Source organism: Silanimonas sp., assembly GCF_027531545.1.
In the GTDB taxonomy this organism is placed as follows: Bacteria; Pseudomonadota; Gammaproteobacteria; order Xanthomonadales; family Xanthomonadaceae; genus Silanimonas.
This window is the reverse complement of record NZ_JAPZSC010000010.1, coordinates 55,017-112,687: the sequence shown is the minus strand read 5'-3', so window position 1 is coordinate 112,687 and position 57,671 is coordinate 55,017. Positions and strand designations below refer to the sequence as shown.

Genomic DNA, 57,671 nt, shown 5'->3' with positions numbered 1-57,671 from the left:
CAAACGTTCAGAGGGTGAAGCGCGCTTCCGGGGCGAAGCCGCGCAGATAGGGGATATCGGTTTCGAACAGGCTTTCGATGCGCGGGCCGGCGGCGTCGTTGCGGAGGCAGATCGCCTCCTGCACCGGCGAGGCGCCGCGCACGAGGACGAGGCGGCCACCCGGCTTCAGCCAGCGCACGAAACGCTCGGGCACCTCGGCGACGGCGCCGCCCACGAGGATCGCGTCGAAGCGCAGCGTGGTGTCCCAGGTGCTGGCGTCGCCCTGCTCGAGGCGCACGTTGGCCGCCTCGAGGGCCTGCAGGCGACGCTGCGCCTCGGCGACGAAATCGGCGTGTTGTTCGATGGCCTGCACCGAGCGCGCGAGGCGGGCGAGGCAGGCGGTGAGGAAGCCGCTGCCGGCACCGATCTCCAGAACTTCGTCGGTGGGCGCGACGTCCAGCGCCTGCAGCAGGCGGCCTTCAATCACCGGCTTGAGCATGAACTCGTCGTGGCCGAGCGGCAGGGCGAGGTCGGCGAAGGCCAGCTTGCGATGCGTGGCCGGCACGAAGTCCTCGCGCTTCACGTCGCCGAGCACGTCGAGCACGCGCCGATCCAGCACCTCCCAGGGGCGGACCTGCTGCTCGACCATCGCGTGGCGGGCCTGATTGAAGTCGATGGGCATGGTGGGACGTCCTTGGGAGCAGGGCCGCATAGTGTAAGGGTGTGGCCCCGCTGACGACGGCTACAGTGCCGGAGCGGGGCGTGCCAGGGCAGTGACGAAGGTCACCGCGACGGAGGTCATGGTCGGTCCGCTCCGACGGGGGCATGGGCGCGCAGGAACAGCGCGACGCACTGGTCGACGTGGGCGGTCCGGGCCGCGGCCTCCGGCGGCGGCTCGATGCCGAGCAGGCAGCGGAAGTGGTGGATGCCCTTCAGGAGCACGAAGAACTGGCTGGCGGCGACCTTCGGGTCGTCGAGCCGCAGCTGGCCGCGCTGCTTGGCCAGCGCGAGGAAACCCTCCATCTCCTCCAGCGCGCGCTTCGGGCCGGCCTTGAAGTAGAGCTGGGCGAGGGTCGTCGACTGGCTGGCCTGGGCCGCCATCATCCGCATCAGTTGCACCGCGTCCTCGGCGAAGACGAGGTCGACGAAGCCGGTTCCGATCTGCCGCAGGGCCTCGCCCACGGGCAGGTCTTCGGGCCATTCGAACAGGCCATGGGGCAGCTGGTCGGCGCAGCGGGCTTCGACGGCGGCCGTGAACAGGCCTTCCTTGTCGCCGAAGTGGCTGTAGATCGTCAGCTTGGACACGCCCGCGGCCTGGGCGATGGCTTCGAGGCTCACCGCTTCGAAGCCGTGCTGGCAGAACAGCTGGCCGGCGGCCTCCACCAGGGCGGCGCGCTTCTCGGGATCTTTGGGGCGTCCGGGGTTGCCGGGGTTGCCGGGGTTGCCGGGGCGGGCCTTCGTCGTCACAAGAAATTTATTGAACTCGGGAGTATGCGAAATATACCATACCGGCGAGTTCATGAATCGTGGTCGCCCCGATGCCCGCCCTTCGCCGCTTCCCCCTGTCGTCCCGCGCCGCCTTTCGGATCGCGCCCCTGCTGCTGGCTGCCGGCCTGCTCAGTGCCTGCGGTAACGGCGATACCGCCGAGCCCCCAGCGCGCCCCGTGCTGGTGCAGCAGCCCACCCCGGCTGCCGGCGCCGTGCAGGCCTTCGCCGGCGAGATCCGCGCCCGCCACGAGACGCCCCTGGCCTTCCGGGTTGGCGGCAAGGTCGCGAAGCGGCTGGTCGACGTCGGGGATCGCGTGGTGGCCGGCCAGGCCCTCGCTGAACTGGACGCGCAGGACCTCCGCCTCAGCCGCGATGCGGCGCAGGCCCAGCTCACCGCCGCCGAGGCCGACGCGCGGCTCGCGGCCGCCGAATTCGAGCGGATCGAAGTGATGTTCCAGCGCCAGCTGGTGAGCCGCTCCCTGTTCGACGCCCGCAAGAACGGGCTCGACGCCGCCAATTCGCGCGTCGCCCAGGCGCGGGCGCAGCTGGATGTCGCCGGCAACCAGGCGGCCTACGGTGTCCTCCGCGCCAACGCGTCGGGTGTCGTCGCGGTTCGCAACATCGAGGCCGGGCAGGTGGTTTCGGCCGGACAGACGGCCTTCGGCCTTGCCGAGGACGGCGAGCGCGAAGTCGCCATCGCCCTGCCGGAAGCGGATGTCGCGCGCTTCAAGGACGGGCAGGACGTGCTGGTCGAGCTGTGGGCGGCGCCAGGGCAGCGCGTGCCGGGCACCATTCGCGAGATCGCCCCCGCCGCCGATCCGCAGGCCCGCACCTACGCCACCCGCGTTGCACTCGCCTTGCCCGAGGGCGTGCGCGTCGAACTCGGCCAGAGTGCCCGCGTCTATGCGGCCAATGCCGCGGCGCCGTCGCTGAGCGTGCCGCTCTCGGCCCTGGTGCAGGCCGACGGGCAGGCGGCGGTGTGGGTGCTCGACGCCGACGGCCAGCGCGTGAAGCGCGTGCCGGTCGACGCGGGCGCCTACAGCGAGACCGACGTGCCCGTCTCCAGCGGCCTGCAGCCTGACGACTGGGTGGTGATCAGCGGCGTGCACCTGCTGCGCGAAAACGATGCCGTGAAGCCGGTGGATCGCGAGAACCGCCCGGTGCGCGTCGAAGCGCAGGAGACGCCCGCCGTCGCCGAGGACGCCAGCGCCGCGCTCGAAGCCGGTGCCGATCGCCTCAACGCCGAAATCGCCGGATAAGCCGCGATGTCGTCGTCCTTCAACCTCTCCGCTTGGGCGCTGAAGAACCGCGTCCTCGTGCTCTACGCGATGATCGTGCTCGCGATCGTCGGCGTCTTCAGCTACCAGCGTCTCGGCCAATCGGAAGACCCGCCGTTCACCTTCAAGGTGATGGTGGTCCGCACGATGTGGCCGGGCGCCACGGCGGAGGAGGTGGCCGCACAGGTCACCGACCGCATCGAGAAGAAGCTGATGGAGACCGGGCAGTACGAGCGCATCACCTCGTACTCGCGCGCCGGCGAATCGCTCGTGCTGTTCATGGCCAAGGACTCGATGCTCTCGGCCGAGCTGCCGCAGCTCTGGTACACGGCGCGCAAGAAGATCGGCGACATCCGCCACACGCTGCCGGCCGGCGTTGTCGGCCCCTTCTTCAACGATGAGTTCGGCGACACTTTCGGAAACCTCTACGCCCTTCAGGCCGACGGCCTCGACTACGCGACGCTGAAGGACTACGCGGAACGCATCGAGCTGGAACTGCATCGCGTGCCCGACGTCGCCAAGGTCGAACTGATCGGCCTGCAGGACGAGCGCATCTGGATCGAACTCTCGAACACCAAGCTCGCCACGCTCGGCGTGCCGCTCGATGCCGTGCAGCGTGCGATCGACGAGCAGAACGCCATGGTCGGCGCCAGCTTCTTCGAGACCCCGAGCGACCGCGTGAAGCTGCGCGTGTCCGGCGCTTTCGATTCCGTCGAGGCGATCCGCCAGTTCCCGATCCGCGTGGGCGACCGCACTTTCCGCCTGCAGGACGTGGCCGACGTGAAGCGCGGATTCGTCGATCCGGCCGCGCCGCGCGTGCGCTTCATGGGCCAGGACGCCATCGGCATCGGCGTGTCGATGCGCAAGGGCGGCGACATCATCCAGCTCGGTGAACAGCTCGAAGCCGAGTTCGCGCGCATCCAGCAGACCCTGCCCGCCGGCATGACGCTCTCGAAGGTGAGCGACCAGCCCGCCGCGGTGCGCGATTCGGTCGGCGAGTTCGTGCGCGTGCTCGCCGAGGCCGTGCTGATCGTGCTGCTCGTCAGCTTCCTCAGCCTCGGCTGGCGCTCCGGCCTGGTCGTGGCGCTGTCGATCCCGCTGGTGCTGGCGATGACCTTCGCCGCGATGTACTTCCTCGGCATCGGCCTGCACAAGATCTCGCTGGGCGCGCTGATCCTCGCCCTCGGCCTGCTGGTCGACGACGCGATCATCGCCATCGAGATGATGCAGGTGAAGATGGAGCAGGGCTTCGGGCGCCTCGAGGCCGCGGCCTACGCGTGGCAGAGCACGGCCTTCCCGATGCTCACCGGCACGCTGATCACGGCCGCCGGCTTCCTGCCGATCGCTACCGCTGCCTCGAGCACCGGCGAGTACACCCGTTCGATCTTCCAGGTGGTCGTGCTGGCCCTGATCCTGAGCTGGATCGTCGCCGTGGTCTTCATCCCCTACCTCGGCGACAAGCTGCTGCCGGATCGCGAACAGATGCTCGCCAGCCACGGCGGCGGCTTCATCGGCGCCGTGCGCAAGTCGCTGGCGTCGCGCCTGCCGCCCGGGCTCGCGACCTGGGTCGCGCCGGACGTGACGCACCACGACAACCCCTACGACACGCCGTTCTACTCGCGATTCCGCGCGCTGGTGGCGTGGTGCGTCCGCTATCGCAAGACGGTGATCCTGGTGACCGTGCTGGCCTTCGTCGGCTCGCTGGCGATGTTCCGCTTCATCCCGCAGCAGTTCTTCCCGTCGTCGACGCGGTTGGAGCTGATGGTCGACCTCGAGCTCGCCGAGGGCAGCTCGCTGGCCGCCACCGAGGCCGCCGCGAAGCGCCTCGAGGCGAAGCTCGACGGCCACCCCGACATCGTCAACTACGTGGCCTACGTCGGCACCGGCTCGCCGCGCTTCTACCTGCCGCTCGACCAGAAGCTGCCGCAGGCCAACTTCGCGCAGTTCGTGCTGATCACCCCGGACATCGAGAAGCGCGAGACGGTGAAGGCCTGGTTGCAGGGCGTGCTCGACGCCGAGTTCGCCGACCTGCAGGGCCGCGTGACCCGCCTCGAGAACGGGCCGCCGGTCGGCTTCCCGGTGCAGTTCCGTGTGTCGGGCGAACACCCCGACGAAGTGCTGCGCATCGCCAATGCGGTGAAGGCACAGGTGTTGGCGAACCCGCACGCCCGCAACGTCAACCTCGACTGGGACGAGCTCAGCAAGGTGGTGCGGCTCGAGATCGACCAGGACCGTGCGCGCGCCCTCGGCGTCAGTTCCGCGCAGGTCGCTTCCTTCCTGCAGGGCTCGCTCTCGGGCACGCCGGTGAGCACGTACCGTGAAGGCAACGAGCTGATCGAGATCCTGCTGCGCGGCCCGGAGGAGGAGCGCACGCGCCTCTCGCTGCTCGGTTCGCTCGCGGTGCCAACCGCCAGTGGCAAGTCCGTGCCGCTCTCGCAGATCGCGCGCATCGAGTACGGCTTCGAGCCCGGCATCGTCTGGCGTCGCAACCGCCTGCCGACCGTCACGATCCGCGCGGACGTCGAAGGCGGTGTTACACCGCCGACGGTGACGAACCAGATCCTCCCGGCGCTCGAGCCGATCCGTGCCGAACTGCCGCCCGGCTATCGCCTGGAGACCGGCGGCGCCGTCGAGGAGTCGGCGCGCGGTGGCAAGTCGGTGGCCGCGGGCATGCCGCTGTTCCTGTTCGCCGTCGTGACCTTGCTGATGCTGCAGCTGCGCAGCTTCTCCCGTGCGGCGATGGTGCTGATGACCGCGCCGCTGGGGTTGATCGGCGTGGTCTGGTTCCTGTTGATCCCGCAGGTGCCGTTCGGCTTCGTGGCGATGCTCGGCACGATCGCGCTCTCCGGAATGATCATGCGCAACTCGGTCATCCTCGTGGACCAGATCGAGCACGACATCGCCGAAGGCCTCGCGCCCTTCCAGGCGGTGGTCGATGCGACGGTGCGGCGCTTCCGACCCATCGTGCTGACGGCGCTGGCCGCCGTGCTGGCGATGATCCCGCTGTCGCGCAGCGTGTTCTTCGGGCCCATGGCCGTCGCGATCATGGGCGGCCTGATCGTCGCCACGGCGCTCACGCTGCTGTTCCTGCCGGCCCTCTACGCCGCGTGGTTCCGCATCAAGGCCCCGGAGACGGCGCCGCGCTACTGAGCATTCCCGGGGCCTGCGCCCCGGCCAGAGATTCGCCGCCGGGTCGTCCGCGAACCGGCTCCCTCCCCCGCCTCTCCGGCGGCCCGGCGGCGATCTTCCTGCACGGGCTTTACCTCGTGTCGCGACGGCCTACCATGGGGCCATCTTGGGTTCCCCCGACCATCATGCGCGCCTTTGTCGTCCTCGCCGGCCTGCTGGCCATCGCTCCGCCCGCTTTCGCCAACACCATTCCGGAGGGCCGGCCGGATCGTTATGTGCTCCGCCAAGGCGAATCCATCGACGTTCGTTCGCCCGGCGTTCTTGGCAACGACACCGATGCCGATGGTGATTCGCTGTTCCTCGAGCCCGCGGAGGCTGCGGCGTCGGGGCAATTGATCCTCTTCCCGGATGGCAGCTTCAGTTACACGCCGGATGCGCGCTTCTCGGGTACCGACCGGTTCACGTATCGGGCGTGCGACGCCCTGGTGTGCAGTGCGCCCGTTGAAGTGCGCATCGACTCCGACGGTATCTCGGCGCCCCTGGCTGCGCGGGCGGATCGATTCGAGATCGTGGCCGGGAGTGCGCCGGTCGAGCTTGACGTCCTCGTCAACGACGCATTCGCGGTCGAGCGGCTGTCGGGAGGTCGCTTGGAGGTTCGGACAGCGGCCTCGCTCGGCAACCTCGAGGTGCTGGCAGACGGCGCCGTGCCGACGGGCTTCCGGTACCGTCCGAGGCCCGAAGCGGTGGGGACGGACCGTTTCCGTTACCGGCTGTGCGAGCTCGCGGGTCGCTGCGTCGAGTCCGAGGTCGAGGTGGTGATCCTGCCGGTCGCGCCGGTCAGGCTGGACGTCTCCGGAGGGGCGGGTTTCGCCGATGTGGCACTGCGGGGCCTTCCGGAACTTCCGGCGCCCAACCTCGTCATCACCGGCACCGGGAACGTTTCGCACTACGCGTTCCCCATCTCGATCGATGCCACGCCTCTCGATCCCTGGGCTGGAGGTGGGGCCGCGCAGACGCTGTTCACGGCGGACGGCGGCGAGTCAGGGCGCCAGTTGCGGCTCCGCGTCACGCTTGAATCGACGGATGCCGATGTCGATCTCTATGTGGGGACGGACGACGACACCAACCGTCGTGCGTCATCCGATGAGCTCACCTGCACCGCCGCGAGCGTGGCGGGCGTCGAGAGCTGCGTTCTCGAGCTGGTCATTCCCGCGGACGAGCGGCGCAGCTGGTGGGCGTACGCGCACAACCGCGAAGGACGGCGGGTCGAGGCGCGCCTGCGCGTCCTCGAGGTCGATCTGGCTGACAGCTCGTCGCTCGCGTGGTCGGCCCCGGGCCGCCTCGAGGCGGCTGCGCCGTCGGCGCTGCGCTTCTCGTGGGCCGACCAGACCCTGCTCCCAGGCGAGACCGCGGAGGGCTGGCTGCAGGTCGAGAGCGAGTCCGGCACGTCCTTGGGTTGGGTGCCGTACACCCTTGTGGCCGAGGGGCGCGACGTGGCCCCGCGCCTGCTTCGCGACGGGGACACCGTGCGATTCGACCTGCCCGCCGGCAGCGCGGCGACCGCTCTCGTGCTGGACGTCCCGGATGGCACTGCTTCCTTCACGGTATCGGCAGTGGCCGACGGTGATTTCAGCCTCGCGCTCTTCCGGGCACCGATCCCCGACGACCAGCGGTCCGACGTCAGCGTCGAGGGCATCGTCGATGGGCAGTTGCCCGAGGCAAGCCAGTTCAGCGAAGACGGCGTGGCCAGCATCGACATCGATGTCCCGGCAGGCCGCTGGCTGGTCCGCGTTGGCGACGCGACGGACGATCTCGCGGATGTGGCCGTGGACGTGGTGATCGACACCGCGGACGCTCCCGCATCGCCGTTGGGTCCGGGGCTTTACGCCCCCGGGCGTCGCCCGGGCGAGGGTTTGATCGTGGATCGCACCGGTGGGGACTGGTCTGCGGTCTGGTACGCGTTCGACGACCAGGGTCTCAGCACCTGGCTCTATCTCCAGGGAGCGGCGCCCGCGGGTGGCGAGGCATGGACGCCCACCGTCTATCGCAGCGGGGTGGGTTCGGGCGGCCAGCGCCTCGCCGCCATCGGCCGCGCCAGCCTTTCGAGGATGGATGATGGCGGGCCGATCCTCTCGTTCGAAATCGATGGCCGCGTTGGTTCGCAGCGACTGGCTGACTTCGGTCGCAACTGTCCGGTGGATCGGGGCACGCCGCGTGATCTTTCTGGCCTGTGGTACGACCCAGCGCGCGCTGGCGAGGGCTATGGGGTCTGGATCACCCTCGCGTACGAGTTCTATGGCTTCTTCGGCCATGACGCGCGCGGTCAGCCGCGCTATTTGGCAGCGGAAGGCCGAGGATTCGCGTTCCTCGGTGATCGTACTCTGGCGCTCACGGCTTACCGTGGCAGCTGCCTTTTCTGCCGCGATAGCCCGCGTGTGGGTGAAGCGGTTGGCGAGTTGCGCCGTAGCTTCGCACCTTCACTCAGCCCGATCCTGATGAATGTGGAGGCGATTTTTGGCGCGGGTGTGATTGGCGGCATCTCAAGGCGCGAGACATTGGAGCGGCTGGGCGGTGAGGCCGCGGGCTTCGGTTGCGAGAAGCCGTGATGGCGTGACGCGCCGGCGCTGCCATGCTTCAATGCGCGCCGGAAGCAGGGGTGCCCGTCGTCGGGCTGAGAAAGACCCTTCGAACCTGATGCGGGTGACGCCGCCGTAGGGAGACTTCGACGCGCCAAAGTGCGCCCCTGCCTGCATTCTGCCCGCGCGTCCCGCGCGGGCCCCGGACACGCACGCAGGACAACGCCATGAACGCCGTCGCCAAGGACCTGCTGGACAAGACCCGCCAGCTCTCCGAAGAAGTCACCCGCCCCATCCCCGGCTCCGTGAAGATCCACGTCGAGGGCTCGCGCCCCGACCTGCGCGTGCCGATGCGCGAGATCGCGCTGAGCCCCACGCCGCGCACGGTGGGTGTCGAGAAGAACGCCCCACTGGCGGTCTACGACACCTCGGGCCCCTATACCGACCCGAATGCGAACATCGACCTCGCCCGCGGCCTCGCGGCCTTGCGCGCTCGCTGGATCGAAGAGCGCGGCGATACGGAAGTGCAGGGTGGCTTGACCTCCGCCTTCGGCCGCGCCCGCGAGCACGATGGCAAGCTGGATTCGCTGCGCTTTCCGAACCGCGCGCTGCCGCGCCGTGCGAAGAGCGGCGCCAACGTCACGCAGATGCACTACGCGCGCCGCGGCATCATCACGCCGGAGATGGAATACATCGCCATCCGCGAGAACCAGCGCCTCGAAGCGATCCGCGAAGCGCACCTGCTGAAGCAGCACCCGGGCGAGAGCTTCGGCGCCGTGCTGCCGGCGCGCATCACGCCGGAGTTCGTGCGCGACGAAGTAGCGCGCGGCCGCGCCATCATCCCCGCGAATATCAACCACCCGGAACTCGAGCCGATGATCATCGGCCGCAACTTCCTGGTGAAGATCAACGCCAACATTGGCAACTCGGCGGTGAGCTCCGGTATTGCCGAGGAAGTGGAGAAGCTGGTGTGGTCGATCCGCTGGGGCGGCGACACGGTGATGGACTTGAGCACCGGCAAACACATCCACGAGACCCGCGAGTGGATCCTGCGCAACAGCCCGGTGCCGATCGGCACGGTGCCGATCTACCAGGCGCTGGAGAAGGTCGACGGCAAGGCCGAAGAACTGACGTGGGAGTTGTTCCGCGACACGCTGATTGAGCAGGCCGAACAGGGCGTGGACTACTTCACCATCCACGCCGGCGTGCGCCTGCGCTACGTGCCGCTGACCGCCAAGCGCGTCACTGGCATCGTCTCGCGCGGCGGTTCGATCATGGCGAAGTGGTGCCTAGCGCACCACAAGGAGAATTTCCTCTACACGCACTTCGAGGAAATCTGCGAAATCATGAAGGCCTACGACGTGAGCTTCTCGCTCGGCGACGGCCTGCGCCCCGGCTCTATCGCGGATGCCAACGACGCCGCCCAATTCGGCGAGCTGGAGACGTTGGGTGAGCTGACGAAGATCGCGTGGAAGCACGACGTCCAGACCATGATCGAAGGGCCCGGCCACGTGCCGATGCAGCTGATCAAGGAGAACATGGACAAGCAGCTCCGCGAGTGCGGCGAAGCGCCGTTCTACACGCTGGGCCCGCTGACAACCGACATCGCGCCGGGCTACGACCACATCACCAGCGCGATCGGCGCGGCGATGATCGGCTGGTACGGCACGGCGATGCTCTGCTACGTCACGCCGAAGGAGCACCTTGGCCTGCCGAATCGCGAGGACGTGCGCGAAGGCATCATGGCCTACAAGATCGCCGCGCATGCGGCGGACTTGGCGAAGGGCCATCCGGGCGCGCAGGCCCGCGACAACGCGCTGTCGAAGGCGCGCTTCGAGTTCCGCTGGGAGGACCAGTTCAACCTCGGCCTCGATCCGGAGAAGGCGCGCTCGTACCACGACGAGACCCTGCCGAAGGATGCGCACAAGGTCGCGCACTTCTGCTCGATGTGCGGCCCGCATTTCTGCTCGATGAAGATCACCCAGGACGTGCGCGACTACGCCGCGGAGCAGGGCGTGGCCGAGGAGGCGGAGGCGTTGGAGAAGGGCATGGCCGAGAAGTCGGCCGAGTTCCGGGCGCAGGGTGCGCAGGTGTATCGAAAGGACTGACGCGGCACGGCGCGTTCAGCTTCGACAAGGCTGAACGTTTGCCCACGGCGTGACGCGAGTGGGCCGAAACCAGCCCTCTCCGCGCGCCGTCGAGGCGGTGGCGTCGTAGCATCGGGCCATCGCGTCCCGCTCCGAGGCCTGTCATGTCCCGCTTCCGCACGCTGTTCCGCTCCGCCACGCTGGCACTCGCTGCGCTCTGGCTAGCCGCCTGTGCCACTGGTCCCCGCGTGACCACCGAGGCCGATCCCGAAGCCGACTTCTCGCGCTACCGCAGCTTCGCCTTCTACGAACCCCTGGCGATCGAAACCCGTGGCTACACGACGCTGCTGAGCGCGCGCCTGAAGGACGAGGCGCGTCGGCAGATGGAGTCGCGCGGCTACGTCTACGACGAGGCCGCGCCCGACCTGCGCGTGAACATCAACGCCTTCGTCGAGGAGAAGACCGACGTCGTGTCGGTGCCGACGACGGGCTATGCCACCTACTACAGCTATCGCGCCCGCGCCTTCGTCACGGTGCCGGTATGGCACGAGCGCGCGCAGGTGATGCAGTACACCGAGGGCACCGTCAACGTCGATCTCGTCGACGCGCGGGCGAAGCAGCTGGTGTGGGAGGGCGTGGCCGTGGGCAGCGCCGCGGGGCGCACTCCCGCCGAGCGCCGCGAGCGTGCGGTGCTGTCGATCGCGAAGATCTTCGAAGCCTTTCCGCATCGCGCGGGCGGCGCGCCCGCCACGCCGGCGCCCGCGACGGCCCCCTGAGCACGCCTTCCACTGGAGCCCCCCATGCGCCTGCGCCCTTCGATCTTCGCTTCGACCCTGCTCGCCGCCATCGTCGCCGTGGCGCTGCCCGGCTGTGCGTCGACCTCCATCGCCACCGCCGAGCAGGCGCCGGGCGCCGACGTGCGCACCTATGCGACGTTCGCGTTCTTCGAACCCTTGGCCATGGAGCGCGACGGCTACGGCACGATGGCCGGCGAGCGCGCCCGTGCGGTGCTGCGCCGGGAAATGGAGTCGCGGGGCTATCGCCTCGACCCCGAGAATCCCGCGCTGCGCATCAACGTGATCGCCGCGGCGCGTGACAGCGAGGGTGGCCCGACGTTCAGCCTTGGGCTCGGTGTCGGTGTCGGCGTGGGCGGTGGCCTTGGCGTGGGCATTCCGCTCGGCGGCAGTGGGTCGCGCGAACGCTCGCGCCTTCCCGGCGCGATCGCGATCGACGTGGTCGACACGGGAGCGAAGCGCGTGGTGTGGACCGGCGGCGTGGCCGTGCCTCGGGTCGGCCGGGACGGCGAGGCCGAAGCGTTCGAGGTGGCCCTGCGCCGCGTGATGGCGGCGCTGCCGTCGCGATCGTCGACGCCCTGAGCCTCAGCGTCCCTCGGCCGGCGCGAAGGTGAGGCCGGCGCGCTGGCGCAGGCGTTCGACGAGGCGCATCCCCATCGCGGCGGCCGGTGTCCATACGCCGCCCGGCGTCGTCTCGCGATCGACGTCCTGCACGAGGCACAACGCGGCTTCGCTGATCATCTTGCAAGTCGAGCCGTAACCCGGGTCGCGGTCGCCGGTGACCTTCGTGGTGAGCTTGCGGCCATCGGCGGTTTCGCCGAAGAACAAGGCTTCGTAGCGGCCTTTCTCGCGCTGCTGCTTGTTCGGGCCCTCGCCGGGCTTGGGCAGTGCGAAGCGCCGCAGCAGGGCGCGCGTGGGCGCAAAGGCCAGCAGCATGGTTTGCAGCTTGGAGTTACGCGCCATTGATTTGGCGCGTTTCTCGCCCGCCTTGCCTTCGCCAGTGAGCATGCGCTCGCTGTACACGAACGCCTCGCCCCAGGGATGGCCCAGCAAAGCGTGGCTGCGATGCACGTTCTTGGTGTTGATCGGCGCCATTACAAACGGTGCCGTCCATGCATTGGCCAGATCGTCGAAGGCCGCGGTGTTGTCGTTCGGTTGGCGCGGGCCCTTGAAGCCGGGCACCAGCGCGAACGGATCGCCCAAGGTGCGGATCAGGCTGCGGTCGCGGCCGATGGCTTCCATCGTGGCCAACATGCTGGCCACGGTGCCGCCCGAGAACGTGCCCTTCATGACGCTCACGCGGCCATGAACGCGGGCCAGCGGCGCGCCGAAGCGCTCTTTCGCCTCCTGCTGGGCGTGCAGGACGCCGAGGTCGAAGGGGATGGAATCGAAGCCACACGAGAACACGATGCGCGCTCCGCTGGCTTTTGCGGGTGCCTGCAGCTCGGGGATCATCTTGGCCATCCAGCCAGGCTCACCGCACAGATCGACGTAATCGGTGCCGGCATGGGCGCAGGCGCGGATCAGCGGCTCGCCGTACTGCTGGTAAGGCCCGACGGTGGTGATGACGACCTTCGTGCGTTTGACGAGCGCCGCAAGCGCGGCTTCGTCGCTGGCGTCGGCGACCAGCAAGGGCAGGTCTGCCGGCAAGCCAAGCTCATCGCGAATCTGCGCGAGCTTGGCGGCACTTCGGCCGGCCATGGCCCAGCGCACCGTCCCTGCGGCGCCATAGGTTGCGTGGAGATACTCCGCCACCAAGCGGCCGGTAAAGCCGGTGGCACCAAACACGATGAGGTCGAATTCTTTGTTCATGGGCCGGATGGTCGCACGTTGATGGCGGTCAACGTGAGGTCGATCGCGCTGAGGTTGGAAGGCGGCATGCCGAACATCGCCTTGAAGGTATCGCTGAAATGCGCGCCGCTGGAAAAGCCCGCGGCGTGGGCGGCCTCGGTGAGTGAGGCGCCTGCAATGATGTCGCGCACCGCCGAAGACGTGCGTTGCCACAGGCGCCAGCGACGCCAAGGCAGGCCGGTACTCTGGGTGAAGAGGCGTTGGAATTGCGAGGCCGACAGTCCGGCTTGCGCCGCGTGATCGCTGACGCGATGAGCGAGGCTGGGGTCTGAACGCAGACGGGCCAGCGAGGCTTCGATCCTTCGATCCATGCGGGGCGCTTCGATTCCCAAGCACGACGTTAGTGCGATGAAGTCGGCGCGTTGCACATGGGGCTGTGCACGCAGGTGTCGAAGCAGCTGCAGCGCCATGTCTTCAGCCGCAATGCCGATGGCACACCCTCTCGGCCCCGGCGTGGCCGAGGTGGCAAGCCTTTGCCACGACTGATCGCCGGCATCGAGGTAAAAAAAGGCCATGGTCGAGGCCGGCGAGTGCAGGCGATGCCACTGGCCGGCCGGAATCACCGCACTGCGCGCAAGCCGGCCGGTGCCTGGCGGCTCGTCCAGATGCTCGGCCACTTCGAAGGCATCGTCGAGCCCGAAGGCCAGGACCGTCACACTGTTGCGATGCGCGGCAATCGGAAATGCCGGACCGATATAGAGGATGGCGTGCCCCCCGTCCACCAACTGGCCTCGCGGTGAAGCGCACGTTTCTGGAAGCGCCGGTGTTCTCTGCGGCCTAGGATTCGCCATCGTCGATCCCTCAGGAGCTCTTCACCATGAAAGCATTCTCCGCGGCCTTATGGCTGCTCGTTGGGCTGGTGCACCTCTTGCCGGTGACCGGCGTCCTCGGCGCCGCCTCGCTGCAGCGCCTGTACGGCCTGCCCATCACCGACCCGAACCTGCTCATCCTGATGCAACACCGCGCCGTGCTGTTTGGTCTGGTGGGAGGGGTGCTGGTGGCGGCGGCCTTCGTGCCGGCGTGGCGATCGGTCGCGGCCGTCGTCGGCTTCATCAGCATCAGCAGCTTTCTGCTGATTGCGTGGAGCGTGGGTGGCTACAACGCATTGATCGCGCGGGTGGTGTGGATTGATGTGGGAGCTTTGGTGGCACTTGCGTTGGCAACCGCGCTTCATTGGCGCGCGACGAGGCCTTGAGAGCGACCCGCGTCTTGTCGAAGAGTCGCACTCGGGTCGTTCAACCCACCCCGCTCAATCCCCACGGTCCGCGCCCGCTGGTGGCGGTAATCAGGCCGAGCACGCGCTTCGCCTCCTCGTCGACCATCGGCCAGGTGAAGCGCCAGCTCCAGTTGTGGTCGCCCATCGTGCCGGGGATGTTCATGCGGTGCGCGGCATCGAGGCCAAGCACGTCCTGCAGCGGGAACACCGCGAAACTCGCCACCGAGTTCGCGCAGGCGCGGACCATTGCCCAGTGGATGTCGTGCTCGGAGGCCGGCAGGTAGCTGCCCGCGAACTGGCGCTCGCGCGGCGTCGCGCTGTTCCACCAGCCGCGCACCGTGTCGTTGTCGTGCGTGCCGGTGTAGGCCACGCGCGCCCGCTCGCTGTTGTGCGGCAGGAACGGGTCGGTGGCGTCGCCGCCGAAGGCGAATTGCAGGATGGTCATGCCGGGGAAGCCGCAGCCGTCGCGAAGCTCGATGACGTCGGGCGTGATCAGGCCGAGGTCTTCAGCAACGATGGGCAGCGGACCGAGCGCTTTCTCGATGGCATCGAACAGCGCCTTGCCGGGGCCGGGCACCCACTCGCCTTCCTCGGCCGTCGGGCAGCTCGCGGGGATCTCGTAGTAGCCGGCGAAACCGCGGAAGTGGTCGATGCGGAACACGTCGGCGAGGCCGAGTGCGCGGCGAACGCGATCACTCCACCATGCGAAGTCTTCCTTCGCCATCCGGTCCCAGCGGTACAACGGGTTGCCCCAACGCTGGCCGGTCGGTGCCATCGCGTCGGGCGGGCAGCCGGCCACGGCCGTGGGCTGGCCCTGCGCGTCGAGCTGGTAGAGATCGGGGCGCGCCCAGCAATCGGCACTGTGGTGCGCGATGTAGATGGGGAGATCACCCATCACCGCGATGCCTTGCGCGTTGGCGTAACCCTTCAGCGCCGCAGCCTGCGTGTCGAAGCACCACTGCACCCACGTCCAGTAGCCGATCTCGGCGGCGTGCTCAATGCGCGCGGCGGCCAGTGCCTTCGGGTCGCGGTCGCGCAACGCCGGTGCCCAGGTCCACCACGGCATGCCGCCGTGCGCGGTTTCCAGCGCCATGAACAACACGTAGTCGTCGAGCCAGTAGGCTTCCTGCTTCGCCCACGCCGCTTTCGCTGCGCGCTCGGCGGGCGCGTTCTTCGCAACATAGCCGGCATAGGCCTGGCGCAGCTGCGCGTTGCGCCATTCGACGACCTTGCCGAAGTCGACCTTGTGCGCCTCGAAGCCGCCTTCCGGCAGCGTCGGCGCCTTGAGCCAGCCGTTCGCCACGAGGCCTTCGAGCGCGATCATCAGCGGGCTGCCAGCAAACGCGGAGACGCTCTGGTACGGCGAGTTGCCCGGGCCGATGGGGTTCACCGGCAGCCACTGCCAGATCGTCTGGCCGGCGTCTTTCAGCCAATCGACGAACCGGAACGCGTCCGGACCGAAGTCGCCGATGCCGTGCGGGCCGGGCAGGGAAGTGACATGCAGGAGCACGCCGGCGGCGCGCTGGTCGAGGTTGAACATCAGGTCGGCTCCGGAGCGGAGGTGAGGCGGCGAAGGACGAGCAGGCTGTGGGCCGGGACGAGCACGGCCGGGGCAGCGAGTGTGGTGGTGAGGGCGTGGTCCGGGAAGGTGCCGGAGGTTTCCAGCAGCACGTGCCACGGGCCATCGGGCAGTTCGAAGGGGCGGTCGCTCCCGCCCGGATTGAAGGCGATGCAGCCGCGCGGCGCGGACGAGCCGGCGGCGCGGAGCTGGCAGGCGAAGGCGCCATCGCTGGTGTCGTGCCAGTCTTCCACGCGCATGTCGCTGCCGTCGGGGCGCAGCCAGCGGATGGTCGGGTCGTCCTCGCCGGGCTCCGGCAGGAACCACGTGGGCCAGCGCAGGTAGGCCTCGCTGGCGCGCAGCGCGACGAGTTGTGCGATCAGCGCGCCCGTGTCGTCGTCGGTTCCGAGGCCGGACCAGTCGATCCAACCCGTGGGGTTGTCCTGGCAGTAGGCGTTGTTGTTGCCGGCCTGCGAATTCCCCGCTTCGTCGCCGGCCAGCAGCATCGGCGTGCCCTGCGACAGCAGGGTGGTCGCGAGCAGCGCTCGGCGGACGCGGCGGCGGCGCGCGAGGAGGGCGGCATCGTCGGTGGGCCCTTCCACGCCGAAGTTCGTGCAGACCTCGTGCGCATGGCCATCGCGGTTGTGCTCGCCGTTCGCGTCGTTGTGGCGTCGCGCATAGGCGACGACGTCGGCGAGCGTGCGGCCGTCATGCGCGCTGACGTAGTTGATGCTGGCCTGCGGCCGGCGCTGGCCATGCTGGAACAGGTCGCTGGAGGCGGTGAAGCGCTTGGCGAATTCGCTGCGCGGCACGGGTGCGCGCGGGTGGCCGTCGGCCGTGGCCGCCGCACCGAGCCAGTAGCCGCGCACCGCATCGCGGAAGCGGTCGTTCCATTCGGCGAAGCGGCCGGGGAAGCGCCCGAGCTGGTAGCCCTCGAAGCCGGCGTCCCAGGGCTCGGCGATCAGGTGCACCTGCGCCAGCGTCGGGTCCTGCCGAAGCGCGACGAAGAACGGCGCGGACGGATCGAAGCCGTGGCGCGTGCGGCCCAGCGCGGCGCCGAGGTCGAAGCGGAAGCCGTCGACTCCCATCGTCTCGACCCAGTAGCGCAGCACGTCGAGCGCGAACTGCGTGGTGCGCGGGTGGATCAGGCGCAGGGTGTTGCCGCAGCCGCTGACGTTCTCGTAGCGGCTGCGGTCGTCGCCGACGAGGCGGTACCAGCTGGCGTTGTCGAGGCCGCGGAAGCTGATCGTCGCGCCGTGCTTGTCGCCTTCCGCGGTGTGGTTCAGCACCACGTCGAGCACGACGTCGAAACCTTCGCGCTGCAGGGTGGCGACCATGCGGCGGAATTCATGGATTCCGTCGTTCGGCCGGTGGCACAGGCGGCGCGCCGGGCAGAAAAACGCGACCGTGTTGTAGCCCCAGTAGTTGCGCAGGCCGCGTTCGGCGAGCGGCGCCTCGTCGAGCCACTCCATCACCGGCATCAGCGAGAGCGTGGTGACGCCGAGCGACTTCAGATGCGCGATCGATGCCGGATGGGCGAGGCCTTCGAAGGTGCCGCGCAGTGCCTCGGGGATGCCCGGCAGCTGCATGGTGAAGCCACGCACGTTCAGCTCGTAGAGCACGCTGTCGCGCAGCGGGCGGCGCGGGCGCGAGGCCGCACGTGGCGCGAGGCCATCGGCGAGCGCAGCGGGCGCGTCGACCACGCACGCCTTCAGCGCCAGCGCGGCGTTGTCGCGGGAGTCGGGCTGGCGGCCTTGCGGGTGGCTGGCGGCCCAGCCGTGGTGCTCGGAGCGCCACTGGAAGTCACCGACCAACGCACGCGCATAGGGATCGAGCAGCAGCTTGGCCGGATTGAAGCGGTACCCGGACTCCGGCTGGTATCGGCCGTGCGCGCGGAAGCCGTACACGAGGCCGGCCCCGGCGCCTTCGAGGCGTCCGTGGAACACGCCATCCTCGCCGGCGTGCAGGGGCAGGCGCTCGATCTCACGTTGCCCGTCATCGCTGAACACGCACAGCTCGATGCGCTTCGCGCGCTGCGAGGCCACGGCGACGTCGACGCCGTTGTCGCGTAGGTGCGCGCCCAGCGGCGCATGCAGGCCGGGCAGCAGCGTGCGCCTTGGCGCCGCGGTGACGGCCGCGTTCGCGCTCATGCCGGGCGCAGCACCACGGTGGCCAGGGGTGGCAGCGTCAGCGTCACCGCGCCGTCCTTCGCCTTCAGCACGCCGCCGCCATTCCCGACATCGCTGCCGCCGTAGTGGCGCGAGTCGGTGTTCAAGGCTTCGCGCCAGGCCTTTGGCGCGCCCTTCGGCAGCGGCAGGCGGTAGCCCTCGCGCGGCACTGGCGTGAAGTTGCAGGCGACGAGGGCGATGTTGCCCGCGCCGTCGCGGCGAGCCCAGGCGTAGACGCTCTGTTCGCGGTCGTCGCCGACCAGCCATTCGAAGCCGGCCGCCTCGCCATCCAGCGCATGCAGGGCCGGGGTGTCGCGATACAGCGCGTTGAGGTCGCGCACGAGGTCGCGCACGCCGGCGTGGTGCGGGTACTGCACCAAGTGCCAGGGCAGGGGTTCGGCGTCGCGCCACTCCGTGCCCTGGGCGAACTCCTGGCCCATGAACAGCAGCTTCTTCCCCGGGTGCCCCCACATGAAGCCGTAGTAGGCGCGCAGGTTGGCGAAGCGCTGCCAATCGTCGCCCGGGCACCTCCCGAGGATCGAGCCCTTGCCGTGCACCACTTCATCGTGGGACAGCGGCAGCATGAAGTTCTCGCTGAAGGCGTACACGAGGCCGAAGCTCATCCGGTCGTGGTGCCAGCGCCGATGCACGGGCTCTTCCTGCAGGTAGCGCAGCGTGTCGTTCATCCACCCCATGTTCCATTTGAAGTGGAAGCCGAGCCCCCCGGCGTGTACCGGCGCCGATACCCCGGGGAAGCTCGTGGACTCTTCGGCCAGCGTGATGGCGCCGGGGCATTCGCGGCCGATGGTGGTGTTGATGTGCTTCAGCAGCGCGATGGCCTCGAGGTTCTCGCGCCCGCCGTGCGCGTTCGGGATCCACTCGCCGGCGTCGCGGGAATAATCGCGGTAGAGCATCGAGGCCACCGCATCGACGCGCAGGCCGTCCACGCCCCAGTGCTCGAGCCAGTGCAGCGCGCTGCCGGTGAGGAAGCTCACCACTTCGTTGCGGCCGAAGTTCGGGATCAGCGTGCCCCAATCGCGGTGCTCGCCTTCGCGCGGGTCGGCGTATTCGTAGAGCGCGGTGCCGTCGAAGCGGCCGAGGCCGTGCGCGTCGCGCGGGAAATGTGCCGGCACCCAATCCAGGATCACGCCGAGGCCAGCCGCGTGGCAGGCGGCGACGAAGCGGCCGAAGCCTTCCGGTTCGCCGAAGCGCGCCGTCGGCGCGAAAAGCCCCAAGGTCTGGTAGCCCCAGCTGCCGTCGAAGGGATGCTCGGTGATCGGCAGCAGTTCGACGTGGGTGAATCCGAGCGCCGCCGCGTAGCCCGGCAGCACCGCGGCCAATGCGTCCCAATGCGGGAAGCCGGTGCGCGCGGTGTGCTCGGCGCAGGCCGGAAGCGCGGCGGTCGCGGTGGCGAGATCGGGGTGCCCCCAGGAGCCGAGGTGCACTTCGTAGGTGCTGATGGGCACGCCGCGATGGTTGCGTGCGGCGCGCTCGGCCGGCAGCGGCGTGTCGCCGCGTGGCGTCGCGACGCGGCTGGCATTGCCCGGCCGCAGCTCGCTCGCGAAGGCGTAGGGATCGGCCTTGGCCGGCAGCAGGCTGCCGTTGGCGTCGATGAGCTCGAACTTGTAGTGGTCGCCGGGCGCGGCGTGCGGCACGAACAGCTCCCACACGCCTGCCGTGTGGCGCAGGCGCATCGGATGCCGGCGGCCGTCCCAAGCGTTGAAGTCGCCGACCACCGAGACGCGGCGCGCATTCGGCGCCCAGACCGCGAACCGGACGCCGGCCACGCCTTCGATGCTCAGCGCATGCGCGCCGAGGAAGCGCTGCGGCCGCGTATGGTGGCCTTCGTGGAAGGCACGCAGCTCGTCTTCGCTGATCTGCGGACCAAACGCATAGGCATCGGCATAGACACCATCGTCGCCGTTGGCCCAGCGCACACGCAGGCGGTAGTCGAAGCGCTGTTTGCGGCGCGGAATGCCGCCTTCGAACAGGGGCGTGACGAGACTCTCGCCGGCCGACAGGTCGAGGCGGCGCGGTTCCAGGGTCGCGACGGCCTTGCCGGTCGTGGCGTCGAGTACATCGACCGTGTCGGCGCCCGGCAGCAGGGCGCGCAGCCACAGCGCGCCGGCCGCGTCGGCGTGGAGGCCGAGCACGGCAAAGGGATCGGCGTGGCGCGCCGCGAGCAGGGCCGCGACGGCGCCGGGGTCAAGCATTCGTTTTCGCGGACTTCGCGGCAGCGGGCACGGACCAGACCTTGGCGGCGTACTCGGCCACGGTGCGGTCGGCCGAGAAGAAGCCCATGCCGGCGATGTTGCGGAGCACGGCGGCATTCCACGCCTTCTGATCGCGGTAGAGCCCATCGACGCGCGCCTGCGTGGCGACGTAGTCGGCGAAGTCGGCGAGCAACAGGTAGGTGTCGCGATTCAGCAGGCCGTCGACGAGGGCGCGGTAGCGCTGCGGTTCGCCGGGACTGAAGGCGCCGCTGCCGATGGCGTCGAGCACGGCCTTCAGCGAAGCGTTCTGCGCGGCGATCCAGCGCGGGTCGTAGCCCACGGCCTTCAGGTTCGCCACCGCGTCGGCGCGCAGGCCGAACACAAACACATCCTCTTCGCCGATGTGCTGCGCCATTTCGATGTTCGCGCCGTCCCAGGTGCCGATGGTCAGCGCGCCGTTCATCGCGAACTTCATGTTGCCGGTGCCGCTGGCTTCCGTACCTGCGGTGCTGATCTGCTCGGAGAGGTCGGCGGCCGGGATGATCGACTCGGCCAGCGACACGCCGTAGTTCGGCAGGAAGACCAGCTTCAGCTTGCCGTCCAGGCGCGGGTCGCTGTTGACCACGCGGCCGATGTCGGTGGCGAGGCGGACGATCTGCTTCGCCGCCACGTACGCGCTGGCGGCCTTGCCGGCGATCACGACGGTGCGCGGCGTCCAGCCCTGGCCCTCGGGGCCGGCCGGGTTGGCCAGCATGGCCTGGTAGCGCGCGACGACGTGCAGCAGGTTCAGCAGCTGGCGCTTGTACTCGTGGATGCGCTTGATCTGCACGTCGAACAGGGAGTCGACGTCGACCACCACGCCGAGTTCGCGGCGGATGCGCTCGGCGAGTTTTTCCTTGTTGGCGCGCTTCACCGCGGCAAGGCGCTGGCCCAGTGCGGCGTCGCCGGCCTGCGCGCGCAGGGCCGAGAGCTGGCCAAGGTCGCGGCGCCAGCCGGTGCCGATGTGGTCATCAAGAAGGTTCGACAGGCCCGGGTTGCACTGCTGCAGCCAGCGTCGCGGCGTGACGCCGTTGGTGACGTTGGTGAAGCGCTCCGGGTACAGGCGGGCGTAGTCGGAGAAGATCGTCTCGATCATCAGGTCGGAATGCAGCTTCGCCACGCCGTTGACCTGGTGCGAGGCCACCACCGCGAGCGCGGCCATGCGGACGCGGCGGCCATGCTGCTCGTCGATGATCGACACGCGCTGCACCAAGTCGTCGTCGCCCGGCGCTTTGGCGCGCACGTCGGCGAGGAATTCGTGGTTGATGCGGTAGATGATCTCGAGGTGGCGCGGCAGCAGGCGCTCGACCATCGCGACCGGCCAGGTCTCCAGCGCTTCCGGCATCAGGGTGTGGTTGGTGTAGGCCACCGCTTGGCGGGTGATCGCCCAGGCCTCGCCCCACTCCAAGCCATGCTCATCGACAAGAATCCGCATCAGTTCGGCCGGGGCCAGCGCGGGATGCGTGTCGTTGAGGTGGACGGCATTGCCGCGGCCGAGTTCGGCGAGCGGACGGCCTTCAGCGAGGTGGCGCGCGATCAGGTCCTGCAGCGAGGCGGAGACGAGGAAGGCTTCCTGCTTCAGGCGCAGCGTGCGGCCGGCCTCGGTGCTGTCGTCGGGGTAGAGCACCCAGTTCAGCGTATCGGCCGCGAGCTGCGCGGCGCCGGCGGCGGCGTAGTCGCCGCGGCAGAAGGCGGCGAAGTCGATCGGCTGCTCGGCGCTGGCCTCCCACTGGCGCAGCGTGGCGACGTGGCCGTGCGCATGCGCCGGCACCACGAAGTCGAAGGCGCGGGCGCGCACGCGCTCGGCCGGCACCCAGCGGCGCGTGCCGCCGGCGTCCGACTCGACATGGCCACCGAAGCCCACGACGAAGGCGACGTCGGCGCGTTCGAAATCCCAATGCGTGCCGTCGCGCTGCCAGTCGTCCGGGCGTTCGACTTGTGCGCCGTCCTGCAGGCCCTGCGCGAACATGCCGTAGCGGTAGCGCAGGCCGTAGCCGAAGGAGGGCAGGCCGAGTTCGGCGAACGAATCGAGGAAGCAGGCGGCCAAGCGGCCGAGGCCGCCGTTGCCGAGTGCGGCGTCGGGCTCGGACTCGAGCACGTCGGCCAGCGAGACGCCGTGGCGGTTGAGCTCGTCGCGCAGCGCGGGTTCGAGCTGCAGGGCGGCGAGCGCGTTGCGCATCGCGCGGCCCATCAGGAATTCCATCGACAGGTAATGCACGCGGCGCTGGTCCTTGCCGCGTGCGGCGTCCCTGGCCTGCGTGGCAGCCCAGCGCTCGGCCAGCGGGCCGCGGCAGGCCTCGGCGGCGGCACGCAGCGCGGCGCGGGCAGCGGGGGCTTCGCGGCCGTCGGTGGTCGTCATGGCAAGCGCTCGACGGAAGGCCGCGACAAGGTCGGCGGCGGGCGGGGCGGCCGGCGTCGTGGCCGGAGCGGTAGCAGGCTGGGTCGTCATTCGCGGGAGCTTAAGACCCGCGTCCGCGCTGGGGCGGGCGTGAAAACGTATTCATGGCCATGGGCACGACGGCGTGTCGATCAACGCACGAAAACGGCGACGCTGCGGCCGGGCACCGAAACCCGTCCGTCGGCGTCGAACGTGCCCTCGGTCAGGCCCTCGAGGGCGGGATGCAACGCCCAGATGCCGCCGCCGGTCTCCGCCAACGTCGCCGTGCGGGCGCGCGGGTCGGTGTTGAGCACGTAGGCGAGCTGCCGCCCGTGCGAGGGATGCGTGGCCGGGAGCCTGCGGCCGTCGAGATGCGCGACGACGAGGCCGGGTTCGCCGTCCACCGGAAGGAAACGGAGCGCGGCCTGCACCGCGTCGGTCGTTGCCAGGCGCAGCAGGGGCTCATCGCGGCGCAGGCGGAGCAGGGCTTGCGTCCACGTGTTGACGAATGCGGCGTCCTCGGCGCGCGGGGCGATGTCCGGTGCGCGCTCGAGGACCGCGCGCATCTGCGGCCAGCTGTCCTCGTTGTCCCAGGCCGGTGGCAGGCCGATGCCGAAGGTGCTTCGTTCACCGGTCCAATCGACGACGTTGAAGGCATCGCCCGAGTTGTAGCTGTTGCGGTCGAGCGATTTGCTACGCATCAGCTCCTGCCCGGCGTGCAGGTAGGCCACGCCCTGCGCCAACAGCACGAGTGCGTTGCCGAGCACCTGCACGCGCGCCCGGTCATGACGCGATGTGCCGAGCGGCAGGCGCAGCGCGTTGGAATCGAACAGGGTGAGGTTGTCGTGGTTCTCGGTGTAGTTGACGACCTCGCCGGGCTGACTGACGTAGCCGGCCGGGCCGCTGCCGTATCGGAACTCGCGCAGCGGCTTCACCGCGCCATCGGCGTCGAACGTGGCGTAGTCCATCAGCGTGCCGGCAAGGCCCACGCGCACCAGCGCTTCGGCGCGGCGCAGTTCCGCTTCGGTCTCGGCTTTCGAACGCGCGGCGTTCGCCGCGTTCGGCGCGTGGTGCAGGCCGGAGAGCCAGCCCTGCGCGTTCAGTGCCTCGCCGCGGTCGCCGGCACGGCCGCCGCGCGCGGCATCGCGCATGCGGTCGCTGAAGGTGGCGATGCCCGTGCCGTTCAGGACGCCCTGCGCGGCCTGCGGGAAGCGCGCGCCGTTCGCCACTTCGCCGAAGTTCCAGCCTTCGCCCAAGAGGTGGATGCGGCGCCCCGTCGCGGCATCGACGGCGCGCTGCAGGTCGAGCATCGCCGCCTTGGGCTGGTGGCCCATCAGGTCGAAGCGGAAGGAATCGATGCGGTAGTCGCGCGCCCAGATCACCGCCGACTCGATCATCAGCTTGGCCATCATCGTGGCCTCGGTGGCGGTGTTCGGGCAGCAGGTCGAGGTTTCGACCCCGCCTTGCGCGTTCAGCCGGTGGTAGTAGCCGGGCACGACGCGGTCGAGCACCGACTGCCGGTCCTGCCCGCTGGCCATCGTGTGGTTGTAGACGACATCGAGGCCGACGCGCAGGCCGGTCTGGTGCAGCGCTTGAACCATCGCGCGGAACTCGCGGACACGGGCGGCCGCATCGTCGGGCGCCGTGCTGTAGCTGCCTTCCGGCGCGTTGAAGTGCCACGGGTCGTAGCCCCAGTTGTAGCAGTCGCGCTCGCGCACGGCGCCGATCGCCGCCTGCACGCCTTCGCCCGCCGGGCCTTCACCGGCCGGAAGCTCGGGCCGAGCGCAATCGCGCTCCGGCACGGTGGCGAGATCGTAGGTGGGCAGCAGGTGAACATCGGTGAGACCGGCGCCGGCCAGCGCGCGCAGATGCGTCATGCCCGCCGTGTCGTCGTGGGTGAAGGCGAGGTAGGTGCCACGGTGCGCCTCGGGCACCGTGGCGTCGTCGCGCGAGAAGTCGCGCACGTGCAGCTCGTAGACCACGAGGTCGGTGTTCCCCTGCACGGTGTCCGGGCGGCGGTCGTCGGCCCAGCCGTCGGGTTTCGTCGCCGGGTCGTCGAGATCGAGTACGACTGACGCTTGCGAATCCGCGTTCAGTCCGAGCGCATACGGGTCGGTGACGCGGTTGCGCACGAAGCCAACGCCCGGTACCAGCACATCGACGAGGAAGGCGTAGCGACGCCCGCGGAGGTCGGCGGGGACGGTGTGCGTCCACACGCCGCTGGCGGGTTCGGCACGCATCAGCGGCGCATCAATGGCGGGCGTGGCATCGGCGGTCGACGTCTCGGTGGCGCCGAACAGGCAGAGCGACACGTTCGTGGCCGTCGGCGCCCACAGCGCGAAGCGCGTCGCGCCGGCGTCGATCGTCGCGCCCAGCGTTACGTCCTTGGCATGGGGCGCGAACACGGCATCCAGCGCGCCCGCGTTTTGCAGGCCGGTGGCGTCGAGCACGCGACCTTCGGCGTCGAGGGCGACGACCACGAGGGTTTCGCGCCAAGCCTCCGGCGGCAGCGCGGTGTCCAGTTCAAAGGTGCCGCCGCCCACGTGGCTGAAACGGGCTTCTGTAGTGCGAAGGCGGATCGGCGCCAGTGCATGCCGGATCGCGTGGCCCTCCGGCGCTTCGCCCGGAACCAGCCGCAGCTGCGGGCTCGGTGCGCGCAGCAGCACCACCGATGCGGCCTCCGCCGGCGCGGCCCAGCGCAGTGTCGTGGCATTGAGCCACGCCGCGCGTTGGTGCGCGGGCAGGGCGTCGGACCACGGATGGATCACCGTCGCGCCCGCATGCACACCGCATTCCGCGGGGCGCGTGTCGGGCGGCGGCATCGCGTGGGCCGGGCTCGCGGCGAGGACAAGGGCGACGAAGGCGGTGTTGCGAAGCAGCATGGGAAGTCCGTCGGGCGTGCGGCTTCGCATCCTAGGCCGTGCGCGCTCGAAGGGCGGATCGATCTCGATGCATACGTATGCGTGCGCCGCCAGGGTTCGGGACAGCCGTTACGCTCACAGCCGGTTGGACCAAACGGTCTGCGCATGTTGCGATGCATCACGCTGTTGGCGGTATTGGGACTCGCGGGGCTCGCCCATGCGACGGCATCGCATTGCGCGCCGCAGGGCGACGCGCCGTCACTTCGCTTGCGCCCCGACGGTGGGCCGGAAGGCCGCGGCCAGCGCATCGTCGCCAGCGACCAGCATCGCGGCGACCTCGATGCCCGGGCCTACGAATGGCTGGGCGGCACGGGCTATCGGATGCATGCGTGGTCGGGGCCGGGCGATCGCTCGTTGCTGCGCGGCTTTGCGATCGTCGTTGACGGCGCGCTGCGGCCACGACGCGAGGCGGAGAGCGACACGCTGCGCCCCTGGGGCCACGAGGTGCGGCATGCGGACGGCAGCATCGAAGCCCTGCAGCTGCAGGCCGGGCATCCCGCGGTGTCCGTCTGCGCGGAAGCTGGTGTGGGCCGCCGCGTGGCGGTGGTGCTGATGCTGGGCCCCGATGCCCAAGGGCACGCGTTTTCCGCCAGCGTGCCGGTGCGGCGTGCCGAGGCGGACGCCGCGCTGAGGCGGTCCGTGGGCGCGCCCGCCGAAGTCGAACTGGTGTGGATCGAACCCGAGGTGCCGACCTCGACGCTCGCGGTGCATCTGGCCTTCGGTCGAACGCAGGACGAGGCGAATGCGACCTTGGACGCGCTGCAGCGGGAGGCGAACCACGGTTTCGATGGCGATCTTTGGGCGGCGGGCATCGAGCGCCGTCGGTCGGCTCTGGCATCGCTGCGCTTGCGCACCGGCGACGCGGTCTTCGACGCGGCCTTCCCTTGGGCGGTGGCCAGCAATGCCACCTTCCGCACTGACGAGTTCGGGCCCGGGCTCTGGGCCGGCCTGCCCTGGTTCCGCGACAACTGGGGCCGCGACACCTTCATCGCCCTGCCGGGCACCCATCTGGTCACCGGCGAGTTCGAACGTGCGCAGGCCGTCATCGAGAACTTCACGCGCTGGCAGAACCGCGCCGACGGCCCCGAAAAGGGGCGGGTGCCGAACCGCGTGGCCGCCGCCACCGACACGCTCTACAACACCGTCGATGGCACGCCGTGGTTGATCCGCGCCGCATGGGAAACGGCGCAGGCCAGCGGCGATGTCAGCGGGCTGCCGCAGCTGCGACGCCTCCTCCGCGACTACGTGGACGGTGCCGAACCGCACCTCGACGACGAGGGCCTGCTGCGCCACGCCGAAGCCGACACCTGGATGGATGCGCGCATCCGCGGCGGTCGCGGCTGGTCGCCCCGCGGCGACCGCGCCATCGAGATCCAAGCGCTTTGGCATGCGGTGCTGGTGATCGGGGCCGACCTCGCCGCGCGCGAGGGCGACGACGCCGAGGTCTCCCGCTACCGCGCCATGGCCGAGCGCACGCGCACCGCCGTGCTGTCCCGCTTCTGGAACGACGGCCGCTTGGCCGACCGTCTGCTCGCCGATGGGCGCGTCGATACCAGCCTTCGCGCCAATGCGTGGATGGCGGTGTCGGTGCCACCGTTGGTTGAGCGCGACCCCTTCCTGCCACGGGAGATCGAAGCGTCGGTGACGCGCGACACCGCCGCCGTGCTGCTACTGCCACGCGGGCCGCTGTCGCTCGCTCCCGACGACGCGCGCTTCCATCCGACGCACGTCGCCGACGCCCACCACCACAAGGACGCCGCGTACCACAACGGCACGGTTTGGCAGTGGACGGCGGGCCCGGCGATCACCGCCCTGGCGCGATTCCAGCAGCAGGACACGGCCTATCGCGTCACCCGCGAGCTGGCCCGGCAGATCCTCGAGGACGACGCGCCCGGGCATCTCGCGGAACTCGCCGACGCCACCCTCGACGCTGCGGGGCGCGTGCGCCCGTCCGGCACCTATGCCCAGAGTTGGAGCACCGCCGAGTTCGTGCGTAATGCCGTGCAGGATTACCTCGGCGTGCGCCCGCGGCTGCTCGATGGCGTGGTGGAACTGCACCCGGCACTGCCGGCCGCGTGGACCGACATCGACGCCTTGCTGCCGCTGGGCGATGGCGAGCCGCTGCGCTTCTCCGTGACCCAGCGCGAGGGCCGGCAACGCTGGACCTTCGCTGCGCGCGCCAACCCCTTGCGACTCGCGCTGGGCGGCTCGCTGCGGGCGCACGGCGACGGCGCGCTGACGCTGGGCCAACGTCCCGTCGTCGTCGATGTCGCCATCCCCGCATCCCCAGCCCCGTGGACCCTTGCCGCCGAGCCCGCGCCGCCGCCGGGCGGCTGGCCGGTGCGGCAGGGCCGCGACGTGCTCGAACGCTTCATCGAATCCGGCGGCCTCGACCGCCATCCGCAGCCGACTGCGGCCCAACTGCTGGCGCCTTCCAGCGCCGGGAAGGACATGCCATGACTCCCAGTCTCCGTTCCATCGCCGTCGCGTGCGTTGCCCTGCTGCCGGCGCTGGCTGCCGCCCAGTGGCAGCACTTGGATTCGCTGCCGCAGGTGCAGCGCGAGGGCAACACGGTGACCTTCACGCCCGCGGCGGACAGTGGGCGCACCGAGCACGTGGCCATCAGCGTGCTGGCGCCCGAGGTCGTGCGCGTGCGGTTTTCTCCCGTGGCCTTCGGTAGGGACCACAGCGATGCCGTCGTGGACCGCCAACTCGGCGCGCAGGACTTCCGCTTCGAAACGAGCGCCGCTGGCAGCGTGATCGCCACCGCCTCCCTGCGCGTCGAAGTGCAGGCCGCGCCGTTCCGCCTTGTCATCAAGGACGCTGAGGGCCGCGTGATCCACGCCGACGATCCGGGCCGCGGCATGGCGCACGACGGCTCGGCGGTGCGGGTGTGGACCCGCCTCGAGGACACCGACAACGTCTACGGCTTCGGCGAGAAGAACGGCGCGTTCAACAAGCGCGGCTGGGCGCTGGGCGGCTACCACTACGTGATGTGGAACAGCGACACCTATGGCTACGACAACTCCACCGACCCGATCTATGTCTCCGTGCCGTTCTACCTCGTGCTGCGCGAGGGCCGCGCGCATGGCGTCTTCCTCGACAACACCCACCGCAGCAGCTTCGACGTCGGTCGCGAGCGCCGCGGCTTGCTCAGCTTTGGTGCCGACGGCGGCGAGCTCGACTACACGGTGATCGCCGGGCCGCACCCGCGCGATGTCGTGCGCCGCTACGCGCAACTCACCGGTCGCGCGCCGTTGCCCCCGCGCTGGGCGCTGGGCTACCACCAGAGCCGCTGGAGCTACTACCCCGAGGCGCGCGTGCGCCGCCTCGCCGACACCTTCCGGCAAGAACAGGTGCCGGCCGACACGCTGTGGCTGGACATCGACTACCAGGACGAGTTCAAGCCCTTCACCTGGAGCGCCGAGCGCTTCCCCGACCCGGCCAAGCTCGTCGCCGACCTGCGCGAGCAGGGCTTCCGCACGGTCGTGATCCTCGATCCGCACCCGACCAAGGAGCCGGGCTATCGCATCTTCGACGAGGGCGTGGCCGGCGAGCATTTCGTCAAGAACCCGGACGGCACGCTGTTCGAAGGCCCGGTCTGGCCAGTCAATGCGCCGAACAAGCCGGGCAACAGTGTGTTCCCCGATTTCACCCGGCCGGCCACGCGCGAGTGGTGGGGCCGCCAGCATCGGGTCTTCACCGACGTCGGCATCGCCGGCATCTGGAACGACATGAACGAACCGGCCGTGTGGGTGCCGCCGGCCAACACCATGCCCGACGACGTGCGCTTCGACCACGAAGGCCAGCCGACGAACCATGCCGAAGTGCACAATCTCTACGGCATGCAGATGACGCGCTCGACCTTCGAGGGCCTCACCGCTCTCAAGCCCGACGAGCGCCCCTTCGTGCTGACCCGCGCCACCTTCGCCGGTGGCCAGCGCTACGCCTGGGTGTGGACGGGCGACAACCGCGCCGAGTGGGCGTCGTTGCAGCAGTCGATCCCGATGCTGCTGAATTTCGGGCTCTCGGGCTTTCCTTTCATCGGCGCCGACGTCGGTGGCTTCTCCGGCTACCCGTCCGGTGAGTTGTTCACCCGCTGGCTGCAGGCCGCGATGTTCTCGCCCTTCTTCCGCGGCCACACGGAACAGGCCACGCCCGACCAGGAGCCGTGGTCCTTCGGCCAGCCCTGGACACGGATCAACAAGGGCACGCTGGAGCTTCGCTACCGGTTCCTGCCCCAGCTCTACACCGTGGTCGAGGAATCGAGCCGCACCGGCCTGCCGGTGATGCGGCCGCTGATGCTCGAGTACCCCGAGGACCCGCAAACCCACGGCCACGGCGACCAGTTCCTCGTCGGTACCGACTTGCTGGTGGCACCGGTACTCGTCGAGGCCGCGACCTCGCGCGACGTGTACTTCCCGAAGGGCGAGTGGATCGATTTCCACACCGGTGCGCGCCTCGAAGGCGGCAAGACGCACAAGGTCCCGGCCCCGGTCGACCGCGTGCCGATCTTCGTGCGCGCCGGCTCGATCATCGCGATGCAGCCGGTCGTGCAGCACACCGGCGAAATGGCCGCGCAGCCGATCGTGTTCCGCGCCTTCCCCGATTCGCAAGGCCACGCCACCGGCATGCTCTATGACGACGACGGCGCATCGATGGCCTACCGGGACGGCGCGTTCCTGCGCCAGCAGGCCACGCTGCGCACCGTCCGCGGCAAGGCCTGCGTCGCGCTGGAAACGGTCCAGGGTCGGGTCGAAGCCTCCCCGCGCCCGCGCCGCTTCGAGGGCCCGGAAGGGACGCCGTTGCCGGCCTGTTGAGTGGCCGATGTCACGGAATCACCGGGCATGACGTTTCGAGGCCCGCCGGCCGCTTGACCGTCGCGTGCTCGAGGCGTATCTCGGGGCTACGCATGTGCGTGGCCCCGGGGAGGGACGTGCATGGAGCTCGTGGCTGCCTCCGGACTGGGGCTCAAGATCGGTGACCGCCTCGAGGTGGCCATCGTCGATCGCAGCGGCCAGGTCCTGCTGCAGAAAGGCAAGGTCGTCGGCTCCGAGGCCGTGCTCGAGCGTTTGAACGAGCGCGGCTTCTTCCAGCGGCAGACCATCGAGGAAGAGGAACTCTCCGACCTCGACCGGCTCGAGGAGCAACTGCACCGGGAATCCTCGACCGAAGGTCGCCTCGCCCTGCTCGTCGAGCAGATCGAGAAGCTGCTGCGCTGTCTCGTTCGGCCGCCGTCGGGCACCACCTGGGCCGACCTCGAGTCGGTGGTACGTTGGCTCGACGACCTGTTCGTGCGTGACCAGGACCAGTTCATCGGCGTGCAGCAGCTGCTGGCCCACAGCCACACGCTGTCGGAGCGCGCCCTCCATGCAGCGGCGGTGGCCAAGCTCCTTGCCGTCGCCGAAGGATTGCCCCGGGAAGCCCAGACGAGCCTCGTGGCGGCCGCACTGACGGTCGACGTCGCGGTGGTCGAGGACCACGACGGACTCGCCCTGCATCCGGGCGACCTTCTCGACCACCACAAGCAGATGGTGGCCGAACATCCCCTGCGCGCGGTCGAGCTGCTCGAACACATCGGTGTCCACGATCCGCTGTGGATGCAAGCGGTGGAGATGCACCACGAGCGCCTGGACGGCTCGGGCTACCCGAAAGGCCTGGCGGGCGCGCAGATTCCCATCGGGGCCCGCATCGTCGCGCTTGCGGATGCCTTCACCGCGATGATGCGTCCCCGCGCCGATCGCCCGGCCTACCTCGCGAAGGACGCCCTGCGCGAGCTGTTCGTCGGTGGCGCGGCGAAGTTCGATGCGCGGCTGGTGCAGGTGCTGGTGAAGCAGCTCGGCGTCTACCCACCGGGCACGGTGGTGAAACTGGCGAACGGCGAGATCGGTGTCTGCGTGCGACGCACCAACGACGCCCGCAAACCCGTGCTTCGCGCCGTCATCGATCCCAGCGGCCAGCTTTACGCCACGCCGAAACGGCGCGACGTCGACGAGACAGCCTCGAAGATCGTCGAGGTGCTGCCCTCGGACCGTCACCGAAACATCCGCAGCCTGATCGTGCAGCTGTGGAAGAAAGACCTCGAGCTCACCGAGAGCGGCGGCTGAGTTCAGTCCGCGCGCGGTGGCAGCAGGAAGGTGAACACGCCGTCCATGCGCGCCGCCCAGGCGTTCTCCGAGTGATCGGCACCGGGGAACGCGAGGCTGCGATACGCCGGGAAGGCCCAGCCTTTCGCCACCGCGATGCGATCCACTTCGGCCTGCAGGGGCGGGTAGAACGCGTCCAGCGTCGCGTCGCCGTGGTCGAAGTACAGGCGATGCCGGCCCGGGGCGGGCAGGCGCTCGCGCAGGTAATCGAAAAAGGCCGGCGGCACGGGGTTGTCGGCGCCCGGGAAGATGCCGGGCCAGTGCGTCGACATCGCCCCGAAGCCCCCGAAGACTTCGGGTCGCTCGGACAGGGCGTAGGTCGAGATCAGCCCGCCCATGCTGGCGCCGATCAGCACGCGGTCCTCGGCCGCGGTCGAAACGGCGTAGCGCGATGCCACCTCGGACAGCACGCGATCCGTCAGCCAAGCGACGAAGGCGTCGCTGTAGACGTCCGTGCTGAACAGCGGGGCCTCGCCGCGCTTCGCGCCATGTCGCAGCGCCTCGCGCACCGGGGCGGGCAGGGCCTCGAACGGCCGCTGCGGAAAGTACTCCGCGTGGCGCGCCGCGCCGGGATTCCAGACGCCGACGACGATGAAGGGGCGCGTGCGTCCGGCCGCCTGCAGCGCGCTGGCGGCTTCGTCGACGCGCCATTCCTGCCGGTTCCAAGTGGTGCCGGCGTCGAACAGCATCTGCCCATCGAACATCACCGCCACCGCATAGGGCGCCGCGTCGGGGTAACCCGGCGGGAGCCAGACGTCGATCGGCCGGGCGGCCACCGGGCCCTCGGCAGGAAGGGCGAGACGGTCGATCCGGCCCGCGGCCACCGAGGGCAGCGGTGGGGCGGCGGCGGGTACCTCCGCGGCACCGACTGGCAGGGCCAGTCCGAGCAGCAGGGCCAGGGCGGGCAGGGCGCGGGGCATCGGGGTCTCCGTCCGGTGATGACATGTTCACGCGCTGGAACCGTATTCACGTGGACAGGCCGGGGCGCGCTCGGGTAAAGCTTAGGCTCGCGAAGCGCCCGCCGGGCGCTGCAGTGCAACAGGCTGGACAGGCAGGACGATGAGCGACAATCGCGTGCGGGAACTGGTGATCGTGGGCGGCGGCACTTCGGGCTGGATGACGGCGGCGGCCATGGCAAAGGTGCTGGGCCCCGACTATTCGATCACCCTCGTCGAGTCCGAGGAGATCGGTACCGTCGGCGTCGGCGAAGCCACGATCCCGATGATCAAGCTGTTCAATCAGGCCCTTGAGCTCGATGAGGCCGACTTCATCCGGCGCACCAAGGGCTCGTTCAAGCTCGGCATCGAGTTCGTGAACTGGGGCCAGGTAGGCGATAGCTACATCCATGGATTCGGAAAGATTGGCCAAGACCTCGGCACCGTGGCGTTTCACCACTACTGGTTGAAAGCGCATCAGTTGGGCAAGGCCGGCCCGATGGATGATTACTCCATCAACACCGCGGCCTCGCGCGCCAACAAGTTCATGCCGGCGGTCACGGATCGGCCGAACTCGCCGTTGGCCGACATCGGCTACGCCTACCACTTCGATGCCGGGCTCTACGCGCGTTTCCTACGCGACTACGCCGAGAAGCGCGGTGTCAAGCGCATCGAGGGCAAGGTCAAGGAGGTCCAGCAGCGCCCTGACGACGGCTTCGTCAGCGCGGTCGTCCTCGAGAGCGGCGAGCGCATCGCTGGCCAGCTGTTCGTGGATTGCTCGGGCTTCCGTGGCTTGCTCATCGAGCAGACACTGAATACGGGCTACGAAGATTGGACGCATTGGTTGCCCTGTGACCGCGCTGCGGCCGTGCAGTGCACGACCACCCAGGCGATCACGCCCTACACCCGCTCCACCGCCTACGAGGCGGGTTGGCAGTGGCGCATCCCGTTGCAGCACCGCGTCGGCAATGGCTACGTGTTCTCCAGCAAGTTCATCAGCGAGGACGAGGCTGTCTCGAAGCTGCTCGGCCGCCTCGAGGGCGAACCGACGATGACGCCGAAGATCCTCAAGTTCGTCACCGGCAAGCGTCGAAAGTTCTGGAACAAGAACGTGGTCGCCATCGGCCTGGCCAGTGGCTTCATGGAGCCGCTGGAATCGACGTCGATCCACCTTATCCAGTCGGCGATTGCGCGGCTCACCGCGTTCTGGCCGCACCAAGGCTTCGATGCGAAGGACATCGAGGAATTCAATGCGCACTCGGATTTCGAATTCGAGAAGATCCGCGACTTCCTGATCCTGCATTACTGCGTCACCGAGCGCACCGACACGCCGTTCTGGAACTACGTGCGCACGATGGATCTTCCGGAATCTTTGAAGCGGAAGATGGCCTTGTTCCAAAGCAATGGCCGCGTGTTCCGTCAGGCGGAAGAGCTGTTTGCAGAGCCCTCATGGATTCAGGTCATGATCGGCCAGCGCATGATGCCGAAGGGCTACAACGCGATGGTCGATGCCATCGATGAGGCGGCCTTGCTCCGCCACGTCGATACCGTACGCGGCGTGGTGGCCAACTGCGTTCGCGCCATGCCGACGCATGAGGAATTCATTGCGCGTCACTGTGCGGCGCCGATTGCGGCCTGATGGAGTGGCCGAAGCTCCAGCTGGCAGCGCGCCCTCGTATCGAAACGCTGGCGGTCGATGGACAGCCCGTCTGCCACGTGGTGGACGGGGCTTTGGATAATCCCGAAGCATGGCGGGCCTTTGCGGCGGCCTCGCGGCACGCTTTTGTGGATGCGCCTTTCAACGCATTTCCCGGCCCGGAGTTGCGTTTGCCGGACGCCGTGTCTGCAGGTTTGGGGCAGTTCTTCGATGAGCATTTGCGGCGCTCTTTCGACGCGCGTCGCACCGAGCGCATGTACGCGCGCTTGTCGATGGTGAACCGCAAGCCCGAAGCCTTGCAGCCTTGGCAGTGGCAGCCGCATGTGGACCAGCTGCAAACCGCGCCCGGTCAGTGCGTCGCCGCGTCGGTGCTGTATCTGTTTGAAGATGAGTCTTTGGGCGGCACGAGTTTTTATCGGCCGCGCCGCGACATCGAGGCCACGATGGCCATGATTGAAGACTCGTCGAAGCTGGCCGCCGAAGACTTCAGTAGCAAGCACGGCGTCGCGCCGGGCTACATGACCGAATCGAACCACTGGTACGAAAAGGTTGGCACCGTGCCGGCCGTCTTCAACCGTCTGATCGTCTACTCGGGCACGGTGTTCCATAGCGGCGAGATCGCTCACCCGGAAAAGCTGAGCGACAACCCGTTGACCGGCCGCCTCACGATCAACGGCTTCTTCACCTGCCGACGCAACGCGCGCTGAGCGGGCCTCAGTCGACGCTCATCGTCATCGCGTCCATCACCCGCGGATCGCTCGCGCCGTCACCGCCGCCCATCGTGTGCCCACCGCCCTCGGGCGTGAGGCCGCGCCAGCCGCCGTCCCAGTCCCAGGTCGTGGCATGCACCACGAGCCCCGAGAGGTCGGCCGGGTGGCCGAGCGCTGCGGCCGGAAACTCGAAGCGCACGAGCTTCCGCGCCTGGTCGACGGCGATGCGCGCGCCCGGCACCAGCGGCGTGCCGTCGCGGTCCGCGTCGGCACCTTCGGCGGTGAACGCCGCGTTGCTCCAGCCATGCGTGCGTAGGCGTACCTGCCAGCGTCGGCCCTCGGGCAGGGCCGCGTTCTGGCCGGGCATCGCCGTCGCGCCGTCGCTGCGGCCGGGCAGCGAGAGGAAGATCGAGAAGGCCACGTGGTCGAAGCCGTTCGCGGGGTTCCAACTGTCCAGCACCTCGCCCATCGTCAGTTCGATCGCCAAGGCGCCGCCGGAGCCGAACACCCGCATCCCGCGCAGATCCATGCTGGCTTCGTCGGCGTAGCTGGGGTCGGTGGGGTAGCGGTAGCGGCCCTCGGGGCCGGCGTCGTCGCCTTCCGGATCGGTGGCTTCGGCGAGCAGTGCCCAGTCGCGCTCCACGCGGAAGGTCTGGCCCGGCGAGGCGAGGCCGTCGCCGGCCAGCACCACCACGCGGTGCGTGGCCTTCGGGTCGATGAAGTCGTCGGTCGGAACCGTCTCGCGCCAGCGCCCCTCGGCATCGGCGATCAGGCGTTGCGCGCGCCGCAGGTCGCCGTCCACGACGAGCAGTCCGTCGAGGCCTGGCGGCAAGGTGCCGGTGAGCACGAGGTCGCCGTCCGCCACGGCCAGCACTGGGTCGAGGGTCGGGGCTGTGGGCGTTGATGCGGTCGGTGCCTTGTGCGGAGCCAGTTCCACGCGCCAGACCCCGCCGGCGCGGGCCGGCAGCTCGCCCAGCACGCGTCCGTCGGCACCGGCCTGGAGCACCGGGCCCTCGCCGTCGAGGGCGAGCAGGGGCACCAGTCGCGCGCCGGCGGGCAAGCCGTCGAGGTCGAGCAGGCGGCGGTCCTCGGCGGTGTTGAGCATCACCACCAGCCGGTCGCCGTCGGTGCTGCCGGCTTCGGCATCGCCCTGCATCGCCCAGGCGACCACGCCCGGCCCGGCACCGTCGGCGGCGAGGATCTCGGGCCGGGCACGGGACAGCGCCGGATGCGCACGGCGCAGGTTCACCATCGCGGCGATCTGCCGGTACAGCGGGTGCGCGGTGTCGAAATGGTCGCGCCCGCCGCTGCCGAAGCCCGTGGCGAACATGGCATCGCGCTGGGCGCGGAAACCCTGCTCGGTGCCGTAGTAGAGGACCGGGATGCCGGGCAGGGTGAGCATGGCCAGCAGGGCCTGCTTCAGCGCTGGCTCGCCGGCCCCGGCGAGGAAGCGGTCGACGTCGTGGTTGTCGATGAAGGTGGGCATGCGCCACGGGTCGGCATGAACGGCGAGCGTGCGCTCGATGCGCCAGGCCAGCTCGGCGGGGGCGTGCCCGCGGGCGAAGACATCGCCGAAGGTCCCGTACATCGGGAACTGGATCATCGCCGGGATGCCACCTTCGACGCGCTGGTAGGCGTCGATCTTGCGCATCTGCACGTCTTCGAAAGGCTTGTCGATGCCGAAGCCCTCGCCGAACAGGTGGAAGCGCGGGTTGCCCTGCGCCGCCGCCACGCGCAGCACGCCGGGTGCCTCCGGGTCCTCGGAATGCTGGAAATCCGGGAAGAACTCGGACTCGACATAGAACGCGGTGTCCACGCGGAAGCCGTCCACGCCCACCTTGGTGATCCAGTCGCCGAAGCTCTTGCGGAGCGCGCGCCGTACCACCGGGCTCGAGGTGTCGAGGTCGTCCAGCCCGGCCATCTGGAAGGTCAGTTCCTGCACCTTGTTCGTGTAATCGCGGACCGGCGGGGTCCAGTGGTAGACCGACAGCGCGCGCTGCGCCGGGTCGTTCGGATCGTTTTGCGAGAACGGCCACTGCGTGGGACGGTCCATGGGCCGGCTGCCGCGGGTGCGGCGCCAAGAGTGCGCGGGTTCGCCTTCGCGCCAGTCGTCGTAGGCGAAGAAGTTGCCCATGTGGTTGACCACGATGTCCTGCACCAGGGTCATGCGCCGCCCATCCAAGGCTTGCCCCAGCGCCACATAGTCGTCGAGCGTGCCGTAGTGGGCGTCCACCGCCGAGAAATCGCTGGCCCAGTAGCCGTGGTAGCCCGAGAAGCGGGCTTCCTCGTCCCACCACTGGTTGGCCACCGGGGGGGTGATCCAGAGCCCCGTGACGCCGAGCCCTTCGATGTAGTCGAGCCGCTGGGTGATGCCCCGGAGGTCGCCGCCGCTGTACTTGCTGCCGTCCGCTGGGTCGAACACGCCAGCGTTCTGGTCGTTGTTCGAGGTGTCGCCATCGGCGAAGCGGTCGATCATCGCGAAGTAGAGGACCTGGTCGCGCCAGTCGACCGATTGGGTCTTGGGGGTCTCGGCGGCCGCTGCGCCGGCGAGAAGCCAAGTCACCAAGGCCCAGCCCCAACGCGCCCGTTGCGAACGGGGGGCCATGCGAAAGCGGGGAGCGTTCTTCACAAAGCGCGTGAAGGCGGGCATGGCGAGCGTCCTGCGGCGGGCTAGAACCAGTGTCGCACCGAGTAAAGACGTTAAAAGTCCATGAATACGTATGCAGCAAAGCGCGTGTTTGGAGCCCCAGCACTAACATGAATAAATCGTGACGCGAGCCTGATTCGGGCTGCCACGAATGACCGCGCCGAAAGGCGTTGCTCTATTCCAGCCAGTGTCAGGAGACGGGAATGTTGAATCTCAAGCGCGACATGCTGAGCGTGGCGCTCGCGTCGGCCATCATGGCCATGGCGGCGAACGCCCAAGCGCAGGCCGCACAGGCCGACGATGAGGAAGAGGCCAAGTCCGAAGAGGCGAAGCAACTCGACGCCGTCGAAGTCCGTTCGGGCATCGTGGCCGGCATCGAGAACGCCATAGATACGAAGCGCGATTCCTCGAGCATCGTCGAGGCGGTCTCGGCAGAAGACATCGGCAAGCTGCCGGACATGTCGATCGCCGACTCGCTGGCGCGCCTGCCGGGCGTGACCGCCCAGCGCGTGCGCGGCCGTGCCACCGACATCAACATCCGTGGCCTCTCGGGTGACTTCCACACCACCACGCTGAACGGCCGCGAGCAGGTCAGCATGGGCGTGAACCGTGGCGTCGAGTTCGACCAGTACCCGTCCGAGCTGCTCAAGCAGGTCGTGGTCGCGAAGACCCCGAGCGCGAGCATGGTCGGCCAGGGCCTCACCGGCACCATCGACCTGCAGACCATCCGCCCGCTCGACTTCAGCGAGCGCGTTATCGCGTTCAACGTGCGAGCGGACCAGAACCGCCTCGAGGACTCGAAGATCACCGGCGAGCGCGGCAGCCTCAGCTACGTCGACCAGAACGATGCGCGCACCCTCGGCCTCGTGCTGGGTTACGCGTACCAGAACTCCCCGGGCCAATCGAACGGCTGGCGTGCATGGGGCTATGACGGTACCGGCCTGATCGGCGGTTCCACCATCCAGAGCCGCATCACCGACTCGGTCCGAGAAGGCTTCAATGCCGCGCTCGAGTACCGACCGAACGACGCCCATCGCGGTTCGTTCGATGTCTACTACTCCCAGTTCGACGTGACCACCAACCAGCGCGGCATCGAAATCGGCCTCGGCGGTGGCGGCTACCTGACCGCGCCGAACCCCGTCCGCAACGGCACGACGACCACCTGGACAGGTGCCACCCCGGTCTTCCGCACCGACATCTACGCCAACGAGGACGACCTGCTCTCCTTCGGTTGGAACCACGAGTGGACCATCGACGAGGACTGGAAGCTCACGGCCGATCTCAGCCGCTCCACCGCGGAGCGTGACGGTCGCAACTTCGAGAGCAATGCCGGTTTCGCGCCCGGCACGAGCACGACGCTGACCACCACCCTCAATCCGGGCGGCTGGTACGACATGACGTATGGCCTCGACTTCAACGACCCGTCGATCCTGCGCCTGCGCGACATCGGTGGCTGGGGCGGCGATGGTTTCGACAAGCCTTACAGCACCGAAGACAAGCTCAGCCAGGCCCGCTTCGAGCTCGAGCGTTCGTTCGAGAGTGGCGTGATCAGCAGCCTCGAGTTCGGCCTGAATTACACGACCCGCGAGAAGGAGCGCTTCGCCACCGAAGACCGCCTCTGCATCAACTCCTGCTCGCTGTCGAACCAGTCTGCGCCATACCCGACAGGCGGCAGCTTTGGTTTCGGCTTCTTCGGCATTCCCTTCCTGCCGACCTTCAACCCCAACAGCGTCAACTATGACCGTCTGAACCGCGATGCCGACTTCGGCGGCGCGCGCAAGAGCTTTGGCGTCGAGGAAGACCTGACCACGCTGTACATCCAGGCGAACCTGAGTGGCGACCTCGGCAGCGTGCCGTTCCGCGGCAACGTGGGCGTGCAGGCCATCCGCGCCGATCAGACCGGCTTCGGTCGCATCACCTACAACGGCAACAACCTCGGCTCGCCCTTCTCGGTGAACGAGACTTACACGGAAGTACTGCCGAGCCTCAACCTGATCTTCGAACTGCCGAGCGAGCAGATCCTGCGCACGGCGCTGGCCCGCCAGGCGGCGCGCCCCCGTATGGACGATCTCTCGGCCGGTTTCGGCTACGGGGTCAACCAGACGGCACCGGGTGGTGCGCGCTGGGAGGCCAGCGGCGGCAACCCGACTCTGCGTCCGTGGATCGCCAACGCATTCGACATCAGCTATGAGAAGTACTTCGGCGGCAAGGCCTATGTCTCGGCGGCGTTTTTCTTCAAGGATCTGAAGAACTACATCGCCCGCCAACCGGTGGCCGATGACTTCACCGGTCTGCCGATCCCGGACGGTGTCACCCAGTTGCCGGCGTCGAACATCGGCATCTACACCCGCCCGGTCAACGCCGAGGGTGGCTTGATGGCCGGTTGGGAGTTCGCCGTCTCGGTGCCCTTCGACATGATCTGGGCGCCACTCGAGGGCTTCGGTGCGCAGGCCAGCTACACCGACACCCGCACCAGCATCGATCCTTCGCTGCTGGGCCTGTCGGAAATCCCCGGCCTGTCGCGCTACACCTCGAACCTGACGCTGTACTGGGAGCGCTTCGGCTGGGGCGTCCGCGCCACCCGCCGCACGCGTTCGGCCTATGTGGGTGAGGGCATCAACGTCTTCCTGGAGCCGGTGTTCCCGACCATCGGTAGCGAGGAAATCGTCGACCTGCAGATCAGCTACACGGTGCAGGAGGGGCCGCTGAAAAACCTCGGCATCCTGTTCCAGATCGCCAACCTGACCGACGAGCCGTTCACCACGAACCTCGGCGGCCCGGAACTCCCCGGCCAATACGAGGATTACGGCAACAACGCCCTGCTCGGCATCAGCTACAAGTTCTAAGCCTTCTGGCTTCCCGCCCCCGGCCGGTCCCGTACCGCCGGGGGCTTTTTTTCGCCCCGATGGCGCGCCACCCTCGTGGCCAAGCCGTCGCCAAGACTTCGAAGCATGTTCCACGCCCTCAATCCGAAAGAGTGCTTCCTGCTGACCCTGGTGATCATCTTCACCGTGCCTTGGCTGGTCTGGCGCGTGTTCAAGACCGATCGTTGGGCGCCGCTGGTCGTGGTGCAGATCGTCACCGGGATCATCCTCGGGCCGGGCCTCCTCGGTGCGATGGCACCCGAGTGGCACGCCCACGTGTTCAGCGCGGAGGTCATCAAGGGCATCAACGGCATCGCCGGCTGGGCGGTGATGCTGTTCGTCTTCCTCGCCGGCATCGAGCTGGATTTGAAGGCCGCCTGGACGGACCGCCGCAACACCCTGGTCACCGCCGGGCTCGCCCTCGCCATGCCGATGCTCGCCAGCACGGCGGCGGCCGCGCTCGCGCTGTGGTGGTTGCCCGCCTTGCAGGGCCCGAAGGCGCAGGCCTGGCAGACCCTCGTCGGCATTGGCATGGCCTGCGCGGTGACCGCGCTGCCGATCCTCGTCCTCTTCATGCAGAAGCTCGGCATCCTGCGCGAAGCGCTGGGGCAGCGGATCCTCCGCTATGCGAGCCTCGACGACATTGCCATCTGGGCGGTGCTCGCGCTTATCCTGCTCGACACCGTGCGGCTCGGACGGCAGGCCCTGTTCCTCGTCGTCTTCATCCTGCTGTCGATGGCCCTGCACCGACTGATGCCACGCCTCGCGCCGCGCGACCGCTGGGGCGTGGCGTTGATCTGGTTGGCCTTGTGCGCGCTTGGCGGCGAGTGGAGCGGCCTGCACTTCATGGTCGGTGCTTTCATGGCTGGCGTGGTGATCGACCACGAGTGGATCGGCCACGACGTGCTCGACCAGGCCCGCGATTGGGTGTTGATGCTGTTCATGCCGGTGTTCTTCCTGAGCACCGGGCTGCGCACCGATTTCAATTCCGGCGGAGCCACCGTCCTCGGCGTGGCTGCGCTGCTGCTCGTCGCCTCGGTGGGGGGCAAGCTGCTCGGGGCCCACCTCGCCGGCCGATGGCTGGGTTGGGCCAAGGGCGAGGCTTCGATCATCGGCTGGCTGCTGCAGACCAAGGCGCTGATCATGATCATCTTCGCCAGCATCATGCTCGACAAGCAGCTGATTTCCGCCGATGCATTCACCGCGCTGCTGCTGATGGCGGTGGCGAGCACGATGTTGACCATCCCGATTGTCGGCAAGCGTCTCGCGGCGCTCGGCTACAAAGCGCAGGTCGTCTGACCGGCGCAACCCACAGGAGTCCTGATCCATGGCATCCAGCGGCACCCTTTCCCACGCGTCCGCGAACGACCGGCCGGCCCTGTCGTTCTGGCAGATCTGGAACATGTGCTTCGGCTTCCTGGGCATCCAGTTCGGCTTCGCGCTGCAGAACTCGAACGTCAGCCGCATCTTCGAGACGCTCGGAGCCGCCAAGGACGACATCCCCATGCTGTGGATCGCCGCGCCGCTGACCGGCCTGCTGGTGCAGCCGATCGTCGGCTACCTCAGCGATCGCACTTGGCATCCGCTGCTGGGTCGGCGTCGGCCGTACTTCCTGATCGGCGCGGTGCTGTCGAGCCTTGCGCTGATCGCCATGCCGAACTCGCCGGCGCTATGGATCGCCGCCGGCCTGCTGTGGGTGCTGGACGCGTCGATCAACATCACGATGGAGCCGTTCCGCGCCTTCGTGGCGGACCAGCTGCCGCCGCGTCAGCGCGCCACCGGCTACTCGATGCAGAGTTTCTTCATCGGCATCGGCGCGGTGGTGGCGAGCCTGCTGCCGTGGCTGCTCACGCTCGCCGGCGTGCCGAACACCGCACCCGAAGGCGTGGTGCCTGACAACGTGCGCTACGCGTTCTACGCCGGCGCAGTGGTGCTGTTCACGGCGGTGATGTGGACGATCGTCGGCAGCCGCGAGTACCCGCCGGACGTGCATGCGCCCGCGACCTCGGCCGCGGCCCCGTCGAGCCCGTCCATCGACGGCGCGCGCGCGCGTGCCCAGGGCCGGCTGCTGCTGGCGCTCGGCGTGGCGGCGACCGCGGCGATCACCGGCTTCGGGCTCGAGCGCGATCTGTACGTGCTCAGCGTCGGCATCGCGGTCTACGGCGCGCTGCTGTGGTGGCTGGGCACCGGAAGTGCCTTCGGCATGGCCGGCGAGATCATGCACGACCTCTACACGATGCCGAACCGCATGCGCCAGCTGGCGGTCGTGCAGTTCTTCTCGTGGTTCGCGCTGTTCGCGATGTGGATCTACACCAACAGCACGGTCACGGCCGTCCATTTCGGCGCGACCGACGCCACGTCGCGGGCCTACAATGACGGCGCCGACTGGGTGGGCGTGCTGTTCGCCGCGTACAACGGCTTCGCGGCGATCGCGGCGATCCTGATCCCGTTCATGGTGAAGCGCTACGGCGCGCGCCTATCGCACCTGATCAACCTGTCGCTGGGCGGCCTCGGGCTGATCTCGTTCTACCTCATCGACGATCCGCAGTGGCTGCTGCTCAGCATGGTCGGCGTCGGCTTCGCGTGGGCGTCGATCCTGTCGCTGCCCTATGCGCTGCTCGCCGACTGCCTGCCGGCTGGGAAAATGGGTGTCTACATGGGCATCTTCAATTTCTTCATCGTGATCCCACAGCTCGTCGCCGCGAGCATCCTCGGCTTCGTGCTGACGACCTTCTTCGACGGCCAACCGATCTTCGCGCTGGTGATGGGCGGCTTCTCGATGCTGGTGGCGGGCGTGCTCGCCTTGAACGTCAAGCTCGACTAGCCTCCGCCGCATGGACCGCCGCGACCTGCTGAAAGGCCTCGCCGCGCTGGGGCTGCTCGGCCTCGGCGCTCCGCTACGCGCGCAGGTGCCCGCCGTGACCCCGGCCGGCCGCCGCCATCGCCGGTTGCAGGGCGCGGAAGCGCAGGCGCTGTTCGACGCCGTGTTCGCCCACCTGCCGGCCGCACAGCGTGAGGTGCTGCGCGACCCGCGCCGCGAGGTGCAGATTGCGCTGACGCGCATCGAGCGCGAGGCGGATGGCAGCGCGCGCTTCGCGACCGCGACCTTCGGCGTGCAGCGCCAGCGCTGGTTCCCGGCGGCGAGCGTGGTGAAGCTCCCGATCGCGCTGCTGGTGGCGGAAGTGCTGGAAGCCGCGAACCTCGGGTTCAATGCGCGGACGGTGCTGGCGAGCGCGCCGCGCAGCGGCAACTGGGAGGCCGCGGAGCCGCTGGTCGAGCCGGTGTGGCAGACGCTGTGGCGCCTGCTCGTGGTCAGCGAGAACGTGCCGTTCAACCGGCTCTACGACCTGCTCGGCCCGGATCGGATCCACGCGCGCCTCGCCGAACTGGGCTTCGACGACGTGCGAATGATCTCGCGGCTCGGTTCGCCCGACGCGCGATTGAACCGGCAGACCGTGGCCTCGCGCATCGAGGCGCCGGAAACCGGGCCGGACGGCGAGTTCGCCTGGGTGCCGCGCTGGACCTCGGACGCACGCCGCGCGGCGGCGCGTCGATTCCCGTTCGGCAGCGCGCTGAAGGGCGCGGCTTGGCAGGACGATCGCGGCCGCATCGAAACAGGGCCGCGCGATTTCAGCACGGCGAATTTCCTGCCGCTCGAGGACGCGCACGCGATGCTGCTGCGGCTGGCTTTCCCGGAAGCGACACGGCGCTCGCAGCGCTGGGCGCTGAGCGCGACGACGCGGCTGTCCCTGCTGCGCATCATCGGCTTGTTCCCGCGCGAATCGCCGCTGCTTGCCACCGGCACGCATGCACCGGCGGCGTTCGGCGACGGCTACGCGAAGTTCTTCGTCGTCGGCGATCGCAATGCCGCGCCCCGCGGTTTCCGCAGCTTCGGCAAGACCGGCGAAGCCTTCGGGCACCAGGGCGAAACCGCCCTGCTCACCGAGGCCGACGGGCAGGGCGAGGTGCTGATGAGCGCGAACCTTTACGCCAATGCCGACGGTGTGCTCAACGACGACCGCTACGAGTACGACACGGTCAGCCGGCCCTTCCTCGCGGCCCTCGGTCGCGCCGCGCTGGCGGCCGAACGCGAAAGGCCGCGCCCGCATCGCGCCGGCGCGGCCTTCCTGCCCACGGTGCTGGGGCTGGGCTGATCGCCGCGCCGCGGCGACCGCCCGCTTCGATCGATCAGTACTTCACCGAGCAGCCGTAGGGCTGCGTGGTGCCGCGAGCGACCGCGCGGTTCGCGGCAAGGTCGCCCAGCGCGGCGTCGACGTACTGCGTGGAACCCGGGATGTCGGCCGGGTCGGCGCTGGGGTTCGAGTCGATCGCGCCGTTGTAGCGCAGCACGCCTTCGCCATCGATCACGTACATGTGCGGCGTGGTCTTCGCGCCGTAGGCCTGGCCGACCGTGCCGTCGTGGTCGAGCAGGAAGGCGGTGGGGCTGGCCTTCCACTCGCCAAGGATGGCGTTGGCCTGCTCGGCGTTGACGTGGCCCTGCTTGCCCGCCGCCGAGGAGTTGATGGTCAGCCACACCACGCCCTTGCCGGTCGCCGCGGCCTGCTGCCGCTGCATGTTGCCCGCGCCGTAGTGCTTCTTCACGAACGGGCACTCGTGGTTGAACCACTCCAGCACCACGGTCTTGCCCGCGAAGTCGGCGAGCGAATGCGTGGTGCCCTTCGTGTCCGTCAGGGTGAAGGCGGGGGCGGGCTGGCCGACGGTGGCGGCGGCGTGGAGGCTGCCGGCGAAGGCGAGCGCGGTGCCGAGCGAGGCGGCGAGAAGGGTCTTCATGGCAGTGCTCCGTGGTGGTGGATGGATCGGATCAAGGGGTGCGCGCGTCTTCCGCCGGCAGCGAGACCTGGAGGGCGCGCCATCGGCCGTCTTCGCCCCGCGCGCCGATCACCCAGTCGACGCGGGGCGGCATGCGGTCGAAGTACTCGCTGGCGGGGTGGCGGAAACGCAAGGCACCGTCGGGACCCAAGCGGGCGTCGATGCGCGTGGACGTGACGATCTGCGGCGTGAGCGGGAACACCTCGATGCGCGTCGCGCCGCGCAGCATCGCGTCGGCCTCGTCGATCTGCGTCGCGACGTGGGTGGCGTCGCGCCAGCTGTGGCCGCTCGGTGCATGGGGCGCCGCCGGCACGCGCGCGGCGGTCGCTTCGAAATCCGCCGCATCAACGGACGCGCGCGGCGCGGCTTCGATGGGCAGGTCGAGCGTCAGCGTGGCCTCGTCGGGAATGCAGGCTTCCTCGCAGATCAACCAGCGCGCGCGCAGCGTGGCGCGGAAGCGCGAGCCGGCGACGGCATCCGTCGGCACGCGCAGCGTGGCGGGCAGAAGCAGCGCATCGCTGTAGCCGAAGTTGGTGAGTCCGCTGGCGAGCAGGCGTTCCGGCAGTGGCCATTCGATCGCGCCGGCGCTGGCGCCTGCGGGGAGTGTCCAGTCGAAGCGCGTGGGCAGGCCGGAATCGCCGGGGTTCGCCCAGTACGTATGCCAGCCCTTGTCGTGGACGATGCGAAGGCCGGCCTTGAAGGACTGGCCCGGCACCACGCTGGCGTGGTCGGCGACCAGCGCGACGCGGGCGTTGAGCGTCGGCGTCATCGCGGTGGCGGGCGACGACAGCGACGCGATGGCGAAGCTCGCGGCAAAGCCCATCAATGAGGCGAGAGGAAGGCGCGGCACGGTGGCGGTCGGCACGGGTCGCTGCATCGGAGCGCACAGCGTCGTCATTCGCAGTGAAGCGCGCGTGCACGTCTGGCCGTCACTCCGTCGCCACCGGGCCGCGACAACACCTGCACGCGAAACGCACGCCAGCCCGACGGGGGCTTCGGCAAGGTGTGCCACGTGCACTTCGCACGTCCCCCAATCCCCAGGAGTCGTCCATGCTCTCGTTCGCGCACCGTTCGCTGCTCACCCTCGCCGTGGCCGCCGCCGTCGCCACGCCGGCCGTCGCCCACAACCATGGCGAGAAGGCGCCGGGCACCATCGTCGACGTCGCCGCGGCCAACGCCGATTTCGAAACCCTCGTCGCTGCGGTCAAGGCCGCCGGCCTCGTCGAGACGCTCAGCGGCCCCGGCCCGTTCACGGTGTTCGCGCCGACCGACGAAGCCTTCGCCAAGCTGCCGGCCGGCACGCTCGAAGACCTGCTGAAGCCGGAGAACAAGGCCAAGCTCGCCGCGATCCTCACCTACCACGTGGTGGCGGGTAAGGTGCTTGCCGCCGACGCGGTGAAGCTCGACAAGGCCACGACGGTGAACGGCGCCGATGCCGACATCAATGTCAGCGGCAGCACCGTCACCATCGACGGCGCGACGATCACCGCCACCGACGTGGCCGCCAGCAATGGCGTGATCCACGTGATCGACACGGTGATGCTGCCGGAGTAAGCGCCTCTCAGGCCGCTTCGGCCATCAGGCGATCCGCCAACTCGCGCCATGCCGCCATGCGTGGCGCGAGCCCGGAGGACTCCACCCATGCCTCGTCGAGCGCGATGTCGCCGACGAGCGCGCGGGCAATATGCGTCGTGCCCACCACATCGAGACCGCGTCCGGCGAGCCGTCCCGGCGCGTGGTGGAAGGCGACGGCTTCCACCATTTCCATCGGCAGGCCCCACAGCGCCATCAGGCCCGCGCCCAGCAAGGTCACTCGCGGCGCTACTTGCCAGAGTTCGCTGGGATGGGGCGGTGCGTTCAACAGCGAACCGGGCAGCTGCCGCCCGAGATCGGCGAGCAGTGCCGCGCTGCCGGCGAGCCCCGCGTCGCGCGGCGTCGCCGCGATGCGCATGGCCAAGGTCGACGCCAGCAGCGCGCGCGTCTGCGCCGCTTGACCATCGCCGTCGCCGAGACGGCTGAACACTTCGCTGGCCAGCACGAGCTGCACGAGGGTTTGCAGGCCGAGGCGCTGGGTCGCCACGGTGAGATCGAGGATCGGTCGGCCGCGCGAGTACAGCGCCGAGTTCGCCACGCGCAGCACCCGGGCCGCGAGCACCGGATCACGCCGCAGCACCTGCACGGCCTCGTCGGTCCCGGCGTTGTCGTCCGCCACGACCATGCGCAGGCTCAGGTAGGCGCTTGGCGAGGCGGGCAGGCGCTCGACCTGGCCGAGCTCGGACCGCAGGTCCGGATCGCGCAGCAGGCTCCGCACGGTGAGCACGCGACGCATCGCGGCGCGCACCGTGCTGGCTTCGAAGGGCGCCGACACCACCTGTTGAACGGCGGGTTCAGCGGCGAGGCGCTCGCTTCGCCGCGGATCGAAGCCTGTGGGAAGCACCAGCACGCGCAGCGCTTCCGGGCAGACCCGCTGCAGGCGTTGGAGCAGGGTGGCGCCATCGATCGCGCCGGGGTCGGCGCTGGTGAAAACCGCATCGATGCCGCCCAAGGCGGCATCTTCCAGCAGCTGTTCGGGGCGCAGGCCGTCGATGACGACCCACTCGCGCGGCAGTTCGGCGGCGAGGCGGCGCAGGTCGCCGTGCTGGTCGGGATGGTCGACCAGCGCGACGCGCAGGCTCATGCGCTTTCGGCGTCCGCCAGCTTCTGGTGGATGCGCTGCCACTCGGGCAGCTTGTCGCGCAGGCCGCTGGCGTCGAGCCAGGCCTCGTCGAACGGGATGCTGCCCACGAGGGCGTGCGCCACGTGGACGGCGCCGGGAATCCAGAAGCCGCGCTGGCGGCTGCGCGTCGGTTCGAGGTGGAAGGCCACGCCTTCGACGATCGGCATCGGCAGGCCCCAGAGCCCCAGCAGCCAAGCGCCGGCGTCGGCATAGCTGGCGTGGCCGTCCTTGCCGTAGGCGTCCTTGAAGCCCGGCAGCAGTCGGCCGAGTTCGGCGAGCATCGCGGCCGTGGCGGCCATTTCCGCGCTCGGGCCCGGCAGCAGGCGCGCGGCCAGCTGCGAAGCGAAGAAGGCCCGGCGACGCACCGTCTCGGCGTCGGGGCCGTTGTTCGCCGACAGCGCCTCGGCGGCGAGCACCACGCGGCGCAGCGTCTCAAGACCCAGGCGGACGACCGCAGCCTTCAGGTCGGCCACTGGCCGGCCGCCGGAGAAGAACGCCGAGTTGCAGACGCGCAGCACCTTGGCGACCAGCGCCGGGTCCTTGGTCAGCATCGACACCACCTGCGCGGCACCGACATTCGGGTCGGCCAGCGCCTTCGAGATGGCGAGGTAGCTTTCCGGCGACGGCGGCAGCTGCGCGATGGCGCCGACCTTCGACTTCAGGTCGGGGTTGTCGAGCACCTCGAACAGTTCGCCGATGCCCTCGACGGCATCGACCATCGCGTTCGCCTGCAGCGGTAGGCCCAGATGGCGGTGCGCGATGTCGATGGCGGCGGCGCTGGGTTCGGCGCCCGGCGGCAGCAGCAGCAGCCGCACGGCCGTGGGGTTCTTCTCGCGGGCGCGGCGCAGCACGTCGATGCCGCGGGCTTCACCGCCATCGACGGCCAAGACGTCGACGCCGCGGCCTTCCAGCAGGGCCTGCGCCTCGGCGGCTTCGCCCACCCACTTCACGGTCCAGTCGAGGCCGAGGGCCGTCAGCGTGGCGGAAAGGTCCGCGCTGCGCTCGAGATCATGGCCGACGATCAGGACGAACATGGACGGGCTCCTTCCGGGATGCGGCCCGCGACGGCGCGGGCCTGATGCGATGGAGGATACGCCCGGCCGCCCCCGGCGTCGCTGCGCTCGGCCACAAAACGCGAACCCCGGCACGGGGCCGGGGTCCGGGGAGGGAGCGAAGGCGGTCGGCCGATCAGAAAGCCGGCTTCTCGTCGTCCGGAACGGCGTTGAAGCGCGCGATGCCGTCGACGATTTCCTTGATGGCCGCGTCCTTGCCCTCCCAGCCCTCGAGCTTGACCCACTTGCCCTTCTCGAGGTCCTTGTAGTGCTCGAAGAAGTGGCCGATGCGCTCCAGCCAGTGCTGCGAGACCTGGGCGATGTCGGTGATGTGCTCGTAGCCCTTGAACACCTTCGGCACCGGCACGGCGACCAGCTTGGTGTCCTCACCGGCCTCGTCGGTCATCTTCAGCATGCCGACCGGGCGGCAGCGGATCACCGAGCCCGGCACCAGGGCCAGCGGCAGGATCACCAGCACGTCGACCGGGTCGCCGTCGCCGCACAGGGTGTGCGGCACATAGCCGTAGTTGCACGGGTAGCGCATCGGGGTCGAGAGGATGCGGTCGACGAAGATCGCGCCGGTCTCCTTGTCGACCTCGTACTTCACCGGCTCGGCGTCCTTCGGGATCTCGATGATGACGTTGATTTCGTTCGGCACGTCGCGGCCGGTCGGGACGAGGCTCAGGCCCATGGCGGTTCTCGGGAGGGGTCGGAAAGAGGCCGCGGAGGATACCCCACGGGCGCTGAATCCGGGCTCGGGGCCGCTCTCAGGGACTTTGCGGCTCGACGCGGTAGACCCGGACGCCCGGCACCCTGCTGGGCAGCCGCTGCACGCTTGCGCCGTGGATGCGGACCTCGGGGCCGAGGCGGCCGGCCTCGGCGACGGCGGCGACGAGGCGCACCTCCATCTGCTGCCGGGCTTCGTGGCGCTCGACGGCGGTGCGCAGCGGCAGGGTCGTGACCGCGACCATCGCGAGCGCTGCGGCGGCCGCCAGAGCAGGACGGAGGCGAGAAGCGCGTGGTCCGTTCGTTGCCGCGGCGAGGGCTTGGGCCAGCCGCGCGCTGCCGCCGGGCGGCGGAACGAGACTGCGGCGAAGCGTCGATCGTAGCGCGGGCAGGGGCGTCGGCGAGTCATGCATCTCGGGCGGCTCCGATGGCAGGTGCGTAGCGCTGCGCCAGCTTCTTCACGGCATGGTGGCGACGCGAGCCGACCGTGCCGGGCGGGATACCCAGCGCTTCTGCGATCTCCGCGGTGGAAAGGCCCATGAACTCGGCCAGCACCAGCACTTCGCGCTCGCGCTCGGGCAGGGCGGCGAGGGCGGCACGCAGTTCGGTGGCTTCGGCTTTCGACAGAGCGCTGTCCTCGCCGAGCGGTTCCGGTAAGGATTCGTCGCGCCACGGCAGCCAGTGCCGCAGCGACTGCCAGCGTCGCTCGTTGCGCGCCAGATTCAGCGCCGCCGCGGTGACCAGCGCATCGACGCGCGCCGCATCGACCGTTGCGCGCTTCGCCCACACCGCGAGACAGGCGTCGTGCATCACGTCCATGCAGGCCTGCGGATCCCAAAGCAGCCGGTACAGCGTGTTGTACAGCGGCCGTTCCAGACGCCGGTAGCAGGCGGCAAGCTGCGCATCATCGAGCGCCATCCGAGGCTCAGTTGGTGAGTCGAAGCACGAGCGATTCGCTGCCGTCGCTGCCGTCCGGTCGCGAGGTCAGCACGGTGAATTCGCCGGGGACCACGCGCACCTCGCCGTCGTAGTGCAGCGGTCCTCCGACGCGTGCGACATCCGCACGCGCTTGGGCAATCCGCAGCCCAAGCACGAAGGTGTCTCCCTCCGGCGCCGCTCGAACGCTCATCAGCATCGCGTCGCCGTTCGCGTTGGCCAACCGCCCGCTGGCCGCGACGCCGAGTCGGACATGGTCGCGGACGCGCAGGGTGCTCGCATTGCCGCCCAGAGCCTTGGCCACGTCGGCGAGCTCGGCGGGCAACGGAGCGGCCTCCGGGGTCTTGCCGATCCACCACGCCTCGACCTGCACTTGCACAGGCTCGGCAGCCTCGACGCCCTGCAGCGCTGAGATGGTCGAGGCGATCGAGGCCTGCATCCCGGACGGCGCGCGCACCACGAGGGTGCCGGGTGCAGCCACTTCGGCGCGGCCGAGCGGGGGCGCGTCGCCCTGCATCAGCGTCTTGTTGATGGCCTCGACGATCGCCTGCGCGCGCGCCGGCGGCACGGCATGCGTACTCAGTGTTGGCGCCTCGGCGGCCGGCTGGCAGCCGGCCAGCAGCGTGGCGGACAGTGCGAGGGCGAGGAGAGCGCTGGCGCAGCGGGGTGCGGGAACAGGGTAGGACACGGGTGTGCTCGCGTGGGGATGTCTTCCCTTCTACACGCGAGCGGCGGATTTCTTCACTGTCCTCGCCGACCGACCCGTAGCCTTCCGGTGAACGACCTCAGGCCAGCGCGCCGCCGCAGCTCGAGCCCTGCCCGGCGGTGCAGCCGTAGCAGTGCCCGGCGACGGCGATGCGCTCGGGCAGGGTCCCGGCCAGCAGTTCATCGAGGTGGCGCGGGGCGCTGCCGCCGCCTAGCGGCATCTTCAGCATCTGGTTGAAGTCGCAGTCGAACAGCTCGCCGTTGTAATCGACGCTGACGAGCGAACGGCACATCACCGCTCCGAGGTTGTCGTCGCGGTGCGCGGCGCGGAGCGTGCCCATGTAGGCCTCGAACTGGCCCTTCGACTGCAGCCACGAGCCGAAGCGCTGGATCGGCATGTTGGCCAACGCGTACAGGTGGTTGAACACGATGCCGAAGTTGTCGCGGAGCAGGCGCTTGTAGTCGGCCTCGAGTTTTTCCTGCTGCGGCGGCAGGAAGGCGCCGTTCGGGTTGTAGACGAGGTTGAGCATCAGGCCGCTGCCGGGTTGGCCGTAGCCCAGCGCGTTGAGCGACTGCAGGGCGCGGATGGAGGCTTCGAACACGCCGTCGCCGCGCTGTTCGTCGACGTTGGCCTGGCTGTAGCAGGGCAGGGAGGCCACGGCCTCGACGCGGTGCTCGGCGAGGAAGGGGCCGACCCAGTCGTAGCCCGGCTCTTCCATGATCGTGGGGTTCAGCCGGTCCATCACGTGCAGCCCGCGCGCGCGGGCTTCGGTGACCAGCCAGCGGAACTCGGGGTTCATTTCGGGCGAGCCGCCGGTGAGGTCGAGCGTGGTCACACCGAAGCGCTCGGCGACGGCGAGCGCGGTGGCCATCGTCGCCTTCGACATCGTTTCGGTGCGACGCGGGCCGGCGGCCACGTGGCAGTGCACGCAGCTCAGGTTGCAGCGGTAGCCGAGGTTGAGCTGCAGCGTTGTGAACGCGCCGCGGGTGAGGGCCGGGAACGGGATGTCCTTCAGCAGGGGCCAGGTGTCACGCATGCGGGGTGGTCTCGGTGGGGGCGGGGCGCTGAGCGCGCCGGAAAGGGTTCAGCAGCAGGGCGGTCCAGCGTTGGTCGGCGTCGTTGCGCCAGCCCTTGAGGCCGATGGCCATGGCGCGTTGGTCGCTGGGCGGCATCGCCGGGCGGGTGCGGAAGAGCCGGTCCCAAACAGCGAGCAGGTTGCCGTAGTGGCTGTCGGTACAGGCGCGCTCGGGCGAGTGGTGCACGCGGTGCCACGTGGGCGTGACCAGCACCGCGCTGACGGCGCGTTCGAGGCGCGGCGGCAGGGCGAGGTCGGCGTGCGTCCACAGCGCGGCCAGCGCAAGCAGGGTCTCGTACAGCGCGATGCCGGCAGCGGGAAGGCCGAGGGCCACGACCAGCAGCAGCTTCCAGCCCAGCGAGACGAGGATTTCGAGGGGATGGAAACGCAGGCCCAGCGTGGCCTCGAAGCGCGTGGCCACGTGGTGCACGCGGTGCAGGCGCCACAGCCAGGGCCAGCGGTGCGAGGCGACATGCTGTGCCCAGATCGCGAGGTCCATCAGCACGACGGTCGCAGCGATCGCGCCGATGCCGTCGAGGCCGATCGCTGGGAACAAGCCCAGCCCCTGCGATTGTGCCCACAGCGCGGCGCCGACCGTGCCGACCGGCACCAGCAGGCGCAGCAGCCCGCTGCCCGTCACGGCGACGACCAGGTTGTCGAACATCGTGCGGCCACGCATGTCGTGGCGGAAGCCGAAGCGCCACTGCAGCGCCAGCAGCAGGGCCAGCAGGCCGAGCACGGCGGCGAGGCGGAGCAGGTCGGCGTTCATCGCGCCATCGTGGCCAGCAGGGCGTCGAGGCGGCGCGACACGCGTTCCTGCGCTTCGGTGCGACGCGGGAGGGCGGCCAGCGCCGCGGCGACGGCGGCGAGGTCCTCGGGTTCATCGAGATCGTGCGCGGTGTCGAGCCGGTGGACGCGCAGGCCCTGCGGGAGCGCGGCGAGGAAGTCGCTGCGCGCGTCGGGCGTGCTGTAGCGCGGCGCCGTCCATGCGGCGAGCGGCAGATCGACGCGACCACCCACCAGCCAGAAGCCGCCGTCCTCGCTCGGCCCGAGCACGAGATCGGCCTTGGCGTGGACGAGGGCATCCACGGCATCGGACAGGGCCGGTAACGACAGCTGCGGCAAGTCGGTACCGATCAGCAGCGCGGCGCCATGGCGAGCGCGCAGCGTGGCGTAGACATGGGCCATGCGCTCACCGAGCCCACCGTCGCCCTGCGCGACCACCGGGAGGGCCTGCCACGGGTGGAGTGCGTTGGAAACGTCGGCGTCCCCATCGCGCTCGGCTTCGGCCACCGCCCAGTAGGCGTGGAGCCGTCCGTCGCGCTGCAGGGCGATCGCGGTCTCGCCAACGGCGGTGGCGCAGTCGAGGTAGAGCGCTTCCGCCGCCTCGCGACCGATGGCCGGCCAGAGCCGCGACTTCACCGGCGAGCGGCCCGGTGTCTTCACGAACAGCGCGAGACCGGGGCTCATGCCGTGGCCCCGCGCGCGAAGGCGCGACGTTGCCGCCAGGTCAGCACGAGGTGCTCGCGCGTCGTCCGCCACCAGCCGTGATCGACGTAGCGCCGTGCGCTGGTTGCCACCCGGCCGCGCAGGCGTCGCAGCGGCAGACCGGCGCGACGCGCGGCATGGACGAAGGCATGGTCTTCACCGCGGCCGACCGACGGATCGAAACCGCCGAGTGATTCGAACACGGTTCGCGGTGCCAGGAAGCCTTGGTCGCCGAACGGCATGCCGAACCAGCGGCTGCGGAGGTTGGCGCCGAAGGCGTTGATCGCCATCGCCGCCGGGCCGTTGTGGAATGCGAGGTCGAACCAGCACAGCGCTGGGGCGTCGCCGCGCGCGAAGCCCGCCGCGGCCTGCCGTGCGGCGGCGAGCGTTTCCGCATCGACGCGGGAATCGGCATGCAGCACCCACACCGTCGCGCCGTGGGCCGCCGCCAGCCCGGCATTGATCTGCCGCGCCCGGCCGGTCGGAGCGGTGAGCGCGCGCGTACTCGGCGGAGTGCCCCGGAGCGCGTCACCTTCGGCCAGCACCAGCACGCGCTCGATGTCGTCGCCCAACGGCAGGTCGTCCAGCAACGCCGCCCAGTCGCGGTCGCCGGGGCCGGCCGGGATGACGATGCTGAGCACGGGAGCCTCCACGGGCGGAGACGTCAGCAGCAGGCGCCGGCAGCCTTCGGCGCGGCGGTGGGCGAGGCCGGGGCGCAGTCGAAGAGGCCGAAGTGGCGGTCCTTGTTGCCACTCAATTCGAAGTGCGGCGCGAAGCGCGTGGCCGCCAGCATGTCGAAGGTGTTACCGCAGACGCGCAGCGGACGGCCGGTCTCGAAGGTGTGGTGGTCGTCGAGCACGAAGGCGTGCGGCGCATCGGGCATCGTGCCGCGATACGTCGCGACCTGGCCGAAGTCCTCGCAACGGTCTTCCAGCGCGAGCTTGAACGCCCGCACCGTGATCGATTCGAAATTCACGAAGCCGATGGCGGCCTCGATGGCCGGGTCGAGCAGAGGGATCGGCGCGCGGCTGACGGTGCGGGCGTCGGCGCAGCCCACCTGCTGCATCAGGCGGCGGAAGTCCTCGGTGTACAGGGCGCCGCCGAGGCACTCGCCCAACAGCACGGGGTCGCGTCGCAGCGCCTCCGGGATGCGGCGGTCGGCGAACACGTCGGAGAAGTACAGCTCGCCCCCGGGCTTGAGCACGCGGAAGATTTCGGCGAACACACGCGCCTTGTCGGGCGCGAGGTTCAGCACGCAGTTCGACACCACCACGTCGATGCTGGCGTCGGCGATGCCGATGGCACCGAGGTCTTCGATCAGGCCTTCATGGAAATCGACGTTGCTCGCCGCAAAGCCGTAGCGCTCGGCGTGCCAATCGCGATGGCGGTTAGCCACAGCGAGCTGTTCCGGCGTCATGTCGACGCCGACGACGCGTCCCGTCGGGCCGACGAGGCGCGAGAGCAGGTAGGCATCACGCCCGGTGCCGCAGCCGAGGTCGAGCACGGTGCGGCCCTCGAGCGCCGGCGGCAGCGGCGAGCCGCAGCCGTAGAAGCGCGCGAGGATTTCGGGGTGGATGTCGCCAAGCATCCGGCGCAGGGCGAGAGGCATGGCCTCGGCGGGGCAGCAGGCGCCGGTCTTGAGGTCGGCGCTCGATTGCAGCACCTCGCCGTAATACGTGCGGACGTCGGCGTGGGCAGGTTCGGACATCGTGTTCATGGTGTCCCGGTCAAACGGAGGGAAGGAGGAAGTGAAGGAGCGCGGCGATCATGGCCGATGTGGGCAAGGTTACCCCCCACGCAAGGAGAATCATCGCGATGATGCGGAAGTTCGCTTTTCCGTTCGACAGCCCGATGCCGAAGAGGGCGCCGGTGCTGACATGCGTCGTCGAAACCGGAAGGCCAAAGCGCGAAGCGGCGATCACCAAGGTCGAGGTCACCAGGTTCCCGGCAAGGCCCTCGCGCGGATCCATCGCGGTGACGCGCCAGGCCAGCGTTTTCGCGACCCGATGCGCGCCCAACCAGCCGCCGATGGCCATCGCGATGACGACACTGCTCGAAGCGCCGGCGACGCCGCCCAAGCCCGCGGCGACGAGCAAAGCGGCGATTTTCGGTGTGTCGTTCAGGCCCCGGGCGAAGCCCACGACGGCGGCACTGAGAACGTGCAACAGGTCAATGCCGCGCAAGGAGCGCAGCGGGGGAGTCGCCAGCGATTCGATGGGGCCATCGCTTCGGTCGACGCGCGATGCAGCGGGTGCATGGGCCGTACGGCGAAGCAGGGGGGCGACGACGAGGGCGAGAACGGCGGCCATCAAGGGCGAGAGCAGAAGCGGAACGACGATGATCGCCGCGGCCTTCGCGAACTGGACACCGCCCGCGTCGTGGACGAGCCCCGCGCCGAACAGGCCGCCGAACAGGGCATGGGTCGTGGAGATGGGCAGGCTCGCCATCGTGGCGAGGCCGACTGTCGCCGTGGCCGCGCCGGCCACCGCGATCAGGAAGGGGACAGACACGGTAAGCGAATCCGGCACAATGCCTTTCCCGCTGAAAGCAGCGAGCAGGCCCTGCGCGAGGAGGATCGAGGCCAGCCCGCCGGCCGCCGTCGCGAGGGTGGCCATCCAGATGGCGCCCCGCGTGGACATCAGCCCCGACCCGATGAGTGTTGCAGCGCCCTTGCTGTTGTCGTTGGCGCCATTGATGGCGGCGAGCGCGAGGGTCGTGAGAAGAAGCAGGATCGTCAGGGTCATGCAAGTCTAGGTCGTTGCCGTGAGGGATCAGCCGCGTCGCCACGCGAAGAAGCGCTCGGCCCAGCGCAGCGCGCCCTGCGGGGCATTCGCCCGCTTCCACACGCCGGCGGCGTACTTGTTGGCCTCGTTCATCGTCGGGTAGGCGTGGATGGTGCCAAGCAGCTTGTTCAAGCCGAGGCCGTGCTTCATCGCCAGCACGAACTCCGGCAGCAGTTCGCCGGCATGCGCGCCAACGATGCAGGCGCCGAGGATGCGGTCGCTGCCGGGCGGCGTGAGCACCTTGACGAAGCCCTCGTCGTGGCTGTCGGCGATGGCGCGGTCGAGATCGTCGATGCCGTAGCGCGTCACCTCGACGGCGATGCCCTGCGCCTTCGCCTCATCTTCCGACAGTCCGACGCGCGCCACTTCCGGGTCGGTAAACGTGACCCAGGGCGCCACGCGGTAGTCGACCTTGAACGACCAGAACGGCGCGAGCAGGCCATTGACCGCGGCGTACCAGGCCTGGTGCGCCGCCATGTGGGTGAACTGGTAGGGCCCGGCGACGTCGCCGGCCACGAGAATGTTCGGGAAATTGGTGCGCATCAGGCCATCGACGGCGACGTGGCCGCGGGGGCCGAGTTCCACGCCGAGGTCTTGCAGGCCGAAGCCCTGCGTGTTCGGCGCGCGGCCCAGGGCCAACAGCAGGCGGTCGAAGGCGAGGCGCACTTCGGCACCGTCGGCTTCGGCCACCAGCACGCCGCCCTTGCCGTCGGCCGCGGGCTCGATG

The 57,671-nt window shown here is 69.4% G+C and carries 43 protein-coding genes and 1 riboswitch (1 of these 44 only partly in view); of the genes, 17 read left to right on the top strand and 26 right to left on the bottom strand.

Annotation, left to right across the window (positions count from 1 at the left end; translation table 11 throughout):
• Positions 1 to 7: 7 nt before the first annotated feature.
• Both O9280_RS08150 and O9280_RS08145 read right to left on the bottom strand, forming a co-directional pair.
• Complete coding sequence (locus tag O9280_RS08150; RefSeq protein ID WP_298341024.1) at positions 8 to 661, bottom strand: protein-L-isoaspartate O-methyltransferase; 654 nt, start codon at positions 659 to 661, stop codon at positions 8 to 10.
• A gap of 116 nt (positions 662 to 777) precedes the next feature.
• Entirely contained in the window at positions 778 to 1,446 is a 669-nt protein-coding gene (locus O9280_RS08145) for a TetR/AcrR family transcriptional regulator (protein ID WP_298341022.1), read from the bottom strand.
• A 71-nt stretch (positions 1,447 to 1,517) separates the two neighbouring features.
• On the opposite strand from O9280_RS08145, the gene O9280_RS08140 reads away from it, so the two are divergent.
• From O9280_RS08140 to O9280_RS08115, 6 genes are all read left to right on the top strand, one after another.
• Positions 1,518 to 2,726, top strand: a complete 1,209-nt coding sequence (locus tag O9280_RS08140; protein ID WP_298341020.1) for an efflux RND transporter periplasmic adaptor subunit — start codon at positions 1,518 to 1,520, stop codon at positions 2,724 to 2,726.
• Positions 2,727 to 2,732: 6 nt separating this feature from the next.
• On the top strand, positions 2,733 to 5,894 hold the full coding sequence (locus O9280_RS08135) for an efflux RND transporter permease subunit (RefSeq protein ID WP_298341018.1): 3,162 nt from the start codon (positions 2,733 to 2,735) through the stop codon (positions 5,892 to 5,894).
• Between the two features lie 164 nt (positions 5,895 to 6,058).
• Entirely contained in the window at positions 6,059 to 8,479 is a 2,421-nt protein-coding gene (locus O9280_RS08130) for an Ig-like domain-containing protein (protein WP_298341016.1), read from the top strand.
• 36 nt (positions 8,480 to 8,515) lie between these two features.
• A riboswitch (TPP riboswitch) is annotated at positions 8,516 to 8,609 on the top strand.
• A 67-nt stretch (positions 8,610 to 8,676) separates the two neighbouring features.
• The gene (gene thiC / locus O9280_RS08125) at positions 8,677 to 10,557 is read left to right on the top strand and encodes a phosphomethylpyrimidine synthase ThiC (RefSeq protein ID WP_298341014.1); all 1,881 of its coding nucleotides are present in this window, start codon (positions 8,677 to 8,679) and stop codon (positions 10,555 to 10,557) included.
• Positions 10,558 to 10,700: 143 nt separating this feature from the next.
• Positions 10,701 to 11,312 carry a DUF4136 domain-containing protein gene (locus tag O9280_RS08120; protein WP_298341012.1) on the top strand — a complete coding sequence of 204 codons (612 nt, stop codon included), beginning with the start codon at positions 10,701 to 10,703 and terminating at the stop codon, positions 11,310 to 11,312.
• 24 nt (positions 11,313 to 11,336) lie between these two features.
• Complete coding sequence (locus tag O9280_RS08115; protein ID WP_298341010.1) at positions 11,337 to 11,912, top strand: DUF4136 domain-containing protein; 576 nt, start codon at positions 11,337 to 11,339, stop codon at positions 11,910 to 11,912.
• Positions 11,913 to 11,915: 3 nt separating this feature from the next.
• Here the strand turns inward: O9280_RS08115 and O9280_RS08110 are convergent, their stop codons facing one another.
• Together O9280_RS08110 and O9280_RS08105 are read right to left on the bottom strand one after the other, a co-directional pair.
• Positions 11,916 to 13,142 (bottom strand): saccharopine dehydrogenase NADP-binding domain-containing protein, encoded by a 1,227-nt coding sequence (locus O9280_RS08110; RefSeq protein ID WP_298341008.1) that lies wholly within the window; start codon positions 13,140 to 13,142, stop codon positions 11,916 to 11,918.
• The gene (locus O9280_RS08105; protein WP_298341006.1) at positions 13,139 to 13,903 is read right to left on the bottom strand and encodes a helix-turn-helix domain-containing protein; all 765 of its coding nucleotides are present in this window, start codon (positions 13,901 to 13,903) and stop codon (positions 13,139 to 13,141) included. The genes O9280_RS08110 and O9280_RS08105 overlap by 4 nt, the downstream gene beginning before the upstream one ends.
• A gap of 95 nt (positions 13,904 to 13,998) precedes the next feature.
• On the opposite strand from O9280_RS08105, the gene O9280_RS08100 reads away from it, so the two are divergent.
• On the top strand, positions 13,999 to 14,376 hold the full coding sequence (locus O9280_RS08100; RefSeq protein WP_298341005.1) for a hypothetical protein: 378 nt from the start codon (positions 13,999 to 14,001) through the stop codon (positions 14,374 to 14,376).
• Between the two features lie 40 nt (positions 14,377 to 14,416).
• Here O9280_RS08100 and malQ read toward each other — a convergent pair whose 3' ends face one another.
• The 5 genes from malQ to O9280_RS08075 form a co-directional block, all read right to left on the bottom strand.
• Positions 14,417 to 15,937 (bottom strand): 4-alpha-glucanotransferase, encoded by a 1,521-nt coding sequence (gene malQ, locus O9280_RS08095; protein ID WP_298341003.1) that lies wholly within the window; start codon positions 15,935 to 15,937, stop codon positions 14,417 to 14,419.
• Positions 15,937 to 18,105 carry a glycogen debranching protein GlgX gene (gene glgX, locus O9280_RS08090; protein ID WP_298341001.1) on the bottom strand — a complete coding sequence of 723 codons (2,169 nt, stop codon included), beginning with the start codon at positions 18,103 to 18,105 and terminating at the stop codon, positions 15,937 to 15,939. The genes malQ and glgX overlap by 1 nt, the downstream gene beginning before the upstream one ends.
• Positions 18,102 to 20,336: a 1,4-alpha-glucan branching protein GlgB gene (gene glgB, locus O9280_RS08085; protein WP_298340999.1), complete on the bottom strand. Its 2,235-nt coding sequence runs from the start codon at positions 20,334 to 20,336 to the stop codon at positions 18,102 to 18,104. The genes glgX and glgB overlap by 4 nt, the downstream gene beginning before the upstream one ends.
• The gene (locus tag O9280_RS08080) at positions 20,329 to 22,824 is read right to left on the bottom strand and encodes a glycogen/starch/alpha-glucan phosphorylase (RefSeq protein ID WP_298340997.1); all 2,496 of its coding nucleotides are present in this window, start codon (positions 22,822 to 22,824) and stop codon (positions 20,329 to 20,331) included. Before O9280_RS08080 ends, glgB begins: the two co-directional genes overlap by 8 nt.
• An 80-nt stretch (positions 22,825 to 22,904) precedes the next feature.
• Positions 22,905 to 25,634 carry an alpha-1,6-glucosidase domain-containing protein gene (locus tag O9280_RS08075; RefSeq protein WP_298340995.1) on the bottom strand — a complete coding sequence of 910 codons (2,730 nt, stop codon included), beginning with the start codon at positions 25,632 to 25,634 and terminating at the stop codon, positions 22,905 to 22,907.
• Positions 25,635 to 25,778: 144 nt separating this feature from the next.
• On the opposite strand from O9280_RS08075, the gene O9280_RS08070 reads away from it, so the two are divergent.
• From O9280_RS08070 to O9280_RS08060, 3 genes are all read left to right on the top strand, one after another.
• Positions 25,779 to 28,133 (top strand): amylo-alpha-1,6-glucosidase, encoded by a 2,355-nt coding sequence (locus O9280_RS08070; RefSeq protein ID WP_298340993.1) that lies wholly within the window; start codon positions 25,779 to 25,781, stop codon positions 28,131 to 28,133.
• Positions 28,130 to 30,493 (top strand): TIM-barrel domain-containing protein, encoded by a 2,364-nt coding sequence (locus tag O9280_RS08065; protein WP_298340991.1) that lies wholly within the window; start codon positions 28,130 to 28,132, stop codon positions 30,491 to 30,493. The genes O9280_RS08070 and O9280_RS08065 overlap by 4 nt, the downstream gene beginning before the upstream one ends.
• 120 nt (positions 30,494 to 30,613) lie before the next feature.
• Positions 30,614 to 31,780: an HD domain-containing phosphohydrolase gene (locus O9280_RS08060; RefSeq protein WP_298340989.1), complete on the top strand. Its 1,167-nt coding sequence runs from the start codon at positions 30,614 to 30,616 to the stop codon at positions 31,778 to 31,780.
• Positions 31,781 to 31,782: 2 nt separating this feature from the next.
• Here the strand turns inward: O9280_RS08060 and O9280_RS08055 are convergent, their stop codons facing one another.
• Positions 31,783 to 32,739, bottom strand: a complete 957-nt coding sequence (locus O9280_RS08055; protein ID WP_298340987.1) for an alpha/beta hydrolase-fold protein — start codon at positions 32,737 to 32,739, stop codon at positions 31,783 to 31,785.
• Between the two features lie 139 nt (positions 32,740 to 32,878).
• Here O9280_RS08055 and O9280_RS08050 point away from each other — a divergent pair, with 139 nt between their 5' ends.
• Positions 32,879 to 34,393 carry a tryptophan halogenase family protein gene (locus tag O9280_RS08050; protein ID WP_298340985.1) on the top strand — a complete coding sequence of 505 codons (1,515 nt, stop codon included), beginning with the start codon at positions 32,879 to 32,881 and terminating at the stop codon, positions 34,391 to 34,393.
• The gene (locus tag O9280_RS08045; protein WP_298340983.1) at positions 34,393 to 35,118 is read left to right on the top strand and encodes a DUF6445 family protein; all 726 of its coding nucleotides are present in this window, start codon (positions 34,393 to 34,395) and stop codon (positions 35,116 to 35,118) included. Before O9280_RS08050 ends, O9280_RS08045 begins: the two co-directional genes overlap by 1 nt.
• Positions 35,119 to 35,125: 7 nt before the next feature.
• Here O9280_RS08045 and O9280_RS08040 read toward each other — a convergent pair whose 3' ends face one another.
• The gene (locus O9280_RS08040; RefSeq protein WP_298340981.1) at positions 35,126 to 37,726 is read right to left on the bottom strand and encodes an alpha-amylase family glycosyl hydrolase; all 2,601 of its coding nucleotides are present in this window, start codon (positions 37,724 to 37,726) and stop codon (positions 35,126 to 35,128) included.
• A 245-nt stretch (positions 37,727 to 37,971) separates the two neighbouring features.
• On the opposite strand from O9280_RS08040, the gene O9280_RS08035 reads away from it, so the two are divergent.
• From O9280_RS08035 to O9280_RS08020, 4 genes are all read left to right on the top strand, one after another.
• Positions 37,972 to 40,614, top strand: coding sequence for a TonB-dependent receptor (locus O9280_RS08035; protein WP_298340979.1), 2,643 nt, complete (start codon positions 37,972 to 37,974; stop codon positions 40,612 to 40,614).
• A gap of 105 nt (positions 40,615 to 40,719) precedes the next feature.
• Positions 40,720 to 41,931 (top strand): cation:proton antiporter, encoded by a 1,212-nt coding sequence (locus tag O9280_RS08030; RefSeq protein WP_298340977.1) that lies wholly within the window; start codon positions 40,720 to 40,722, stop codon positions 41,929 to 41,931.
• 28 nt (positions 41,932 to 41,959) lie between these two features.
• Positions 41,960 to 43,456 carry an MFS transporter gene (locus tag O9280_RS08025; protein WP_298340976.1) on the top strand — a complete coding sequence of 499 codons (1,497 nt, stop codon included), beginning with the start codon at positions 41,960 to 41,962 and terminating at the stop codon, positions 43,454 to 43,456.
• A gap of 10 nt (positions 43,457 to 43,466) precedes the next feature.
• Positions 43,467 to 44,786 (top strand): serine hydrolase, encoded by a 1,320-nt coding sequence (locus O9280_RS08020; protein WP_298340974.1) that lies wholly within the window; start codon positions 43,467 to 43,469, stop codon positions 44,784 to 44,786.
• Positions 44,787 to 44,820: 34 nt separating this feature from the next.
• Here O9280_RS08020 and O9280_RS08015 read toward each other — a convergent pair whose 3' ends face one another.
• Together O9280_RS08015 and O9280_RS08010 are read right to left on the bottom strand one after the other, a co-directional pair.
• Entirely contained in the window at positions 44,821 to 45,423 is a 603-nt protein-coding gene (locus O9280_RS08015; protein WP_298340972.1) for a thioredoxin family protein, read from the bottom strand.
• 31 nt (positions 45,424 to 45,454) lie between these two features.
• Positions 45,455 to 46,327: a protein-disulfide reductase DsbD domain-containing protein gene (locus tag O9280_RS08010; protein WP_298340970.1), complete on the bottom strand. Its 873-nt coding sequence runs from the start codon at positions 46,325 to 46,327 to the stop codon at positions 45,455 to 45,457.
• Between the two features lie 185 nt (positions 46,328 to 46,512).
• Here O9280_RS08010 and O9280_RS08005 point away from each other — a divergent pair, with 185 nt between their 5' ends.
• Positions 46,513 to 47,016, top strand: a complete 504-nt coding sequence (locus O9280_RS08005) for a fasciclin domain-containing protein (protein ID WP_298340968.1) — start codon at positions 46,513 to 46,515, stop codon at positions 47,014 to 47,016.
• A gap of 7 nt (positions 47,017 to 47,023) precedes the next feature.
• On the opposite strand, the gene O9280_RS08000 is transcribed toward O9280_RS08005, so the two are convergent.
• The 13 genes from O9280_RS08000 to O9280_RS07940 form a co-directional block, all read right to left on the bottom strand.
• Entirely contained in the window at positions 47,024 to 48,139 is a 1,116-nt protein-coding gene (locus O9280_RS08000) for an HDOD domain-containing protein (RefSeq protein ID WP_298340966.1), read from the bottom strand.
• Complete coding sequence (locus tag O9280_RS07995) at positions 48,136 to 49,212, bottom strand: HDOD domain-containing protein (RefSeq protein WP_298340964.1); 1,077 nt, start codon at positions 49,210 to 49,212, stop codon at positions 48,136 to 48,138. The genes O9280_RS08000 and O9280_RS07995 overlap by 4 nt, the downstream gene beginning before the upstream one ends.
• Positions 49,213 to 49,366: 154 nt before the next feature.
• Entirely contained in the window at positions 49,367 to 49,921 is a 555-nt protein-coding gene (gene ppa / locus O9280_RS07990; RefSeq protein WP_297866053.1) for an inorganic diphosphatase, read from the bottom strand.
• 76 nt (positions 49,922 to 49,997) lie between these two features.
• Positions 49,998 to 50,369 carry a hypothetical protein gene (locus O9280_RS07985; protein WP_298340962.1) on the bottom strand — a complete coding sequence of 124 codons (372 nt, stop codon included), beginning with the start codon at positions 50,367 to 50,369 and terminating at the stop codon, positions 49,998 to 50,000.
• Positions 50,362 to 50,874: a sigma-70 family RNA polymerase sigma factor gene (locus O9280_RS07980; protein ID WP_298340960.1), complete on the bottom strand. Its 513-nt coding sequence runs from the start codon at positions 50,872 to 50,874 to the stop codon at positions 50,362 to 50,364. Before O9280_RS07980 ends, O9280_RS07985 begins: the two co-directional genes overlap by 8 nt.
• A 7-nt stretch (positions 50,875 to 50,881) precedes the next feature.
• On the bottom strand, positions 50,882 to 51,580 hold the full coding sequence (locus O9280_RS07975) for a hypothetical protein (protein WP_298340958.1): 699 nt from the start codon (positions 51,578 to 51,580) through the stop codon (positions 50,882 to 50,884).
• Positions 51,581 to 51,677: 97 nt separating this feature from the next.
• A complete protein-coding gene (arsS, locus tag O9280_RS07970; RefSeq protein ID WP_298340956.1) occupies positions 51,678 to 52,634 on the bottom strand; it encodes an arsenosugar biosynthesis radical SAM (seleno)protein ArsS in 957 nt (318 codons plus the stop codon).
• Positions 52,627 to 53,442 carry a sterol desaturase family protein gene (locus O9280_RS07965; protein WP_298340954.1) on the bottom strand — a complete coding sequence of 272 codons (816 nt, stop codon included), beginning with the start codon at positions 53,440 to 53,442 and terminating at the stop codon, positions 52,627 to 52,629. The genes arsS and O9280_RS07965 overlap by 8 nt, the downstream gene beginning before the upstream one ends.
• Complete coding sequence (locus tag O9280_RS07960) at positions 53,439 to 54,143, bottom strand: DUF2064 domain-containing protein (RefSeq protein ID WP_298340952.1); 705 nt, start codon at positions 54,141 to 54,143, stop codon at positions 53,439 to 53,441. The genes O9280_RS07965 and O9280_RS07960 overlap by 4 nt, the downstream gene beginning before the upstream one ends.
• Positions 54,140 to 54,802, bottom strand: a complete 663-nt coding sequence (locus O9280_RS07955; RefSeq protein ID WP_298340950.1) for a glycosyl transferase family 2 — start codon at positions 54,800 to 54,802, stop codon at positions 54,140 to 54,142. Before O9280_RS07955 ends, O9280_RS07960 begins: the two co-directional genes overlap by 4 nt.
• A gap of 23 nt (positions 54,803 to 54,825) precedes the next feature.
• Positions 54,826 to 55,869, bottom strand: coding sequence for a methyltransferase domain-containing protein (locus tag O9280_RS07950; protein ID WP_298340948.1), 1,044 nt, complete (start codon positions 55,867 to 55,869; stop codon positions 54,826 to 54,828).
• A gap of 19 nt (positions 55,870 to 55,888) precedes the next feature.
• Positions 55,889 to 56,905 carry an inorganic phosphate transporter gene (locus tag O9280_RS07945; protein WP_298340946.1) on the bottom strand — a complete coding sequence of 339 codons (1,017 nt, stop codon included), beginning with the start codon at positions 56,903 to 56,905 and terminating at the stop codon, positions 55,889 to 55,891.
• A gap of 27 nt (positions 56,906 to 56,932) precedes the next feature.
• Positions 56,933 to 57,671: the end of a bifunctional TVP38/TMEM64 family protein/FAD-dependent oxidoreductase gene (locus O9280_RS07940; RefSeq protein ID WP_298340944.1), read on the bottom strand. The gene runs 1,415 nt beyond the window's last position; 739 of the gene's 2,154 nt are visible here — the last part of the coding sequence; its start codon lies off the right edge, out of view; the stop codon is at positions 56,933 to 56,935.

Excerpts from the sequence above, each read along its gene's own strand:
- O9280_RS08150 (WP_298341024.1), bottom strand. The coding sequence starts at position 661 with ATGCCCATCGACTTCAATCAGGCCCGCCACGCGATGGTCGAGCAGCAG.
- O9280_RS08140 (WP_298341020.1), top strand. The coding sequence starts at position 1,518 with ATGCCCGCCCTTCGCCGCTTCCCCCTGTCGTCCCGCGCCGCCTTTCGG.
- O9280_RS08135 (WP_298341018.1), top strand. The coding sequence starts at position 2,733 with ATGTCGTCGTCCTTCAACCTCTCCGCTTGGGCGCTGAAGAACCGCGTC.
- O9280_RS08130 (WP_298341016.1), top strand. The coding sequence starts at position 6,059 with ATGCGCGCCTTTGTCGTCCTCGCCGGCCTGCTGGCCATCGCTCCGCCC.
- thiC (WP_298341014.1), top strand. The coding sequence starts at position 8,677 with ATGAACGCCGTCGCCAAGGACCTGCTGGACAAGACCCGCCAGCTCTCC.
- O9280_RS08120 (WP_298341012.1), top strand. The coding sequence starts at position 10,701 with ATGTCCCGCTTCCGCACGCTGTTCCGCTCCGCCACGCTGGCACTCGCT.
- O9280_RS08115 (WP_298341010.1), top strand. The coding sequence starts at position 11,337 with ATGCGCCTGCGCCCTTCGATCTTCGCTTCGACCCTGCTCGCCGCCATC.
- O9280_RS08110 (WP_298341008.1), bottom strand. The coding sequence starts at position 13,142 with ATGAACAAAGAATTCGACCTCATCGTGTTTGGTGCCACCGGCTTTACC.
- O9280_RS08100 (WP_298341005.1), top strand. The coding sequence starts at position 13,999 with ATGAAAGCATTCTCCGCGGCCTTATGGCTGCTCGTTGGGCTGGTGCAC.
- malQ (WP_298341003.1), bottom strand. The coding sequence starts at position 15,937 with ATGTTCAACCTCGACCAGCGCGCCGCCGGCGTGCTCCTGCATGTCACT.
- glgX (WP_298341001.1), bottom strand. The coding sequence starts at position 18,105 with ATGAGCGCGAACGCGGCCGTCACCGCGGCGCCAAGGCGCACGCTGCTG.
- glgB (WP_298340999.1), bottom strand. The coding sequence starts at position 20,336 with ATGCTTGACCCCGGCGCCGTCGCGGCCCTGCTCGCGGCGCGCCACGCC.
- O9280_RS08080 (WP_298340997.1), bottom strand. The coding sequence starts at position 22,824 with ATGACGACCCAGCCTGCTACCGCTCCGGCCACGACGCCGGCCGCCCCG.
- O9280_RS08075 (WP_298340995.1), bottom strand. The coding sequence starts at position 25,634 with ATGCTGCTTCGCAACACCGCCTTCGTCGCCCTTGTCCTCGCCGCGAGC.
- O9280_RS08070 (WP_298340993.1), top strand. The coding sequence starts at position 25,779 with ATGTTGCGATGCATCACGCTGTTGGCGGTATTGGGACTCGCGGGGCTC.
- O9280_RS08065 (WP_298340991.1), top strand. The coding sequence starts at position 28,130 with ATGACTCCCAGTCTCCGTTCCATCGCCGTCGCGTGCGTTGCCCTGCTG.
- O9280_RS08060 (WP_298340989.1), top strand. The coding sequence starts at position 30,614 with ATGGAGCTCGTGGCTGCCTCCGGACTGGGGCTCAAGATCGGTGACCGC.
- O9280_RS08055 (WP_298340987.1), bottom strand. The coding sequence starts at position 32,739 with ATGCCCCGCGCCCTGCCCGCCCTGGCCCTGCTGCTCGGACTGGCCCTG.
- O9280_RS08050 (WP_298340985.1), top strand. The coding sequence starts at position 32,879 with ATGAGCGACAATCGCGTGCGGGAACTGGTGATCGTGGGCGGCGGCACT.
- O9280_RS08045 (WP_298340983.1), top strand. The coding sequence starts at position 34,393 with ATGGAGTGGCCGAAGCTCCAGCTGGCAGCGCGCCCTCGTATCGAAACG.
- O9280_RS08040 (WP_298340981.1), bottom strand. The coding sequence starts at position 37,726 with ATGGCCCCCCGTTCGCAACGGGCGCGTTGGGGCTGGGCCTTGGTGACT.
- O9280_RS08035 (WP_298340979.1), top strand. The coding sequence starts at position 37,972 with ATGTTGAATCTCAAGCGCGACATGCTGAGCGTGGCGCTCGCGTCGGCC.
- O9280_RS08030 (WP_298340977.1), top strand. The coding sequence starts at position 40,720 with ATGTTCCACGCCCTCAATCCGAAAGAGTGCTTCCTGCTGACCCTGGTG.
- O9280_RS08025 (WP_298340976.1), top strand. The coding sequence starts at position 41,960 with ATGGCATCCAGCGGCACCCTTTCCCACGCGTCCGCGAACGACCGGCCG.
- O9280_RS08020 (WP_298340974.1), top strand. The coding sequence starts at position 43,467 with ATGGACCGCCGCGACCTGCTGAAAGGCCTCGCCGCGCTGGGGCTGCTC.
- O9280_RS08015 (WP_298340972.1), bottom strand. The coding sequence starts at position 45,423 with ATGAAGACCCTTCTCGCCGCCTCGCTCGGCACCGCGCTCGCCTTCGCC.
- O9280_RS08005 (WP_298340968.1), top strand. The coding sequence starts at position 46,513 with ATGCTCTCGTTCGCGCACCGTTCGCTGCTCACCCTCGCCGTGGCCGCC.
- O9280_RS08000 (WP_298340966.1), bottom strand. The coding sequence starts at position 48,139 with ATGAGCCTGCGCGTCGCGCTGGTCGACCATCCCGACCAGCACGGCGAC.
- O9280_RS07995 (WP_298340964.1), bottom strand. The coding sequence starts at position 49,212 with ATGTTCGTCCTGATCGTCGGCCATGATCTCGAGCGCAGCGCGGACCTT.
- ppa (WP_297866053.1), bottom strand. The coding sequence starts at position 49,921 with ATGGGCCTGAGCCTCGTCCCGACCGGCCGCGACGTGCCGAACGAAATC.
- O9280_RS07985 (WP_298340962.1), bottom strand. The coding sequence starts at position 50,369 with ATGCATGACTCGCCGACGCCCCTGCCCGCGCTACGATCGACGCTTCGC.
- O9280_RS07980 (WP_298340960.1), bottom strand. The coding sequence starts at position 50,874 with ATGGCGCTCGATGATGCGCAGCTTGCCGCCTGCTACCGGCGTCTGGAA.
- arsS (WP_298340956.1), bottom strand. The coding sequence starts at position 52,634 with ATGCGTGACACCTGGCCCCTGCTGAAGGACATCCCGTTCCCGGCCCTC.
- O9280_RS07965 (WP_298340954.1), bottom strand. The coding sequence starts at position 53,442 with ATGAACGCCGACCTGCTCCGCCTCGCCGCCGTGCTCGGCCTGCTGGCC.
- O9280_RS07960 (WP_298340952.1), bottom strand. The coding sequence starts at position 54,143 with ATGAGCCCCGGTCTCGCGCTGTTCGTGAAGACACCGGGCCGCTCGCCG.
- O9280_RS07950 (WP_298340948.1), bottom strand. The coding sequence starts at position 55,869 with ATGTCCGAACCTGCCCACGCCGACGTCCGCACGTATTACGGCGAGGTG.
- O9280_RS07945 (WP_298340946.1), bottom strand. The coding sequence starts at position 56,905 with ATGACCCTGACGATCCTGCTTCTTCTCACGACCCTCGCGCTCGCCGCC.